Origin of the sequence: Nonomuraea endophytica (genome assembly GCF_014203235.1) — a bacterium.
Lineage (GTDB): Bacteria > Actinomycetota > Actinomycetes > Streptosporangiales > Streptosporangiaceae > Nonomuraea > Nonomuraea endophytica.
The window spans coordinates 39831-96268 of the sequence record NZ_JACHIN010000015.1; the positions used below are offsets into that span (position 1 = coordinate 39831).

Sequence of the window (56438 nt, forward strand, 5' to 3'; positions counted from 1 at the left end):
GGCGCGCGGGTGCAGGGCGCGCGGGTGCAGGGCGCGCGGGTGCAGGGCGCGCGGGTGCAGGGCGCGCGGGTGCAGGGCGCGCGGGTGCAGGGCGCGCGGGTGCAGGGCGCGGAAAGCGCAGGAGGAGCGCGACGCAGAGCGCGCGGGGTGCGAGGCGCGGGGTGCGGGGTAGGGGGCGCGGGGTGAGGGGTGAGGGGTGAGGGGTGAGGGGTGAGGGATGAGGGGTGAGGGGTGAAGGGTGAAGGGTGCGGGGTGCCGGGGGCGGGAGGGTGGTTAGCGGAGCACCATGCAGCCCGAGGACCGGAGGCGGTCGAGGATCGGGGGCTCGTCGGCCAGCTTGTTCCAGCGTAGATCCAGCTTGCGCAGGCCCAGTGGCAGCTCGTCCGGGAGGGTGCGTAGCCGGTTGTTGCGCAGGTCGAGTTCGAGCAGGCCGGACGGGAGGGCGGGCAATCGGGACAGCAGGTTGTTCCGCAGGTCGAGGTGGGTCAGTGCCGGCGGCAGAGGGGGCAGTTCGCGGAGCCGGTTCCCCTGAAGATGTAGTTCTCGCAGTCGGCTCAGGCGGGTGAGGGTGGCGGGCAGGGTTTCCAGGCGGTTGTTGTACAGGCGCAGTTCCACCAGCCCGGCCATGTCGCCGAGGGAGGCGGGCAACGACTCCAGGTGGTTGTCGGTCAGGTTGAGGTACGCCAGGCGGTCCAGCTTGCCCAGTTCCGCCGGTACCTGGGTGAGGCCGTTGTCGCTCAGGTACAGGTAGTCGGTGAGGTTGAGGTCGCCGATCGTGGCGGGCACGGAGGCGATCTGGTTGTGGCCGAGGTCGAGCATGCGTAGCGAGCCCAGCCTGCCGATCGCCGGGGAGATCTCGGTGAGCGCGTTCTCGGCCAGGTTGAGGGTCTCCAGGCCGGTCAGCTCCCACAGCGTGTCGGGGATGGAGGTGAGCCGGTTCCCGCCGACCGCCAGGTGCCTGAGGCCGCTGGGCAAACGTTCGGGGAGGGTGGTGATGGCGTTGCCGTACAGGAAAAGCACTTCAAGGTACGGCGGGCAAGAAGGCACCCGAGTCAGCAAATTTCCGTCAAGATGCAACTCCCGCAACCCGCTATATCCCGAAAAATCCGGAACATCCGCCACCCGGTTACCATCCAACACCAACACCGAAACCCCGGCAGGATCCGGCACAGCAGTCAGCCCACGCCAGGCGAGATCAACACGCATGCCGCAGGAGCCTAGCGGCTCCAGCCCCGGGCCCCACCGGCCCCGAACCAAGAGCGGGCCGACGTCGAGCCGGGGCCTACCGGCCCAGAAGCAAGAGTCGGGGCGGCGACGTAATGGCCCAGAAGCAAGAGCGGGCCGGCCCGGAAGCGGGACCTAGCGGTCCCCGGGAGCAGGACGCTCCCGCAGGTGGTACAGGTCAGACGGCGAGATGGGCATCCGGTCGATGTCGAACCCCTCAGCATCCTCCAGAGCCGAAGCGATCACCGCCGACACCGGAATCACCCCAGCCTCCCCCGCCCCCTTGATCCCCAAGGGGTTCAACGGCGAAGGCGTCTCCAGATGAGCCGTCTCGATCCGCGGAATCTCACTCGCATAGGGCATCAGAAAGTCCATGAACGAGGCGTTGAGCAGCTGCCCATCCGAGTCATAAGCCATCCGCTCATAAAGGGCGCCCCCAATCCCCTGGGCAACCCCACCATGCACCTGCCCCTCGACGATCATCGGATTGACCAGCCGCCCACAGTCATGCACCACCGCATAACGCAGAATCCGGATCTCCGCGGTGTCAGGATCGGTCTCCACGATCGCCGCGTGCATCCCCGCCGCGAAAGTAGACCGAAGCGGCGAGTAGAACCCCCGCCCCTCCAGCCCAGGCTCCTCCCCTTCGGCGACAGGCGGCCGATCCACCGGAGTAGCAGTGGCGAACTGCGTAGCTTTGGCAGTCTCGGCGTCAAAGGAGTACCGAAGCGGATTGGACAGCACGGCCACGGTGGACAGCGGGATCGACGCGGACGGCGAGCCGACCACGTGCACCAGCCCATCGGCGATGTCGAGATCGGCAGGATCGGCCTCCAGCGCCTCGGCCGCGATCCGCAACGCCTTCTCCCGCACCTTCCGGCAGGCCAGCGCGATGGCGTTGCCACTGACGACAGCGGCCCGGGAGGCGAAGGTACCCACCGCGTAGCCGAACCGGCGCGTGTCCCCGGTCACCACGGAGACCTGCGAGAGCGGCACCCCCAGCTCAGAGGCCGCGATCTGCGCGAACACCGTCTCGTGCCCCTGCCCCTGCGAGGTCAGCCCGGTGGAGACGTGCACCCGCCCGTCCGAGGTGATCTGCACGTGCCCGCCCTCGTACGGCCCCACCCCGGTCCCCTCGACGTAACAGGCCAGCCCGATGCCCCGATTCGGCGCACGCTCAAAGGAGTCCCACCCGATCAGCTCCTTGATCATGCGCAGCATCTCGGGATAGTTCCCGCTGTCGTAGACCAGAGGCCGCCCGTCCTGGAAGGTCATGCGCTGGTCGTAGGGAAACTCCGAGGGCCCGATGAAGTTGGCCGCGCGCACGTCGGCCCGGTCCGTGCCGAGATGCTGGGCGATCTTGTCCATCGTCCGTTCCATGCAGAAGACGGCCTGCGGCCGCCCCGCGCCCCGGTAAGGCGTGACCTGCACGGTGTTGGTGTAGATGGAGCTGAACTCGACCCGGTAAGACCCGATTTTGTACGGCCCGAGCAGCTGCGTGGACGTGACGATCGGCACGATGATCCCGTAAGGCGTGTACGCGCCGTGGTCGTGCAGGATCGTCACCTCCAGCCCCAGCACCCGCCCGGCGTCGTCGAACCCGACGCGCACGTACTGCACCTGTGCCCGCTCGTGCGCGCTGGCGACGAAGTGCTCGCGCCGGTCCTCGGCCCACTTGACCTCGCGCCCGAGCGTCATGGCCGCCCACGGCACCAGGACCTCCTCCGGCCACGGATGCACGATCTTGACGCCGAACCCGCCGCCCACGTCGGGCGCGATCACCTCGACCTGGGGCAGCGGCAGCCCGAGCTTCGCCGCGATCGCCATCCTGACGCTGGTGGAGGTCTGGGTGCTGGAGTAGACGCGCAGGTCGCGGCCGTCCCAGCGGGCGTACACACCGCGGCCCTCCAGCGGCATGCTGGCGCTGCGCTCGATGTCCAGCCGGAACGCGAGCGTGTGCGGCGAGGTCTCGATGCACTCCCTGGCGCTCGCGCCGCCGATCGAGGCGACCTCCTGGACGAGGTGGGCGCCCAGGTTGGCGGGCACGTCCTCGTGCACGAGCCGGGAGCCCTGCGCGGCCTCCTCCAGGCCCACGACCGGCTTGAGCGGCTCGTAGTCGACCTCGATCAGCGCGCAGACGTCCTCGGCCAGGTAGCGGTCGGTGGCCACGACCATGACGACGGGCTCGCCGACGTGCCGGACGGTCTCCTTGGCCAGGGGGTAGGCGGTGCGGCCGTGGGTGAGGGCCGGGTGCGGGATGAGCAGGGGAAGCGGCTCGGCCACCCGGGGCGGCAGGTCCTCCCAGGTGTAGATGGCGACCAGGCCCTCGACGTCGAGGGCCGCGGTGACGTCGATGTCGCGGATGCGGGCGTGCGCGTGCGGCGAGCGGACGAACGCGGCGGCCAGCGCCTCGCGACCCAGATCGTCCAGGTAGCGTCCCTGGCCGGTCAGCAGGCGCGCGTCCTCCACCCGCTGAACCGGCTCGCCGAACAACCGCGTGCTCACGACTCCTCCGCCATCAGGTCCGCCGCCCGGTGCACGGCTTTGATGATGTTCTGGTACCCGGTGCACCGGCACAGGTTGCCCGACACCCCTTCGACCACTTCCTCCTCGGTCGGCGCCGGGTTCTCCCTGAGCAGCGCCGTCACCGTGCACAGGAACCCCGGCGTGCAGAACCCGCACTGCAGCCCATGGCACTCCGCGAACGCCCGCTGCACCGCCGACATCCCGTCCGGCCCGGCCAGCCCCTCGACCGTGGTGATCTCCTGCCCGTCCACCGTGACCGCGAACGTCAGGCAGGACCGCACCGGCTCCCCGTCCAGCAGCACCGTGCAGCACCCGCACACGCCGTGCTCGCATCCGACGTGCGTCCCGGTCAGCCCGAGGTCGTGGCGCAGGCAGTCCGACAGCAGCCGCCGCGCCGGGACGCTCACCCGCCGCGCCACCCCGTTCACGACGAGCGTGATCTCGTGCCCGCTCAACCGCCCTCCCCCTCGCCGTCGTCACTGCCCGCGCTGCGGGCGGCCGCGCGCAGCGCCCGCTCGGTCAGGACCCCCAGCAGATGCCGCCGGTACTCGGCCGTCGCGTGGATGTCCGCCTCGGGCTCCGCCTCATCCTGTACGGCACGCGCCGCGGAAGCCCAGTCGGCGCCGTGCCCGGACACGTCCAACACGAGCGGCACCGGGCCGACCCCGATGCACGCCACCCGGGCCGCCGACACCCGCAGATCCTCGTCCAGGACGACCAGCGCGCACACGCCGGCCAGCGCGTAGTCGCCGTGCCTGCGGGCCACCTCGGCGAAGGCCGTCCCGGATCGCGCGCCGAGGGCGGGGAAGAACGCGGACACGGCCAGTTCGCCGGGCCGGATGGCCGCCTCCATCGGGCCGACGAAGAAGTCCCGCGCCGCCACCTCGCGCTCGGCGCCGCGGGCGGCCAGCCGTACCGAACCTCCGAGAAGGGCGAGGACGGCCGGCAGTTCCGCGGCCGGGTCGGCGTGCACGAGGCTGCCCACGACGGTGCCGCGGCTGCGGATGGCGGGGTGCGCGACGAGCCCCAGGGCCTGCCGCAGCAGCGGCTGGACCGCGGCGACCGGCGCGGAGCGGAAGATCTGCGCGTGCCTGGCCAGCGCGCCCACCCGCACCCCGCGCGCGGTGGTCTCGACGGCGGCCAGCGCGCTGACGCGGTTGATGTCGACGAGGTGCGCCGGGGCGGCCAGGCGCATGTTGAGCATGGGGATCAGGCTCTGGCCGCCGGCGAGCACCTTGCCCTCGGCCCCGGCCTCGGCCAGGGCGTCGAGGGCCGCGTCCACCTCGCGGGGCGCGTGGTACTCGAACGGGGCGGGCTTCACCCGGCGGTCTCCCTGATCTCGGCGGGCCGACCGGCGATCCATCTCAGCAGGTGGTAGCCGCCGACCACGACGATGGTGCCGAACGCGATGCCCTGCAGCCGGAACTCCTCGGTGATGATCTGCTCGACCGGGCCGATCGCCAGGATGATGCCGGCGCCGATGGGCACCATGTTCACGGGGTCGGCGAAGTCCACTCTGTTCTCCACCCAGATCTTGGCTCCGAGCAGGCCGATCATCCCATAGAGGATGACCGTGACGCCGCCCAGCACGCCGCCGGGCGTGGCGGCGACCAGCGCGCCGAACTTCGGGCACAGGCCGAACAGGATCGCGATGACGCCGGCGATGTAGTAGGCGGCGGTGGAGTAGACGCGGGTGGCGGCCATGACGCCGATGTTCTCGGCGTAGGTGGTGGTGGGCGAGCCGCCCACGGCGCTGGTCACGACGGTGCCGATGCCGTCGGCGGCGACGGCGCGGCCCACGTACGGGTCGACGTCGGTCTTGGTCATCTCGCCGACGGCCTTGACGTGGCCGATGTTCTCCGCGATCAGCGCGATGACGGCGGGCAGGACGAGCAGGACCGCGCCGAACCTGATGTCGGGCCCGTGGAAGCTCGGCAGCCCGATCCAGTCGGCCTGGGCGACGGAGGAGAGGTTGACCCTCGGGTGCGTGTCGATCTTGCCGGTGGCGGCGTTGAACGCGGTGACGTTGCCGAAGACCTTGTCCACGCCCCACGACAGCAGGAATCCGGCGACCAGGCCGACCAGGATGCCGATCCGGCCGATGAACCCCTTGAACGCCACGATCACCACGAACGTGATCGCCATCGTGACCAGGGCCATCCACTGGTCCTGCGGCCAGTAGACGTCGGCCACGACGAACGCGAGCCCGAACCCGATGAGCATGACGACGGCGCCGGTCACGACCGGCGGGAAGATGCGGTGGATGACCTGCACGCCGAGGAAGTGGATGGCCAGCCCCGCGAGGGCCAGCACGATCCCCGCCACCAGGATCGCGCCGGTGACGATGGCGTCGGCGGCCGGGGTGTCGCCGCCCATGAGCGCCCTGATGGCGATTACGCCGCCGACGAACGAGGCGCTGGTGCCCAGGTAGCTGGGCACCTTCCCCTTCACGATCAGCAGGAACAGGATGGTGGCGACGCCGGACATCATGATGGCGACGTTCGGATCCAGGCCCATCACGAGCGGGAAGACGAAGGTCGCGCCGAACATCGCGATCACGTGCTGGGCGCCGAACCCGACCATTCTCGGCCAGGTCAGGCGCTCGTCGGGCCTGACGACCTCGCCGGGAGCCAGGTGTTTTCCGTCGCCCTGTTTGGTCCAACCCAAAACCATGAGAGCCCCTTTTCTACCGGGCCGTCGGTTCGGTGGCCGCCCCGCAGGCTCCTCCGCGGCGGTTCCTCGCTTGTCGGGCACATTAGGCCCGATGTCACTGTCCTACACCGTCATGATCTGCCAAAGCTGGGCCGATGACCAGAGGCGCCGTTACCGGCGCACCGCCCTGAGCACGTGGTACCCCACCAGGAGGACGATCGTGCCGAGCGTGATGCCGCCGAGCGAGAAGGTCTGGGTGACGGGGAAGGCGACCGGGCCGATCGCGCAGATGATCCCGGCGCCGACCGGGACCATGTTGGCCGGCTCGGCGAGGTTCACCTTGTTCTCGATCCAGATCTTGGCGCCGAGCAGGCCGATCATGCCGTAGAGGATCGTGGTGACGCCGCCCAGCACGCCGCCGGGCGTGGCGGCGACCAGCGCGCCGAACTTCGGGCACAGGCCGAACAGGATCGCGATCACCGCGGCGATGTAGTAGGCGGCGGTGGAGTAGACGCGGGTGGCGGCCATGACGCCGATGTTCTCGGCGTACGTCGTGGTGGCAGAGCCGCCGACCGAGGTGGCGACCACGGTGCCGACGCCGTCGGCCATGACCGCGCGGCCCATGTACTTGTCGACGTCCGCGCCGGTCATCTCGCCGACGGCCTTGACGTGGCCGACGTTCTCCGCGATGAGCGCGATCACCACCGGGAGGCAGACCAGGATCGCGGAGACCTCGAAGACCGGCCCGTGCAGCTTGGGCAGGCCGATCCAGTCGGCCTGGGCGACGGCGTCCAGGTTGACGCGCAGGTGCTCGCTCACCTTCCCGTCCCCGCCGGGCGCGGTGATCGGCCCGCCGATCAGGTCCCAGGCCCACGACAGCACGAACCCGAACACCAGGCCGAGCAGCACCCCGATCCGGCCGAGGAACCCGCGCAGGACCCCGATGAACACGAACGAGGCCGCCATGGTCAGCAGCGCGACCCAGGGATCCTGGGGCCAGTAGACGTCCGCCGCCACGTACGCCATGCCGAACCCGATCAGCATGACCATGCCCCCGGTCACCACCGGCGGGAAGATCCGGTGGATGACCTGGACCCCCAGCAGGTGGATGGCCAGACCCGCCAGCGCCAGCACCACGCCGACCGCGAGCAGCGACCCGGTCACCGTGGCGCTGTCGCCGCCCACGGCCCTGATCGCGACCACCGCGCCCACGAACGAGGCGCTGGAGCCGACGTAGCTGGGCACCTTCCCCTGCACGATCAGCAGGAACAGGATCGTCGCGACGCCGGACATCATCACGGCCAGGTTCGCGTCCAGGCCCATGACCAGCGGGAACACGAACGTCGCGCCGAACATGGCGATCACGTGCTGGGCGCCGAACCCGATCATCCTGGGCCAGGTCAGCCGCTCGTCCGGCTTGACCACCTCACCCGGCGCGAGCCGCTTCCCGTCGCCGTGCAGCTTCCACCCGAACGCCATCTTGCCTGCCCTTGCCTCTTACCAGCGGAGATGTCTCCTATTTGATGTCGGAGAGCACAATAGAGGCAGGAGTGACACGCGTGGTCGTCAGGCCACGTGAATGGTGAAGCCGTCTCCGGCGACCACCTGGCCGGAGCGGATCTTGCGGGTCTTGCGGAGCTCGACCTCCCCGTCGACGTAGACCATGCCCTCGGCGATGAGGTGCTTGGCCATGCCGCCCGTGTCGGTGACGCCGCAGTACTTCAGCAGGTCGCACAGCGGGATGAAGTCAGAGTTCAGCTCGAAGTCCAGGTCCACAACGGCACAGCTTAGATGCCCCGCATCCGCAGTACGTGCAGGGCCAGCGTGAGGTTGAGCCGCAGGTGGTGGTCCTCGGTGAAGTTGCCGAGCATGCGCTCCAGCTTCCCGATCCGGTAGCGCAGCGTGTTGTAGTGGAAGTGCAGCCTGCGCGCGGTCTCGGCGACGTTGAGGTTCGTCTCCAGCAGGACCTGCAGGGTACGCCGCAGGTCGCCGTTCTCCGCGTCGTCGTCGCCGGCCAGCGGGCCCAGGGTCTCGCGGACGAAGGCGTGCAGTTCGTCGGTGTCGTTGACCAGCGACAGCAGCCGGTAAACGCCGAGCTGGTCGAACTGGGCGACCGCGCCGGGCCCGTGGAGCTGGCGGCCGACCCTGGCCGCCTTCAGCGCCTGGGAGTAGGCCTCGGGCAGGGTCGCCGGGGCGGTGCAGCGGCGGGAGGTGCCGGTCGAGAACGTGGCGGGCAGGGCGTCGGCCAGGGCGGCCGCGGCGTCCTTGGCCACCCGGGAGGCGTCCAGGGCGGCGTCGACGACGGCGACGACCTCGTGGGAGAAGCCGGCGACCGCGCCGCGCGGGTCGTGCCTGCGCACGGCGGCGGTCCAGCCGTTGACCATGCGGTCCTGGGCGCTGCGCTCGTCGCCGTCGGGGTCCAGCTCGGCCACCAGGACGGTCACCGGCCGTTCCAGGTCCCAGCCGAAGGCGCGGGCCCGCGCGCTGATGCGTTCGGCGCCGCCGGCCCGGCCGGTGAGGACGTCGCGCAGGAAGTCGGCGCGGTACTTGCTCTCGACCGCGTTGACCGCCTCCTGCCGGGTGACGACCAGGGCGGCGACGGTGGCGGTGCGTTCGAGTATGCCGATGTCGCTGTCGTGGATCGCGCCGGTCGGGCTGTAGGCGATGATCCGGCCGTGGTGGTGGCCGCCGGCGACCACGGGGACCGAGGCGAGGGTACGGCCGGCCGTACCGGGGAGATCGGCGGGCGCCGAAGGCGGCGGCCCTTCGCGCGCGATCGACTCGCGTAACGCCGACACGTGGTCGGCGGGCCCGGCGGCGGCGAGCACCCGGCCGCTGCCGTCGACGGCGGCCACCGCGACGTCGAGCAGCGCGGCCACCTCGGCGGTCACCTCGTTGAGCCCGCCCCCGGCCAGCACCACCTGCACCAGCGCCCGGTGCGCCTCCTCGGCGCGGGCGAGCACGGCTGCCTGCCGGTTGAGGATGTCGGTGAGGACCTGGTTGAGGATGTCGTCGAAGCCGACGTCGTTCGGCAGGATGATCAGCGGGAAGCCCAGCCGGTCGGCCTGCTCGACCATCTCCCCGGGCAGTTCGTCCACGTAGCGCCCGAGCTTGATGGCCAGCGCGGCCAGCCCGCGCTCGTCGAGGTCGGCGACGAGCCGGCCGAGCGACTGCGGCGTGTTGCGCAGCGGGTAGCCGGTGGTGAGCAGCAGTTCGTGCGGCTTCACCCAGGCCAGGATGTCGGGCACCTCCATGACGTTGAGGCGCTGCACGATGCGGCCGAGCCCGCTCTCGCCGGCGATCAGGCGGGCGTCGGCGAGGGTCGAGACGCCCAGCACCTCCCCGACGGATACGCCGTGGATGATCGTGCCCGTGCTGGCCAGGCGTACGGGGGGCTCCATGTGGTGATTGTGACCCCAGAAGCGGTCTGTCAGGAAGAGCCAACCTTCTCCGTCACTGTTGGCAAATTTCTCCGTACGGGGTGTCGTGGGGCCGTTCTACGGTCAGGTCCAAGGTCGGAAGGGAGGCCCGGTGACGGTCAGTACACATCCCAGGCGCGCCCGCACCCATGTGACCGGTGCGGCCAGCGCCGCCGTGCGCCCGGTCCTGGAGTCGCCGCGACGCCGCGCCCGCGTGCTCGCCGCATTCCCGACCGGCATCTACCTGGAGGTCAGGACCGATCTGGAACCGTCGGTGATCGCGATCATCACCGGCGAGGCGACCCGCCTGCCCAACTCGGTCCTGCTCGCCGCCGACCTGCCGCACGTCACGGTGGGTGACGACGCGTCGGTGGGCGAGGGCACGATCGAGCTCGGCCGCCTCAGCCTGCGCGCCCGCCGCTGGTGGGACCCCGCCCCGCCGCTCGCTCCCGTCGATCCGGTACGGCTGGCCGTATCCCTGGATCCGGTACGCCCGGCACCCGGCCTGGCCGGTCACCAGGCGATAGAACTGCTGGCCGAATCCTGCGCCCGCGGCTGGCTGCTCGGCGTCGTGACCGCAGCCGAGCAACTGGTGGGCCTCGGCCCCGGACTCACCCCGAGCGGAGACGACGTCCTGGCCGGGCTGCTGGTGACCCTGCGCCACCTGGGCAAGTCCGCCGGGGTGGAGCGGGCCGTCTGGCTGGCCGACTGGCTGGCCGCGACCGTGACCTACGACGCCCGCACCAGGACCACGCCGATCTCCGCGACGCTCCTGCACTGCGCCGCCCGCGGCGAGTCGTGCCCGGAGGTGACCGGGGTCCTGCGCGCGCTGACCGGCCGCGGCGCGCTGGAACCGGCCGTGTCCCGGCTCTGCCGTCTGGGCCATACCTCGGGCGCCGACCTGGCCCAGGGCGTCGGGATCGGGCTGGCGACCATCCGCGCGCTGGCCGCCGCCCCGGTGCCGCCCGCGCTGGCGGGTGCCAGGTGAGCACGGACGAGGTGGTCCTGCGCAAGGGCGTCTACCGCGACTCCGTCACGCTGATGCGGATCAGCAAGACCCTGTCCGACCTGGACGGCGTCGAGGTGGCCGTGGTCGCCATGGCCACGCCGCTCAACCTCGACCTGGCCCGCGACCTGGGCTTCGAGCTGCCCGCCGCCGACCCGGCCGACCTGCTGGTGGCGGTCAGGGGCGAGCGGGCCGAGGCCGCCCACGCCGAGCTCGACGCCCTGCTGTCCGCGAACGCCCCGCTCGCCGCCGCCTCCGACAGCGAGCAGCCGCCGCTCACCACCCGGTCGGCCGCCCGCCGTACGGAGGCCGGGGTGGTGCTGGTGTCGGTGCCGGGCGAGCACGCGTACGCGGAGGCGGTGGACGCGGTCGAGGCGGGGCTGTCCGTCATGGTGTTCAGCGACGGCGTGCCCGTCGAGCAGGAGATCGCGCTGAAGGACCTGGCCGCGGAGAAGGGCGTGCTGGTCATGGGGCCCGACTGCGGCACCGCGGTGATCTCCGGGGTGGGCCTGGGCTTCGCGAACGTCCTGCGGCCCGGTCCGGTGGGCATCGTGGCCGCCTCTGGCACCGGCGCGCAGCAGCTGTCGTGCCTGCTGGACCTGGCCGGGGTCGGCGTCAGCCACGTGCTGGGCGTCGGCGGGCGGGACCTGTCTCCCGAGGTCGGCGGGCGCTCGGCCAACCGGGCGATCGCGATGCTGGACGAGGATCCGGCCACCGAGCTGATCGTGCTGGTGTCCAAGCAGCCGCCGGTACGGCCGGCCGTACCGGCGAAGAGGTTCGTGGAGGCGTCGGCGGATCTGACGGCCACGGCCGAACACGTCCTCAAGGAGCTGGGGCGGCCCGTGCCCGAGTGGCCGGCCTGGCCCGCGTGGGCGGGCAGGACGGTCACCGGCGCGCTGCGCGGCATCTACTCGGGCGGGACGCTCTGCGCCGAGGCCGGGGGCGTGGCCGGGACCGGCACGTTCGTCGACTACGGCGACGACGCCTACACGCGGGGCCGGCCGCACCCGATGATCGACCCGACGTTGCGGCTGGAGGCGCTGGCCGCGGTCGCGGAGGGGGACGTGGTGCTGATGGACGTCGTGCTCGGCCACGGGGCCGACCCCGATCCGGCCGCCTCCTACGCGCACGCGATCGCCCGCTGCCCCGCCACGGTCGTCGTGGCGCTGATCGGCAGCGCGGGCGACCCGCAGGACCTGCACCGCCAGGCCGCCGCCTTCCGCGAGGCCGGCGCCGCCGTCTTCACCTCCAACGCCCAAGCCGCCCGGCACGCCAGGAGCCTGCTGTGAGCCTTCTGTCCGGCCCGCCACGGGTGATCACGGTCGGCGCCGAGCTGCTGGGCGAGGCGCTGGACGCGCAGGCGGTGCCGCGGACCGCTGTCGCGTGGCGGCCGCCGCTGCCGGGCACCGCCGGCGCGCTGACGCGGGTGCTGCTCGATCCGCGCCGCGCCGCCGCCAACGAGCGGGCCGTGCGCCGCCTGACCGCCGCCCGCCCCCATCTGGCCGGGGTACGGCGGGCCGCCGAGGCGCTCGACCTCCCGCCCCGCACGTTCCTGCACGCGGGCCCGCCCATCACCTGGGACCGGGCCTCGGGACCGATGCGCGGCGCCCTGATCGGCGCGACCCTGCTGGAAGGCTGGGCCGCCGACGAACGCGAGGCCAACGATCTGCTGGCCGACGGCCGGATCGCGCTCGAACCCTGCCACCACCACCGCGCGGTCGGCCCGATGGCCGGCGTGGTCAGCCCGTCGATGTGGATGTTCGAGGTACGCGACGAGGAGCACGGCGGCGCCGCGTACTGCTCGCTCAACGAGGGCCTCGGCAAGGTCCTGCGCTACGGCGCCTACGGCCCCGAGGTGCTCGACCGGCTGCGCTGGATGGACGCGGTGCTGGGCCCGGCGCTGGCGGCGGCGCTGCGGGTGAGCGGGCCGATCGACCTGGGCGCGCTGATCGCCCAGGCGCTGCAGATGGGCGACGAGCTCCACAACCGCAACCGCGCCGCCACGTCACTCCTGCTGCGTGAGCTGGCCCCGGCACTGGTCGAGGCGGCCCCCGGCACGGCGGCCGAGGTGCTGCGCTTCGCCGGCGGCAACGACCACTTCTTCCTCAACGCGGCGATGGCCGCCGCCAAGGCCGGCACGGACGCGGCGCGCGACATCCCCGGCTCTTCGCTGGTGGTGGCGATGGCGCGCAACGGCACCGACTTCGGGGTGCAGGTCTCGGGGCTGGGCTCGCAGTGGTTCACCGGTCCCGCCGGGGTGCCCGACGGTCTCTATCTCGGCGCGTACGGCCCCGCCGACGCCAACCCGGACATCGGCGACTCGACGATCACCGAGACCGCGGGCCTGGGCGGCTTCGCGATGGCGGCGGCCCCGGCGATCGTGCGCTTCGTCGGCGGCGAGGTGGGGGACGCGGTGGCGGCCACCCGGTCCATGTACGAGATCACGCTGGCCGAGCATCCCGCCTACCAGATCCCGGGTCTGGGGTTCCGCGGGACGCCGGTGGGCATCGACGTCACGCTCGTGGCGCGGACCGGTGTGCTGCCGGTGGTCAACACCGGGATCGCGGGCCGCGTGGCCGGGACGGGGCAGGTCGGCGCGGGGCTGGTGAGCCCTCCGGCTGAGGCGTTCACCAAAGCGCTGGCGGCATTGACCAAGCGGGCCGCAATTCAGTAAGTGATCCATTCAAATAACACGTTTTACCAGGTCAGCCAGCCTTTTAGAGTGATATATCAGCGTTCAACTTCCGTTCGTCAATCAACTGCCTATATCGTGTCGAACCTCATAATCTAGAAGTATCGTGTTACCGATGAGGCTGGAGATGGGGGCGGGAGATGTCAGCCGACCGCGTGCTCAGCGGGCCAGGCGCCGAGGGCGTTCCGCAGAGCCAGGGCCGACTGATCGGCCGGCGCTACCGTCTGATGTCGCCTGTCGGACGCGGCGGCATGGGCATGGTGTGGCACGCCCATGACGTGCTGCTCGACCGCGCCGTCGCCGTCAAGGAGCTGATCCTCCCCTACGGGCTCGACCACTCCGGCGCCCAGGTCGCCAACCGCCGCATGCTGCGCGAGGCCCGCTCCGCCGCGCGCCTCACCCACCCCGGCATCGTCACCGTCCACGACGTCGTCGAAGAGGACGGGCGGCCGTGGATCGTCATGGAACTCGTCCGCGCCTGGTCACTTGAGCAGGCCGTACGGCAGAGCGGCCCCCTGCCCGTCATCCAGGCCGCCGAGATCGGCATCCGGGTCCTCGACGCGCTGCGGCACGCGCACGCCGCCGGAATCCTGCACCGCGACGTCAAACCCGGCAACGTACTGCTGACCTCCGACCGGGTCGTGCTGACCGACTTCGGCATCGCCGCCATCGAAGGCGACGTCACCATCACCCAGACCGGGCTGCTCATGGGCTCGCCCGCCTACATCCCGCCGGAGCGGCTGTCCGGCCAGCCCATCACGCAGGCGGCCGACCTGTGGTCGTTCGGCGCCACACTGTACGCCGCCGTCGAGGGCCGCCCGCCGTACGAGGGGCCCGACGCCATCGCCGTACTCGGCGCCGTCCTCACCCAGGACCCGATCAGACCCCAGCGGGCCGGAGCCCTGCTCGGCGTCATCGAGGGCCTCCTGCGCAAGAACCCCGCCGAGCGCATGGCCGCCGCCCAGGTCGCCGAGCAGCTCGAGAAGGTCCTGCACGCCCACGGCTCCCGGCCGCCGCGCGGCCCCGAGACCAGCCGCCTGCCCACCCAGGCGGACCCGACACCGGTCGGGCTGCTGCCTCCGCTGGAACCGCCGTCGGGGCCGATGCCTTCGCGGATCGTGGAGACGCCTTCCGGGCCGGTACGCGTGCCGTACGACCCGCTGAAGAGCCCGTCCGGCGGCTACGTCATGCCGTACGACGGCCTCGCCAGCCCGTCCGGCAGCCACAACACCCAGCAGATCCAGCAGCCCGGCACCTCCTTCGACGCCTTCACCAGCCACTCCGGCCCGCTCCCCGCAGGCGGCTACGACTCCCTGGCGGGCACCCAGGACCCCCTCCCCCCGCTCCCCCTCGCCACCCCCGGCCCCCACCCCCAGCCAACCCGCCCACCCCTACCCGGCCACCTATCGCAGACCGGCCACCCGCCATCGCCCGGCCACCTATCCCAGACCGGCCACCCGCCCCAGACCGGCCACGCACCCTTGACCGGCCACCCACAGCCGGGGGGGCAGTCACCGTCGGGCGCCCACGACCTGCGGTCACCATCGGGCCCGCACGACCTCCGCTCCCCCTCCAGCCCCCACGACCCCTTTGCCGCGCAACCCCAGCCCGACGCGCACGATTTCCGCTCGCCCTCCGGACCCCACGACCTGCGCTCGCCCTCCGGGCCGCACGCGTTCTCGGGGCCGCAGTCGTCGTCCGGGTCGCATGACCTGCGCTCGCCGTCAGGTGGCGTGTCCTCGCCTGTGGGGCCGCCCTCGCTGGAGTCGGCGTCGGGGCCCGGGATCGTGCAGCCGACGTTCGGAGGTGTGTCGGGGCCTCAGCCGATCCTGCCGCTGACCAGCGACGTCCGCAGCGCGCCCTGGCCGCTGGCCTCGGCGGACGACCTGCGCGAACAGTCCAGGGACCTGTCCCGCGGCCTCGGCGCGAGCCGTACCTCGAAAGCGCCGGAACGACTGACCAGGAGCCGCAGACGCCCCGCCGACGACGGTTCCGGCTGGATGCGCGACGGCCGCCCCACCCCGCGCCTCATCATCACCGCCCTGACCGGCGTGGGCGCGGTGGCGGTGGCGATCTGGCTCCTGACCTCGGGCGGCACCTCCACCCCGCCAACGGCCGCGAGCACCGCACCGTCATCGTCGTCGAGCACGGCGCCCGAGCCATCAGTGGCAACCGTCCCCGACGGCTACAGGGAACACACCGCGGCCGGCTTCACCGCGGCCCTGCCCGACACATGGAAGGCCGCCACGGCCGACGGCGCCGCCACGTTCACCGGCCCCAAGGACTCGGGCATGAAGATCACCGTCCAGCAGACGGCCCCGCAGCCGGACGGCGGCGTGGCCGAACTGTCCAAGGAGGAGGCGGACGGCGGCGTAGAGGGCTACATCCAGGTACAGCTCCAGGCCCTGGAGTGGCGCGGCTGGAAGTCGGCCGACTGGGAGTACACCTACGCGCTGGAGAACGGCGTCCCCATGCACGCCCTGACCCGCTTCGTCAGCATCGACGATGCCGCCGCCTACAAAATCACCTTCGCCATCCCCGAACTCAAGTGGGACGACCAAACCGAAACCCGCAACACCTTCCTCAGCACCTTCCGCCCCGCCACCTAACCCCGGCCCCGACACCCAGGCACCCCGTCACGCCCCTCCCGGCACTGCCCCGGCCAGCACCGTGCGCCCGCCCACACCCTGCGTCCTCTGGCGCGAACCGCTACGGCGTCCAACCAGAGGCGGGCCGGACACCTAGGCGGGCTCCATGCGCCCGACCAGCCCCGCAGCCCCCGCCGGGAGCCGGACCGGGGATGTGGTCCGTCCGGAGGCGTGGGCGGGTTGGTGGCGGCTTTCGGTCCTGGGTTTCGATGCGCGTACCGGGAAAGGAACGGCGGCCTGTACGGTGCGGGCATGAGGGTGCACGCGCTTCATGTCTATCCGATCAAGTCCACCCAGGGACACGACCTCGACAGCGCCGAGGTGGAGCCGTGGGGGCTGGCCGACGATCGGCGGTACCTGGTGGTGGACGAGCGTGGTGAGATGATCACCGCTCGCCAGCTCCCGAGGCTGCTGGCCTGCCGGGCCGAGGTAGCGGGCGGCACGCTGACGCTGACGGGCCCGCACGCCGATCCTCTCCTGGTACGGCCGGCCGCGGCGATGACCGGTATCACCATCGGCCGCACCGTAGTGGAGCTGCGCGACTGCGGCGACGAGGCGGCCGCCTGGCTGTCGGCGCTGCTGGACCGCCCGGCCCGCCTGAAGTGGCTCGACGACCCGACCCGCCGCCCCATCAACCCCGAGTACAGCAGGCCGGACGACCGGGTCAGCCTGGCCGACGGCTACCCACTGCACCTCACCACCACGACCTCCCTCGCCCAGCTGAACGACTGGATCGCCGAAACCGCCATCGAACGCGGCGAAAACTTGCCGGACCCGCTCCCGATGCGCCGCTTCCGTCCGAACGTGGTGGTGGACGGGGTGACAAAACCGTTCGCCGAAGACCACTGGAAGCGAGTACGCATCGGCGACCTGGACTTCCGCGTCACCAAGGGCTGCGACCGATGCGTCCTGACCACCATCGACCCCACCACCTACACCAAGGGCAAGGAACCCATCCGCACCCTCTCCAAGCACCGCAGGTGGGACGGCAAGGTCTGGTTCGGCATCAACCTCATCCCCGACACCCCCGGCCACATCACCCTGGGCGACCCAGTCACCCCCCTGTAGCCACACCCCCACAAACCCACCAACATCCCACCCAAGAACCCACCTCGCCCGCGAAGTAGCCCCACAACCCACACAAGCCCACGCGCCACACAACCCCACGCGCCACACAACCCCACGAGTCTCACGAACACACAAGCGCACGAGCCCGCGAGCGGGCCGGTGGGCGGAGCAGAGCGGGCGGCCGGCGCGAGCGCACGAGCGGGCAGAGCGCAGCGGGAGGACAGCCCGAGCGAAGCAGCCCGAGCGAAGCAGCCCGAGCGAAGCAGCCCGAGCGAAGCAGCCCGAGCGAAGCGCGGACGGACGGGCGGGCCGAGCGGGCGGACGGGCTGAGCGCGGACGGGTGATGAGGCGGAGTGCGCGAGAGGGCGGAGTGGGCGGGCGGGTTCTGGGATGCTCGTGGGTCGTCTAGACGACGGCTGGTTGGCTGATCCCGCCCAGTAGGGGCCCTTGCCCGCAAAGCCGTCCATCGGGACGTCATGGCCGGTCGTCCACCGATCCCCCACACCCGCCCCACCTAGACCGTAAATGGCAGCTTTCCGGTGGTATGGGACACTTCACCGGTGACCGATACCCCAACAAAGCGCGACATTTCATCGCCCGCCGATGTCCGCGGCATCCAGCGGCGTACCCTCGCCGTCCTGTCGATCGCCCAGATCGTCGGCGGCGTCGGTGTGGCTGTGGGCCTCGCGCTGAGTTCCGTGGTGGTCGATCAGCTCTCGGGGTCCACGGTCATCAGCGGGCTGGCCGGTACCGCCACCGTCCTCGGCGCCGCCCTGCTCGCCCTCCCCATCGCCAGAACCGCCGCCAGGAGCGGCCGCCGCGCCGGACTCTCGCTCGCCTACGTCGCCGCCACCGCCGGGTGCGCGATCTCCGTGCTGGCGATCACCATCACGTCCTGGCCGCTCCTGCTCGTCGGCCTCGTGCTGGTGGGCGGTGGCAGCGCGGGCAACCTGGCCGCCCGCTACTCAGCCACCGACCTGTCGCCCAAGGGTCACGCCGCCCGCCACCTGTCGCTCGTGGTCTGGATGGCCACCGTCGGCTCCGTCGCGGGCCCGAACCTGGCAAAGCCCGCCGACCACGTCGGCATGTCCGCCGGTCTGGTCGCGAACGCCGGTCCCTTCGCGTTCTCCGCCCTGGCCTTCGGGCTCGCGTGGCTGGTCGTGGCGGCCGGCCTCCGCCCCGACCCACTCAAACTGGCCCGCTCACTGGCCGACCCGTCCGAGCCGGGCGAACCGGGCGCACGGGGCGAGGCGGCCGCGCAGGGCAGACCGGGCACGCAAATCAGGCCGGGCGTGCCGGGCAAACCGGACGCAGCGCCTGCCGTACGGGACAGGGCGTTGCGGGACGGCTGGCGCACTCTGCGTACCACCCCCATGGCCAGGCGCGCGCTGGTGATGATCGCGATCAGCCACACCGCGATGGTGTCGGTCATGTCGATGACGCCGGTGAAGCTGCACCACGACGGCTCCAGCCTCGACGTCATCGGCCTGGTGATCAGCCTGCACATCGCCGGCATGTACGTGCTGTCGCCGGTCGTCGGCTGGCTGGCGGACAAGGCGGGCCGGGTGCCGGTGCTCATCCTGGGCATGTCGCTCCTGCTCGCCTCCGCCGTGCTGGCCGGGACCGCGCAGCACAGCGTCTGGCAGGTCACCACCGGCCTGGTCCTGCTGGGTCTGGGCTGGTCGTGCGGGCTGGTGGCGGGTTCGGCGCTGGTGACGGAGTCGGTGCCGCTGGACCGCCGCCCGGCCGTGCAGGGGCTGTCCGACCTGATCATGAACGTCTGCGGCGCCACGGGCACGGTCGTCGCGGGCGCCATCGTGGGTGTTCTGTCCTACGGCATCCTGGGCCTGGTCGTCGGCGTCATGGTCACCGCGGCCGGGATCTGGCTCTACCTGACGACCCGCCGCTGACGACGCGGGCTCACTTGGCGTCGGAGTAGATGGGGACGGCCACCGACTCCATGGGGAAGCGCACCGGCGTCTGACCGAACAGCAGGCGGCTGGCCTCGGCGGCCGAGGCGGTCACGGCGGCCATGACCTCGTCGGCCAGCGGCTGCGGGCAGTGCACCATCACCTCGTCGTGCTGGAAGAACACCAGCCGCGCCGCCGAGGGCAGCCGCCCGCGCAGCACCGCGAGCAGGGCCAGCGCCCATTCGGCGGCGGTGGCCTGGACGACGAAGTTGCGGGTGAAGCGGCCCCGGTCGCGGGCGGCGCGGGCGCCGTCGGGGCCGGTCACGAGGTCGCGCCAGCGCTGGGACGGCGGCGGCGAGGTACGGCCCAGCCATGAACGCACCAGCTTGCCCTCCTCCCCGGCCTTGGCCGCGTCTTCGACGAAGTGGTAGGCCTTCGGGAACCGCTGGCGCATCACGGCCAGGAGCTTGGGCGCGTCGCCGCTGGTGCCGCCGTACATGGCGGAGAGCATGGCGAGCTTGGCCTGGTCGCGCTCGCCGCCGAACGACTTGGCCAGAGCCGAGTAGAGGTCGATCTCGCCCGCCGCCCTGGCCAGCCCGACGTCGCCCGCCATCGCGGCCAGCACGCGCGGCTCCAGCTGGGCGGCGTCGGCCACGACGAGTGTCCAGCCGTCGTCGGCCACCACGACCTTGCGCATGACCTTCGGGATCTGCAGCGCGCCGCCGCCGCTGGTGGCCCAGCGGCCGGAGACGACGCCGCCGACGACGTATTCGGGGCGGAAGCGGCCGTCGTGGACCCACTGGTCGGCCCAGACCCAGCCGTGGAAGGAGTAGAGGCGGGCCAGTTCCTTGTAGGCCAGCAGCGGGCGTACCGAGGGATGGTCGAGTTGTTTGATCTCCTCCGAGCGGGTCGACTTGATCGCCAGGCCGGCCCCCTTGAACGCCTTGACGAGCTGCTGCACCGAGTCGGGGTTGACCGGGTGCCCGAACGCCGCCGACACCTCGTCGGCCAGCGCCTGCAGCTTGACCGGGCGCATGCCGTGGACGGGGCGGGGGCCGAGCATCTCGGTCAGCAGGGCGTCGTGGACGTCGCGCCGCCACGGCATGCCGTCGCGGGCCATCTCGGCGGCGACCAGCGCGCCGGCGGACTCGGCGGCCACCAGCAGGCGGAAGCGGCCCGGCTCCGGCAGGGCGTCGATGCGCCTGAGCTGGTCGTCGAGGACCTCGGCGAGCTCATCGGTGTCCAGTCTTCGCCGCTCCGGCTCGAACAGGGTGTCCTGCCTGGCCGCGGGGCCGTCGCCGTCGTCGGGGACCGGCAGGCCGCGCAGCCTGGCGTGGGCGGCCTCGGCCGAGCGGGCCTCGCCGTAGCGGCCCTCGTGGGCCAGCAGCAGGTTTTCGGTGAGCGTGATGTCGTGGCAGCGCGAGACGCGGCGCCCGGCCGACAGCAGCGGCGGGTAGGACTCGCGGGTGTCGGCCCACACCCATCGCGGGTGGGCGCGCTCCACCGCCTCCACCCGCTCCAGGAACGCGGCCCCGGTCTCGGCGGGGCCGCTCTCCTCGGGGAGGGTGCGGATCGCCTCCCCCGCCATCAGCGCGTACACGCACCCCAGAGTGCCAGGTCACTACGACAATCCGATGACCACCTCGTCCTCGAGCGGCGGGTCCTGCTCGGCGGGCAGGCAGCCCGTCGCGGCGAAGCAGCGCACCGTGAGCGCTTCGGGCGTCACGGACAGGTGGAGGAACTGCTTGAAGAACGGCGGTTCGTCCCAGTCGGACAGTTCGGACAGATAGCGGTGGAACACCTTGTCGACCGGCAGCCGGAACGGCCACGGGTACGCGCCGAGTATCCGCGCCGCCCACCGCATCCGCCGGGTGATCACGGTGGTGGCGTCGAGGGCGCGGACCGGCGAGTTGCCGATCTGGTCGACCATGATGCAGGCGGCCTCGGCCGGGGTGAGGTAGAGCCACTTCATGCGCAGCCGCCGCGCGTACAGCTGGCTGTAGAACGACAGCGAATCGCCGCGCAGCGGGTAGCAGCGGAAGTCGTCCTCGTGCACGCCTGCCACGTCCACGCGCCTGATCGTGTGCGTGGCGTGCATGAAGGCCCCGGCGCCGCCGGTGACGATGTACTGGATCACGCGGTCGCCGACGCGGATCGGGTAGCGCTGGTAGTTGTGCACGTCACCGCCGATGGCGGCGACGTAGCGGTGCGCGGGGTCGCGGACGATGTCGTCGACGGTCCCGCCGCCCTCCAGCCGCGAGGGCTTGTAGTCGTTGCGGGTGTAGATGGGCTTGCCGGTCACGAGGATCTTCGGGCGGGGGTCGAGTGAGGTACGGCGCAGCCACTCCACCTGCTCCTTGTCGATCACGCCCTTGATGCCGGTGTCGATGCCGACGACGAGCAGGCTCCCGCTCTCGATCACCCAGTAGGGACCCGGCTGCACCGACTGCTGGTTCGGCGACCCGCGCAGCTTGCGCGCCTCGGCCAGGCGGGCCTCGTCGATCTTCTCCGGTTTGCGCCACAGCAGCCCGCGCGGCCCGCGCTCGGGCGTGGGCCGCAAAGGGGGCGCGTCACAGAAGACCCGCATGAACCCGCCGAGCCCGTCATACCAGTCGTGGTTCCCGGGAATGGCGTAGATCGGCGCGTCATAGGCCTGATACGGACGGAAGAACTTGTCTCCGTATTCGTTTCCCGAACCCGTGGGATAGATGACATCGCTGGCGATGACGGTGAACGCCGTGTCCTTGCCCAGTTTGAGCATTCCCGGCACCACGGCGTACTGCGAGGCGTCGCCCTCGCCCGGATCCCCCAGGATCAGGAACTGGAAGGAGTCGCCAACCGGCGGCGTGATCCGGTAGTCCCGTCCGACGCCACGGGCGTGCTGCGCCTCCATCCAGCGGCGGCGTACCTTGCCGGACGGATCCCCGAAGAGCCCGGCCAGGATCTCGTTGCGGGAGCGCCACAAAGTGCGTGGATGCAGCCAGGAAAACGTGTCATTGTTCGGCCGTAAATCCCTATAGGCGCCGACCTGCTGACATCGCCACCCGGCGCCTTCCTCCGATGTCCGGGACGACTGCTGCTTTCCGCGCTCCGCCGCGACTTCCACCATGACCATATCTTTGCCGCGATCTTGCGGAATCGCACCCCGAACTCTCCGTACCGCTGAGAACACGCATGGTGTACGCTCAACGGTCAACCGTACGAGGGGGGCTGGGATGGCCCGTAACGGTTTCGACGATGCGATCCAGCGCGGCACGGTGGGGGCTGAGGCCGTCGAAGGGTTGCTGGCCTACGCCCAGAGCAGGTCAGGGTGGGGCCGGGCAGGAGTGCGCAGCGCCCTGGAGGCGGTGGCCATGAGCAGGGTCCTGGCCACCCGTGACCCGGCGGCGCACACCGGCCTGCTCGCCCGTTCCTTACGCACGGCCGCCACCATGCTGCTCAAACGCCGCCGCCCCGCGCGGGCGCTCCCCCTGGCGGAGGAAGCGGTCAGCCTGGCCCGCGCCTCGGGCGGCGCGCCGCTCGTGGTCTCCCTGGTCGCCCTCGCCGAGATACTCAACTCCCTGCAGCGCTACGCCGAAGCCGCCGAGGCGATGACGGAGGCCGACAAGATCCGCCAGTAGCCGTCAGGCGATGAGGGCGCCGGGGTTCATGATCCCGGCCGGGTCGAGCCGGTCCTTGACCGCACGCAGGATGTCCACCCCGAGCGGCCCGATCTCCCTGGCGTAGGCGTCGCGGTGGTCGCGCCCGACGCCGTGGTGGTGCGAGATCGTCCCGCCCGCCTCCACGATCGCCGCGTTGACCTCCTCCTTGGCCCGCTCCCACTGCTCGACCGGGTCGCCGTGCTGGGCGGTGACGACGGTGAAGTAGAGGGAGGCCCCGGTCTCGTAGACGTGCGAGATGTGGCACATGACCAGGGGCGATCCCAGGGAGCCGAGCAGCGACAGCCGTACCGCGTCGTAAAGGCGTGGCAGGTTCGCCCAGAACCCGGCCGTCTCCAGCGTCTCGACGGTGGCGCCGGCGGCGAGCAGCGAGTCGCGCAGGTACGGCGCGGAGAAGCGCCCGTGCGCCCACGCCCGCCCCGGCTCCGGGCCCAGCGGGACTCCGCCGAGCCCGGCCAGCACCTCGCCCGCCGCCTCGGCCCGCGCCCGCACGTCCGTGCCCTCGTATCCGGCGATGACCAGGCAGCCGCTGTCGCCGCCGCCGATCGCGTCGGGCTTGGCCAGGCCGATCATGGTCTCGGTCTCGTCGGACAGCCGCAGCACGGTCGGCAGCGGGCCCTGCTGGGCCAGGGTCCGCAGGGCGGCGGAGCCTTCGGCGAAGGAGGCGAAGCGCCACCCCTCGTACGCCTTCTCGGCGGGCGCCTTCCGCACCCGGAGGCGCAGGGAGGTGATGACGCCGAACGCGCCTTCCGAGCCCAGGACGAGCTGGCGGAGGTCGGGGCCGGCGGCGGACTTGGGGGCCCGGCCGAGTTCCAGCGTCCCGGCGGGGGTGGCGAGTGTCAGCCCGGCGACCATGTCGTCGAAGCGCCCGTAACCGGCCGACGCCTGGCCGCTGGAACGGGCCGCGGCGAAGCCGCCGAGCGTGGCGTACTCGAAGGACTGCGGGAAGTGTCCCAGCGTGAGCCCGTGCCCGGCCAGGAGCCGCTCGGCCTCGGGGGCGCGCACGCCGGGCTCGAACGTGGCGATCATCGACTCGGGGTCCACCGCCACCAGCCGGTCCATCCGGCCGAGGTCGAGCGCCACGACCGCGGTGAAGCCGTCGCCGGACGGTGTCAGGGCGCCGACCACCGAGGTGCCGCCGCCGAAGGGGACGACGGCGATCCTGGCCTCGGCGCACACGCGCAGCACCTCGGCCACCTCGTCGTGGGTGGCCGGCGCGACCACGGCGTCGGGGGCGTGCGCGCCGTCGCCCGCGCGCATCCGCAGCAGGTCGGGCGTGGACTTGCCGCGCGCGTGGCGGACGCGCGCCTCGTGGCCGGTGCCGACGTGCGCGGGGCCGGTGATCTCGCCCAGCGCGTCCAGGGCGGAGCCGGGCAGGCGGGATGGCGCCAGCCGTACCGACGAGAGGGTGGCGGCGGGCTCGGCGGGGGCGCGCACGCCGAGCAGGTCGTGCAGAAGCGTGCGGACCGCCTCGGGGAGCTCGCGCGCCTTGGCGGGATCGCCCCAACCGGACCAGAGCATGGGTTCACTCACGCTCTACACTGTGACACATGACGTCGATTCGTCACAATGACGCCGTCCTGGATGCGGCCCTCGAGTGCGTGATGGCCTACGGCGTGCGGCGCACGACGCTGACCGACGTGGCCCGCCGGGCGGGGGTGTCCAGGATGACCCTCTACCGGCGCTGGCCGGACGTGCGCAGCCTGGTGGGCGACCTGATGACCAGGGAGTGGGTCAGGGTGGTCGAGGGGCTGGACGTGCGCGATCCGGCAGGGGCGGTGGTCGAGGGCGTCAGGGCGCTGCGCGGGCACCCGCTCCTGCGCAAGATCGTCGAGGCCGACCCCGAGATGCTGCTGCCCTACCTGCTCCAGCGCACCGGAGCCACCCACGAGGCGGTCCTGGCCGTCCTCGAACCGGCGGTCGGCGACCGCGCGAAGGCCAGGGCGATCCTGCTGGTCGCGCAGTCGTTCCTGCTGTCCGGCCCGACCATGCTCGGCGACGACGCGCTCGACGCCGAGCTCACGACCCTCCTGGAGCGCTACCTTGCCTAGATCTTCCTCGCCTGAAGCTTCCTCCCTCAACGCCGCGCGCCGCTCGGCCGAGCTGGCCAGGACGGCGGAGGGGACCGTCGACGTCCTGGTCGTCGGACTGGGCGCGACCGGCGCCGGCGCGGCACTCGACGCCGCCTCGCGCGGACTGTCGGTGGCCGCGATCGACGCGCACGACCTGGCCTTCGGCACCTCGCGGTGGAGCTCGAAGATGATCCACGGCGGGCTGCGCTACCTGGCCAAGGCGCAGGTGGGCGTGGCCTACGAGAGCGCCGTCGAGCGCGGCATCCTGCTCAGCCGCACCGCGCCCCACCTGGTCAGGGCCCATCCATACCTGCTGCCGCTGAACCCCGGCGTCTCCAGGGGCCAGGAGGCGCTGGTCATGACCGGCTACCGCCTCGGCGACGGGCTGCGGGCCGCCGCGCGCACGCCGCGCCGCCTGCTGCCCGGCCCCTCCCGCCTCACGGCCGAACGCGCCCGCGCGGCCGCTCCCGTCCTGAGCGGGTACGGCCTGCGCGGCGCCCTGCTGTCCTGGGACGGACGGCTGGAGGACGACGCCCGGCTCGTGGTCGCGATCGCCCGCACGGCGGCGGCGTACGGCGCGCGGATCCTGACCCGGTGCCGGGCCCTGGAGCTGACGGCGACCGGTGCGCGGGCCCGCGACGAGCTGACCGGCGAGGAGTTCACGATCAGGGCCCGCGCGGTGATCAACGCGGCGGGCGTGTGGGCCGGGCAGCTGAACCCGGAGGTCACGCTGCGCCCCTCGCGCGGCACCCACCTGGTCCTGCGCGGCGAGACGCTGCCGGGACTGCGGGCCGGGCTGCATGTCCCGATTCCCGGGGAGAGCAATCGTTTCGCCCTGGTCCTGCCCCAGCACGACGGCCGCGTCTACGTCGGCCTCACCGACGTGCCGCTGGACGGACCGGTCCCCGACGTGCCGGAGGCGCCCGAGGACGACATCAGGGCGTTGCTGGAGGTGCTGAACGGCATCCTTGAGGTTCCGGTGACCCGTGAGGCGGTCGCGGGCGCCTACGCGGGCCTCAGGCCGCTCCTGGCCCCCGACGGGCACACGTCGGGCCGCACGGCCGACCTGTCGCGGCGGCACGCCGTGCTGGACGCGGGCGGGTTCGTCACGGTGGTCGGGGGAAAGCTGACGACATATCGCCGCATGGCGGAGGACGCCGTCGATCGGGCGGTACGGCGGGCGAACCTGCCCGCCGGGCCGTGTGTCACCAAAGAGGTGGTTCTCGTAGGCCGGGCCGTACAGGCCTATGCCGAGGCGGAGCCCGAGCCGGTCGGCGCGGGCGTCACCAAGGGCGAGCTGCGCTTCGCGGTGGAGCACGAGGGCGCGCTCGACGAGGACGACCTCCTGGACCGCAGGACCCGCATCGGCCTGGTGCCGGAGGACCGCGCGGCGGCCCTGCCTGCCGCCCGTGACGTGCTGAAGGGTTGAGATCCCGGATCCGCGGGTAAGAAGATCCTTTTCATCGGCGTGTCGCCCCCGCGCCGACCCCTACCCTGGCGTTAGGTTAGTCTTACCTAAATTGCTGTCGGGGGAGGGTGGAACGTGGCCAGGGGTTGTGATCATCCGGACGGGTGCCACACCGGCGGCGTGCCCACCTTCGCCAGCGCGACGGTGGGCGCGAAGCTCTGGCTGCTCATCGAGTATTCCGGAGCCTGGCCCTCGCACGTCGACGACGGGACGCTTCCGCCGAAAATCTCCGAGCTGATCAGCCGGGCCGTGGCGCGGGGCGTCAGGCCGCAGCTGATCCGCCGCCCCGGGCGCCGGACCCGCCCGCAGGAGCAGGGGATCCGTGTGCTAGCCGGGTATGCGATCGGCGACAACCCCTGGCTGGCCGGGGGTGTCATCGCAGGTCCCGACGATCTTGACCTGGACGCGCTGGTGGCCGGAGTGGTCCCGGAGTCCTGCATACTTGAAGACGAGCCGGTATTTCTGGTCTGCACGCACGCCAAGCGCAATGCGTGTTGCGCCCGCATTGGACTACCCCTCGCTCGTGGACTGGCGGAATTCCTGCCGGACAGAGTGTGGGAAACATCACACGTTGGCGGCGATCGTTACGCCGCCAACCTCGTGTGCTTGCCACACGGAATTTTCTACGGCAGCATGTCTCAGGCTGCTGCGCTCGCAGCAGCGAACGCGTACCGGTCCGGCGAGGTGATTCTCGACCGTTTCCGGGGACGCGCAGGCATCCCTGAGCCACTGCAAGCCGCGGAGCACTTCGCCCGAACCCATACGGGAGAGTGCGGACTCGGCGGAGTGGCCGTGGAATCCGCCAGGTCGGACGGCGACGTCACCGAAGCCATCGTGCGCATCGGAGACGTCCGGATCCAGGTTGTGGTTGAGCCATCGGTGTTCCAAGCACCGTGTGGTACGGCTTGCGCCGAGAAAATCACCACCTACCGGCTGGTCTCGCTGGACAGGCTCACGCCTGTGCGGTACGCCACGCCCGCCCTTACCTGATCACGGGAACATCACGGCCAGGCCTTGCGTTGGAACAGTGACGCCGAAAGCGTCCAATGCGGCTCAATTACTGAAATACCTCTCACGAAGGTGGTTTTCTCATGTCTCAGGTACGTCGGCAGCTCGCCCGCCCGCGCCCCAGCTGGGGATGGCAGGATGATGCCGCGTGCCGGGGTGAGGACCTCGTGCTCTTCTTCGGCCCCGATGGGGAGCGGCAGCCCGAGCGTGACGTACGCGAGCGGAAGGCCAAGGCGATCTGCGGCGGCTGCCCCGTCCGCAACGAGTGCCTTGACTACGCGCTGTCCCGTCCGGAGAAGTACGGCACGTGGGGCGGTCTCAACGAGGACGAGCGCGCCAGCGAGCGTCGCCGTCGTATGCGCCGCGCGGCCAGCGCCGGCATCTCCGCGGCCTGAACTTCACCACCGGCACCACAGATTCTCCCCGCGTGATCACGCAGTTGTTCCGATGAGCGGAGCGCGCCCGTGCGCGCTCCCGCGAACCCGGTCGGAACAACTGCCTGATCAGGCAGGAATGTCACGAACGCCGATCCTCCGGCGGAACACCCAGTACGTCCAGCTCTGGTAGAGCAGCACCAGCGGCAGGAAGAACACCGCGATCCACGTCATGATGCCCAGCGTCATCGGCGTGGACGCGGCGTTCTGCACGTTGAGGCTGTTGGCCGGATCGAGCGTCGAAGGCAGCACGTCCGGGTAGAGCACGGCGAACAAGCTGGTCACCGCGACCCCGATGGCCACCGCCGACAGCGTGAACGACCATCCCTCCCGCGCCCTGGCGATCGCGCCGAGCGCGGCCAGCCACGCCAGCGCCGCCACGACCGCGAGCACCGCGGTCACCGCCGTCCCGCCGTGGAACTGCGTCCAGCCCAGGAACAGCACCGCGAGCGCCGCGGCCACCACGCCCGTGCGCAGTGCCAGCGACCTGGCCCGACGCCTGATCTCCCCCGTGGTCTTCAGTGACAGGAAGATCGCGCCGTGGGCGACGAACATCGTCAGCGTCACCAGCCCGCCCAGCAGCGCGTACGGGTTGAGCAGATCCCAGAACGTGCCCACGTACTCGTGGTCGGCGTCCAGCTTCACCCCGCGCACGATGTTGGCGAAGGCCACGCCCCACAGCAGCGCGGGCGCGAACGAGCCGGCCACGATGCAGCGGTCCCAGCCCGCCTTCCAGCGTGCCGAGTCGCGTTTGGCCCGGTACTCGAAGGCCACCCCGCGCAGGATCAGCGCCACCAGGATGATCAGCAGCGGCAGGTAGAAGCCGCTGAACAGGCTCGCGTACCACTCCGGGAAGGCGGCGAACGTGGCCCCTCCCGCGGTGATCAGCCACACCTCGTTGCCGTCCCAGACGGGTCCGATCGTGTTGATCATCACCCGGCGTTCCGTCGGGTCGGCGGGCAGCACCGGCAGGAGCATCCCCACGCCGAAGTCGAAGCCCTCCAGGACGAAGTAGCCGACCCACAGGACGGCGATGGCCACGAACCAGACGTCGTTCAGCGTCATCGGGCTCTCCTAGTAGGCGAAGGTCAGGGTGGTGTCGTCCTCGGGTTTGTCCTGGACCTGGGGCGGGGATTGCCGGCCGTACTTGATCATCAGGCCCAGTTCGACGACGGCGAGCGCGCCGTACAGGAGGGTGAAGACGATCAGCGAGGTGAGGACGGTGCCCCCGCCGACGGCGGGTGAGACGCCCGCTTCGGTCTTCATCTGGGAGAACACGATCCACGGCTGGCGGCCCATCTCGGTGAAGATCCAGCCGAAGCTGTGCGCGGCGACCGGCAGCACCACCGACCAGGCGGCGGTCCGCCAGATCCAGGGCTTGTCCGGCAGGCGGCCCTTCCTGGTCAGCCAGAGGAGCACGAGCGCTATCAGCGCCGCGAGGGCGCCGCAGCCGATCATCAGGCGGAAGCCCCAGTAGGTGACCGGGATGTAGGGGCGGTAGTCGCCGGGGCCGAAGCGCTGCTCGTACTCGGCCTGCAGGTCGTTGATGCCCTGCACCTTGCCGTCGAAGGAGCCCGTGGCCAGGTACGACAGCGCGCCCGGGATCTCCAGCTGGAAGATCGGCCGCCCGCCGTCCAGCGTGCCGATGGTGAACAGCGAGAACGGGGCGGGCTGGGCGGTCTCGTAGAGCGCCTCGGCGGCGGCCATCTTCATCGGCTGCGTCTCCGTCATGATCTTGCCCAGCGTGTCGCCGGAGAAGAAGACCAGGACGAAGGCCACGAGCGTGGTCCAGAGGCCCAGCTTGAGCGTGGGGCGGAAGACGTCGGCGTCGCGGCCGCGCGCCAGGTGCCAGGCCGAGACCGCCAGCAGGATGACCCCGCCCGACAGCCAGGCGCCGAAGATCGTGTGCGGGAACGCGGCCAGCACGACCTTGTTGGTCAGCACGGCCCCGAAGTCGGTCAGCTCGGCCCGCCCGGCCCCGATCTTGTAGCCGACCGGCCACTGCATGAAGGAGTTCGCGGCCAGGATGAAGTACGCCGACAGCGCGCTCCCCACCGCCACCACCCAGATGCAGGCCAGGTGGATCTTCTTCGGCAGCCGGTCCCAGCCGAAGATCCACAGCCCGAGGAACGTGGACTCCAGGAAGAACGCCAGCAGGGCCTCCAGCGCCAGCGGCACCCCGAAGACGTCACCGACGAAGCGGGAGTAGGAGCTCCAGTTCATGCCGAACTGGAACTCCTGCACGATCCCGGTCACGACGCCCATGGCGAAGTTGATCAGGAAGAGCTTGCCGAAGAATTTGGTCGCCCGAAGGTAGTGCGCCTTGCCGGTACGGACCCACGCCGTGTGCAGGATCGCCACCAGCAGCGACATTCCTATGGTGATCGGCACAAACAGGAAGTGGTACACCGTGGTGATGCCGAACTGCCACCGTGCGAGATCCAGCGCGTCCATGAAAGATCACCCTATGGAGGTGCTCGGACGCGTATTGTTACGACACGCCTACCATCAGGCGATCAGATCGTCGAACTCCCCATCTTTCGCACCCAGGACGAAGGCTTCGATTTCAGCCTGCGTGTAGATCAGGGCGGGGTCGTCGGGGAAGCGGGAGTTGCGCATGGCGATCTCACCGGTCGGCAGGGCCGCCACCTCCACGCAGTTGCCGTTGGGGTTGCTGCGGCGGCCCTTGCGCCAGCGGACGGGCAGGGCACTCGCGGGCGTTCCGTTGCGGAACTCATGCATGGGGGACACTCCTTGCGTGCTTACAGATGCACGTGCATGCGCAGATTACGGGAGCGTGCTGATCGTCATATACGGGATGACCAAAATTGCCGTATGGGGTGGATCACACCTGGAGCAGACCTTCGAGGAAGCGCCTGGTCTCCGCGGGCGAGTCCGCCTGGACGCTGAGCCGGTCCATGACCTGCACATAGTGCTCGGCCTCGGCGGGTTTGTCGAGATACAGCGCGCTGGTGAGCTGTTCCATGTACACCACGTCGGGCAGTTCGCGTTCCGGGAAGCGCAGGATGCTGAAAGGCCCGCCCGCGGCGGCATGGCCGCCCCTGTCGAAGGGCATGACCTGAAGTGTCACGTTCGGCTCCGCGGTGGTGTCCAGGAGGTGTTCCACCTGCTCACGCATGACGTCGGGGCCGCCGAGCGTACGCCGCAGGACCGCTTCGTCGATGACCGCCCAGAGCGTCAGCTTCGGGTCGGCGGACAGGCGGCGCTGGCGGGTGGTGCGCAGGGCCACCCTCCGGTCCAGTTCGCCGGTCTCGGCCTCGTCGTGGGCGAGCCGGATGACTGCACGTGCATATGCCGGAACCTGCAGCAGGCCGGGCACGAACTGGTTCTCGTAGGTGCGGATGAGCGAGGCCGAGCCCTCCAGACCGATGTAGACCTCGAACCAGGCGGGCAGCAGGTCGGCGTACTTGTGCCACCAGCCGGGCGCGTTGGCGTGCTTGGCCAGTTCCAGCAGCGGGGCGCGCTCGGCCTCGTCGGTCACGCCGTAGAGGGTGAGCAGGTCGGCCACGTCGCGCTGCTTGAAGCTGACCTGGCCAAGCTCCAGCCGGGAGATCTTCGCGTGCGAGGCCCTGATGGCGTAACCGGCGTCCTCGCGGGAGATGCCGCGGGCGGTACGGAGGTTGCGGAGCTGGGTACCGAGCAGGATGCGCAGGACCGTAGGACTCCCCTGCCCGTCGGACAGAAGGTTCCACTGTGCACTCACCCGGGGCCCCCGATTCTCGAAAGCACCCAGTCTCCCACGGCGTTGACATACCATGACAGATCATCTGCACGTGCATTTGCGGTTTGCATCCGTAAAACACGAAAAGTCTTGCATCTGTAAGCACACAAGGTAAAGATGGGCACTGGATCACCAGATCGGGGACATGATGACGACTTTCGACGCACGTCCGCGAGCCGCCACTGGTCCCGTACCGCCACCATGGCTGGCCGCAGTCCTGCTCCATGGGCGAGCGGAGGGGCAGGAGGCGGTCTTCCGGTTTCACGAGCTCAGCGCGTTCGAGCCCGCGTGTGTGGCCACGTCACGGCGCTTCGTCGAGCGCACGCTGAAGGAGTGGGGCGGCGCGCCGGAAATCTGCTTCGACGCCCAGCTCGTGGTCTCGGAACTTGTCACCAACGCCATGCGGCACGGCGGCGGCGCGCTGCATCTGCGCCTGCTCGCCCACGCCGCCGAACTGGCCTGCGTGGTGAGTGACTACAGCAGGGCCGCGCCCGTGCCCGCCGCACCCGGCGTGTTCGCCGAGTTCGGGCGGGGGCTGGCACTGGTCGAGGGCCTCACCCGCGCGTGGGGCTGGCTCACGCCGCCCGGCCCCAACAAGCTCGTCTGGGCCTGCATGTCCCTGCGCTGAACCTCGCTCATCTCCTTCCGGCGTCCTCCCAGACCAGCCGGCGCGTCCTCGTGTCGAACGGGTTCCGGCTCGGCCGCCCCGGAGGCAGCACCGGAGCCAGCGCCTCGAAGACCCGGCGCACCGCCACCTCGTCGTACCCGGCCAGCTCCCGCGTCGCCCGCAGCCACAGCGCTCCCCCGGGCAGTTTCTCCGCCTCGTGGAAGGCCGCCGTGTCCACCCGCCCGGCCAGCTCCGCCGGGCAGATCGTGATCCACGAGTAGCCGCGCAGGAACCGCCGCGCCTGGCGCGCCGAAGGGATCCGGCCGCCCCGGACCACCGCGCCGTCCAGGGCGGTCATCCCCTGCCCCATCGAGTCGTCGGCCACGTGCCCGAACGCCGGGTCGACGGGGGCGGCGAAGTCACGCAGCACGCCGGCCCACCGCTCGGCCACGCCGGGGGCGGCCAGGCCGTACTCGGGGGCGCGCAGGAAGGACCAGGCGCGCAGCTGCGTGTGGGCGGGCCGGTCGGTGAAGCGCTCGACACCCACGATCAGCGCGTCGTCGTGGCCGTCGCCGTCGCACAGCTCCACCCACGCGTCGTTGAACTCCCCCGCCGCCACCGTCAGCAGCCAGTCGACGCTCGCGACCGTCAGCGGGCGGTACTCGAAGCCGCGCGCGTCGGTGTCGACGCACACCACGCCGGAACGCAGGCCGGGGGCCAGCGCCGCGGGCACCTCGGACAGCCAGCGACGCACGTGCCCGGCCGGGAAGGGGCCGTCGAGGTCGATGACGATGTCGTGAGAGCTCATGCCCGCCCTTCGTTCTCGTGCGACACCGGCAGAATATTCACCGTGAGCCCTCCGGGACGGGGCGTGACCGATCCGTACCAGAATTCACAGCCCGTCCTCAGCTACCGCTCCCCCAGCAGCCTCAGGACGTCCGCGTCGGTCAGCTGGTCGAAGCTCGCGTACCACTGGCCGACCGCGCGGAAGTCCGCCGGGGTGGCCAGCACCACGACCTCGTCGGCCTCCCCCCGCAGCGCCCTGACCGTCTCCCGAGCCCCCACCGGTACGGCCAGCGTCACCCTGCCCGGAGCGGCGGCCGCGACCGCCAGCAGCGCGGCCCTGGCCGTGCCACCCGTCGCCAGCCCGTCGTCCACCACGATCACCTCCTGGCCCGTCAGGTCGGGCAGCGGCCGTTCCCCCCGGTAGACGGCCACCCGCCGGGCCAGCTCCATCCTCTCCTGCTCGACCACCCCGGCCACGGACGCCGGCGTCATCCCGAGCCGCCGCAGCAGCTCCAGGTCCAGGACCGGCTCGCCGCCCTCGGCGATCGCCCCCACGCCCAGTTCCGGCGTGGGGGGATAGCCGATCTTCCTGGTGACCAGCACGTCCAGGACGCCGCCGAGCCGCCGTGCGATGGGCTCGGCGACGGCGACCCCGCCGCGGGGCAGCGCGAGGACCACGGGATCGCGCGCGAACAGGAGCCGCTCGGCGAGCAACGCCCCCGCCTCGGCCCGATCCGCGAACAGGTGCCCCACATCCTCTATCTACCCACTCTGGTGCGGGTCAGGGGCGGTTGCGGCCGGAGCGGCGCATCTCCTTGTGGATGATCTTCCACTTGTTCTGCTGCTCCTTACGCAGCCGCGCGTCGGTGCGGGACGCCATCCACGCGGCCTCCCGCTGGAGCTTGCGCCAGCTCGTCAGCCGCCGCTCGGGCAGCTCGCCGCCCTCCACGGCGGCCAGCACCGCGCACCCGGGCTCCCCGTCGTGCCCGCAGTCGGCGAAGCGGCACGCGCCGGCCAGCGCGTCGATGTCGGCGAAGACCATGTCCACGCCGTCGGTCATGCCGAACAGCCCGACCCGCCTGATGCCCGGCGTGTCGATGATGAGCCCGCCGCCGGGCAGCGGGATGAGCTCCCGGTGCACGGTGGTGTGGCGGCCCCGGCCGTCGCCGGCGCGGACGAGCTGGGTCTCCATGACGCCGTCGCCCGCCAGCGCGTTCACGAGCGTGGACTTGCCCGCGCCGGACGGTCCGAGCACGACGGCGGTCCTGGAGCCCTCCAGGTAGCCGTGCAGGAGCTGCACGCCCTCGCCGCTCTGCGAGGAGACGGCGTGCACGTCCACGCCGGGCGCGGCGACGCGCACGTCGGCCAGCAGGTCCTCCAGCCCGTTCTCGAACAGGTCGGACTTGGTGATGAGCACCACGGGCGTGGCGCCGGACTCCCAGGCGAGCGCGACGAGCCGCTCGATCCTGGCCAGATCGGCGAAGTCGGTGGCGTGCATGGACGGCTCGGCGACGAAGACGATGTCGACGTTCGCGGCGAGCACCTGGCCCTGGCCATCGGCGGACAGGCCCCCTCGTGAGGTACGGCCGACGCCGCCCCTGACGAAGGAGGTGCGCCGGGGCAGGACCGCGTCGAGTTCGTAGCGGCCCTCGTCGAGCCACCGCAGCGCGGCCCAGTCGCCCACGCACGGCAGCATGACCGGGTCCTCGGCCGAGGACCTGCGCACGCGGGCGCCGTACTTGACGTGATGCTGGCCGTCGTCCGCGATCACTTCGGCGGCGCCGCGGTCGACGCGCGCCACGCGGGCGGGAATGGTGCCGTGAGGCAGCTCGGCGGCCTGGGATTCGGTCCAGCCGAGCAGAGAAAGATCGTAAGTCAACGGAGGTGACACCTTCGGGAAGAGGATCCCGGGTCACTCGTCAGATGAGCACCCGGAGGCTGATGGACGTCAGGTCGAGCAGAACAACCCGCATAGTCCTCACCTCCCAGCTCAGGGCACCCGTATGGGCGCGGAAGCCACTTTACGCACGCGCGCGCGTCCGGGGCAACTTCCTAAACCGTTGAACCTTGGCGGCGGCGAGCCCCGTACTCCCTGCCGACGCCGGATTTCGCCGGCCACGATGGAAAGGGGCATGATGCGACTGAGCACCTACCCCGCGCCTTCGGCCGACGGAGCCGCCGACATGCCGAAACCCCCGCTGCGCCACCTTGTCCGGCGGCTGCGCCCGGCCGGGCGCGATGACGACGAGATCGCCGTCGCCGCGCTTTACCGGGAGTACCACCGGCCGCTGCTGGGGTTCGTGATCCGGCTGGTCGGCGGGGATCGGCAGTGGGCGGAGGACGTGGTGCAGGAGACGATGATCAGGGCCTGGCGCAGCGCCGGGCAACTGGACCCTGACACGTCTTCGCTGATGCCCTGGCTCGCCACCGTCGCCCGTCGTATCGTCATCGATGACCGGCGGCGCAAGGACGCTCGTCCACAGGAGTCAGGTGACGGGCCGCTGGAGAGCGTCCCCGTCCCCGACGAGATGGAGAGTCTGCTGCATCAGGTGGTCGTGTCAGAGGCGCTGAAGTCGTTGTCGCCCGCGCACCGCGAGATTCTCAACGAGACGATCCTGCGCGACAGGTCGGTCAACGACGCCGCCCTGGCGCTGGGCATCCCCGTGGGCACCGTGAAGTCCCGGGTCTATTACGCGGTCCGCGCGCTTCGCGTCGCGCTGGAGGAGAGAGGGGTGACGGCGTGAGCGCGCGAGTGGAGCACACCGACGTGGGCGCCTACGCCCTGGGTCTGCTGGAGGCCGACGACAAGCGGGCGTTCGAGGCGCACCTGGAAACCTGCCGGGCCTGCACGGCGGAGCTGGCCGAGCTGTCGGGGATGGCGGGCGTGCTGACCGGCGTGGGCCGGGTGGAGACCGAGCGGGAGCAGCCGGGCGAGGGCGAGGTCATCGACCTGCTCAGGCGGCGCAAGGCCGCCGACAAGCGGACCCGGCGCGGCACCCTGATCATCGGGGTGGCGGCGGCGGTCACGCTGGTGGCCGGCGGCATCGCGGTCGGATCCGGGCTCAACGCCCCCTCCTCACAGGTCGCCGTGGGCGGCACACACCACGGCACGGGCCCGGCCGAGCAGTTCTACGAGGAGGGCACCCCGGCGGGCGGCGTCGGCGTCACCGGCGTCAAGGGCGGCGTGGTCTATGAGTCCAAGGGCTGGGGCACGCACGCGGCGCTGAAGCTCGAAGGCGTCAGGGGGCCGCTGGAGTGCGAGCTGATCGCGGTCTCCACGACGGGCGAGCGAAAGGCGATGACCGGCTGGGCCGTTCCGCCCAAGGGATATGGCGTGGACGGGGAGCCGCCGCTTTACATGCACGGCGGCAGCCCATGGAACCCGGACAAGATTGACCGTTTCGAGGTCGTCACCACGGCGGGCAGGACATTGCTGACCGTCGACATCTGAAAAGCCTTCCCAAAGCCCTCTCACCGCTGGTGGGAGGGCTTTTTACATGCCCGGGAATTCGTCTGAACCTTTTCCTGCGGGTTTGCGTACAGCTTGGCGTACCGAGCGAGAATCACCCCAGTAAAGAGGTTTACCATGCTGACGCTTGCCCTTTCAGGTGCACTTCTGGTCACCTCGCTTTCCCCAATGCAGGGCGCAGCCGCCGACGTTTATCTGGCCGCCGGGCTACGCGGCGCCGATGCCGACGGGCGCTCCACCGTGGTGCTGAAGATCAGCGGCGACCGGCTGAGCTTCGCGATCCGCTGGAACAAGGTGGAGGCCCCCACCGCCGCCCACATCCACCTGGGCGCGAAGGGCGTCGACGGCGCCGTCAAGGTCGACTTCTTCAAGCAGCCGCTGCCCGGGACCGTGCTCGGCGTGGCCGGCTCGGCCACCGCCGACGCCGGCCTGCTCAAGCAGCTCGCCGACAACCCCGGCGGCTTCTACGCCAACCTCCACAACGCCGCCTTCCCCAAGGGCGCGGTACGCGGCCAGTTCCACCGGCTCGCCAAGCCCGTCGACCTCAACGGCGTCCTGCACGGCAGCAACCTCGCCGCGCTCTCCTCCACGGCCGACGGCGCCCAGGAGGTGCAGGCCGCCGACGGCAAGAAGCGCGGCGACAAGGACGGCGCCGCCACCTGGTGGCTGCGGCCCCACGGCGCCGCCCTCACCTACACCGCGACCTGGAGCGGCGTCGGCGCCCCCACCAACGGCCACGTGCACAAGGCCGTCAAGGGCAGGAACGGCGACGTGGTGGCCGACCTGTTCGCCGCGGCCAAGGGGCTGCCCGCGAACCTGACGGGTGTGGCGGGCGAGGCTCCCGTCCCCCGCAAGGTCGTCAAGCGGATCGCCGCCAAGCCGGGCAACTACTACTCCAACCTGCACACGACCGACTTCGACGGCGGCGCCGTACGCGGGCAGTTGTCCGGTGAGTCCTTCGCCCACCCACGCGCGATGACGGCGGACGTGCTGCGGGGCGCGCAGATCTACCAGTGCAAGGGCGGGGCGTTCGTCCAGTTCGGCGTGACGGCCAAGCTGCGCAGGGGCATCGACCACGACTTCGTCAACACGTTCGACGGGCCGCCACAGTGGATCGCCCCGGACGGCAGCGCCGTACGCGGAAAGCTCGTCACCAAGACCCCGAACGGCGACGGGAACATCCCCGAGCTCGTCCTGGACGCCCAGCAGTCGGGCAAGGGCAAGGGCCTGCTGGCCTTCGCCACCACGATCCTGCGCCTGAACACCGAGGGCGGCGTGGCCCCGAAGGGCGCCTGCGAGGAAGGCGCCCAGGTGAAGGTCCCCTACGGCGCCGACTACCTCTACCTCGGCTGAGCCTCCGGTCACCGGGCTCCCGTCCCCCTGTCCCGGTGACCGGTTCCGCTCCGGAGCCTGCCCTCTCCGGAGACGCCGGCGCCCGCCGCCCATCAGAGGGGGCGGCGGGCGCCGGTCTTTTCGTGTTCTAGGACAGGCCGGGGGCGGGGAACTGCGAGGTCAGCTCGCTGACCTCGTGGTGCACGCGGGTGATGACGTCCTCGGCGTCGCCCTTGGCCAGCGCGGTGACGACCTCGTCCATCCAGGCGCCGATCTGCCGCATCTCGGCTTCCTTCATGCCGCGGCTGGTGACCGACGGGGTGCCGATGCGGATGCCGGACGGGTCGAAGGGCTTGCGGGTGTCGAACGGCACCGCGTTGTAGTTGGTCTCGAGACCGGCGCGGTCGAGCGCCTGGGCGGCGGGCTTGCCGCCGATGCCCTTGGGCGTCAGGTCGAGCAGGATCAGGTGGTTGTCGGTGCCGCCGGAGACCAGGTCGAACCCCCGGCTGGACAGTTCCTCCGCCAGCGCCTTGGCGTTGGCGACGATCTGGTGGGCGTAGGCCTTGAACTCGTCGGTGGAGGCCTCGTGCAGCGCCACGGCGATGGCGGCGGTGGTGTGGTTGTGCGGGCCGCCCTGCAGGCCGGGGAAGACGGCCTTGTTGAGCGCGGTGGCGTGCTCGTCGGCGGTGGCCATCAGCATGGCGCCGCGCGGGCCGCGCAGGGTCTTGTGGGTGGTGGTGGAGATGACGTCGGCGTGGCCCACCGGAGACGGGTGCGCGCCGCCCGCGACCAGGCCGGCGATGTGCGCGATGTCGGCCGCCAGAACGGCGCCGACCTCCCTGGCGACCGAGGCGAAGGCCTCGAAGTCGATGGTGCGCGGGATGGCGGTGCCGCCGCAGAAGATCAGCTTGGGGCGGTGCTCCAGGGCCAGGGCGCGGACCTCGTCCATGTCGACGCGGCCGGTGTCCTTGCGCACGCCGTAGCGGACCGGGTTGAACCACTTGCCGGTGGCGCTGACCGACCAGCCGTGGGTGAGGTGGCCGCCGAACGGCAGGCCCATGCCCATCACGGTGTCGCCCGGCTGCGAGAAGGCCAGGTAGATGGCCAGGTTGGCGGGCGAGCCCGAGTACGGCTGGACGTTGGCGTGGTTGACCCCGAACAGCGCCTTGGCCCGGTCGATGGCCACGGTCTCGATCTGGTCGATGACCTGCTGGCCCTCGTAGTAGCGCTTGCCCGCGTAGCCCTCGGAGTATTTGTTGGTGAGGACGGTGCCGGTGGCCTCGAGGACCGCCTTGGAGACGTAGTTCTCGGAGGCGATCAGCTTCACGGTGTCGGCCTGGCGGCGCTCCTCCGCCTTGACCAGCTCCGCGATCTGCGGGTCAACGCTAGCGAGAGAAGACATGGCACTCCTGTCGTCTTTGACATCCTCGCGAAGACCCAGGCGCTCGGCCTCCGCACGATTCCGCTCCCCGGTGGTTCAGGCCCACCCTATGCGCCAGTCGCGACGCCCTAGACGATAGCGGAAGGCGCTCGGGCCCGGTGCGGAGCCTACTTCGCGATGGCCGCGCGGGTGTCGCCCCACAGGCGGTCGACCTCGGCGTTCAGGATGGCGCCGATGAGCACGGCCAGGGCGGTGATGTAGAGCCAGAGGAGCACGGCGACGGGCGCGGCCAGCGAGCCGTAGATGGAGACCGGGGAGAACCAGGCGGCCAGCACCGACCGCAGCACGCCGGCGCAGACGATCCAGATGAACAGCGCCAGGATCGCGCCCGGCAGTTCCCGGTACCACTTCGTGCGCACGGGCACGCTCACGTGGTAGAGCACGGTCAGGAAGAGCACGGAGCCGACGATGACGACCGGCCAGTACGCCAGGTCGATCACCGGCGTGTATTGCGCCGGCAGCGCCTCCTTGAGCAGCGTCGGCCCGATGACCAGGACCGGCATGACGAGCAGCCCGATGGCCAGGCCGACGAGGTAGAGGCCGAAGGACATCAGCCGCGTGCGCACGATGCCGCGTTCCTCGCCCAGGCCGTAGGCGACGGAGATGAGGTCGACGTAGACGTAGAGGGCCCGCGAGCCCGACCACAGCGACAGCAGGAAACCGAGCGAGATGATCGAGACCTTGCTGGCGTCGTCCCTGAGGATGTCGGCGATCAGCGGCTTGACCACCTTCTCGACCGCGTCGGTGGTGAACAGCACGGCCGCCTGATCGACGACCCACCGCTCGACCTTGCCCACGTTCTCGCGGCCCAGCCAGACGCCCAGCTTGGCCAGCACACCGATCAGCCCGAGCACGAACGGCGGCAGCGACAGCAGCGCGAAGAACGCCGCCTCCCCGGCCAGCCCGGTCACCCGGTAGTCGACACCCGCGTTCGTCGTCGCGCGCACGAGCGCCCACGACTTGGTGTCACGCACCCAGCTCAGGTGGGTCCTCACCTTGCTCAGGACCTGCCTGCGCCGCTTGCGCTGTGTACGCCGGGTAGGCGCATCGGTCGACGTCATGGCACCAACGCTCTCGCAGGAGTACTTCCCGCAAGCTTATGCTCCGCCGCGGCCGGACTATCTGACGTCCACGATGCGCGCGCCGAGCGGCAGCAGGGAGATGGGGATCATCTTGAGGTTCGCGACACCCAGCGGGATGCCGATGATCGAGACGAACAGCGGGATCGAGGTGAGCACATGCCCGATGGCCAGCCAGATCCCGGCCACCACGCACCAGATGACGTTGCCGATCGTGGACATGACGCCGGCATCCGGCGAGCGCTCCACGGTGCGACCGAACGGCCACAGCGCGTAACCGGCGATCCGGAACGAGGCGATGCCGAAGGGGATCGTGATGATCAGGATGCAGCAGATGACCCCGGCGACGGCGTAGCCGAGCGCCAGCCAGATCCCGGCGAAGACCAGCCAGATGACGTTCAGCAGTGTCCGCATGTGTCCAGCATGTCAGTGTGCCTCCGGTCAGGTCATCGGGGCCTTCCCTGAGGCGGCCCTGCCCTTGCCCGGAGGACCCGCGAAGGCCTGCGCGATCGCCATCCACGCCGCCGCCGTCTCGCCGCGCACCTCCAGCGCGGTGTCGTCGAGGTGCGCGCGCTGGGTGACGGCCAGGCAGAAGTCCAGGGCTGGGCCGCGCACCGTGTCCGCCGCGCCCTGCGGGCCCGCCGTCCACGGTGTCCCGCCGGGCAGGACGAGTTCGACCCTGACGGGCCGCTCGGGGACGGGCAGACCCCTGATCACGAAGCTGTACGGCAGCGCCCGCACCCCGATCGAGGCCACGTGGCGCAGCCGGGCCGTGGGCTCGCGGGTCACGCCGAGGGCGTCGGCCACGTCCTGGCCGTGCGCCCAGGTCTCCATCAGGCGCGCCGTGGCGAAGGAGGCGGCCGACATGTCGGGGCCGTACCAGGGCAGGCGCCGCTTGGCGTCGAGGCCGGACAGGGCGGTCAGCAGGGCGGCGCGGGCCGTACCGAACCAGGCGTGGACCTCGGCCGGTGACAGGGCGCGGGCGCGGACGGCGAGGTCGTCGACGGACGCGGGGCCCTTCATGAGCGCGGCGGCGCCCGCGCGGAAGGCGTCGGGGTCGGTGACGGCGCTCACGGCGGCGTCGTCGAAGTAGGCGAGATGGCTGATCTGGTCCCGGATCGCCCAGCCATCGGCGGGGGTGGCCAGTTCCCACTGCACGGGGGCGAGCGGAACGAGCAGCGCCTCCAGTGAGGCGGTCTCATCACGCAGGTCGGCGGCGAGCTCGCGCATGAGGTCCATGGCACCGCACTCTAACCGAACAACATTCCAGTGCGACAATGTCGAAGGTGATTTGCGAGAGCTGCACGGAGCGCCGGCACGAGGAGTGCAGGGGCGGCTCCTGGTGCGACTGCCAGCACCAGCCCGCGCAGGAGCCCAAGGAGTCCGACCTCGACTGGCCGCGGCAGGGATGAATAGGGGTACCCCTGTTCTGGTCCCAGAGTCTGGACCCCTTCTTGGACATCCACACGCGCCGGGGTATCGTTTGAAACATGCCAGCGGACCCCATGCTTGTCGGTCGACGCCACGTCGACCTCCAGCGTGTCCGCAGTGCCATCTGTTGCGACGCCCGCTAATCCCTGCCTGTATTTCGCAGCGGCGCGCGTCGCACAAGCTCTTCTGGGACCCCTGCACTCAATGGTGAGGCAGGAGGTACATCCCGCGCGCGCCCACAAACCCTGAAGGACGCGCAATGAGCACCCCTGCCAGCCGGCACCACAAGCGCCCGCGCGGAGAAGGCCAATGGGCCCTCGGTTACCGCGAACCGCTCAACAAGAACGAAGAGAACAAGAAGAACGACGACGGTCTCAACGTTCGCCAGCGGATCATCGACATCTACTCGAAGCTGGGCTTCGACTCCATCGACCCGGCCGACCTGCGCGGACGCATGCGCTGGTACGGCCTCTACACCCAGCGCAAGCCCGGCATCGACGGCGGCAAGACCGCGATCCTGGAGCCCGAGGAGCTCGACGACCGCTACTTCATGCTCCGCATCCGGATCGACGGCGGACAGCTCGACCTGCGCCAGCTCCGGGTCATCGCGGACATCTCCAACGACTACGGCCGGGGCACCGCCGACCTGACCGACCGCCAGAACGTGCAGCTGCACTGGGTGGAGATCGAGTCGGTGCCCGACATCTGGCGGCGGCTGGAGGAGGTCGGCCTGTCGACCACCGAGGCCTGCGGCGACACCCCACGGGTGATCCTCGGCTGTCCGCTGGCCGGGATCGACGCCGAGGAGCTGCTCGACTCGACCGGGGAGATCCACGAGGTCCACGACGAGTACATCGGCGACCCGGCGTACTCCAACCTGCCGCGCAAGTTCAAGTCCGCGATCAGCGGCTGCCCGGCCCACTGCACGGTGCACGAGATCAACGACGTGGCGTTCGTGGCGGTGCAGCTGCCGACCGGCGAGAAGGGCTACGACCTGTGGGCGGGCGGCGGCCTGTCCACGAACCCGATGTTCGGCAAGCGCATCGGCGTCTTCGTCCGGCCCGACCAGGTCGCGGATGTCTACGGCGGCGTTATCGGGATATTTCGTGATTACGGGTACCGCCGGCTCCGGCACCGCGCCCGGATCAAGTTCCTCGTCAACGACTGGGGACCGGAGAAGTTCCGCGAGGTCCTGGAGACCGAGTACCTCAAGGAGCCGCTGCCCGACGGCCCCGCCCCCGAGGCGCCGCGCGGCAACCGCCGCGACCACGTCGGCGTGTACCCGCAGAAGGACGGCAACTTCTACGTCGGCTTCGCGCCCAAGGTCGGCCGCCTCGACGGCGACAAGCTCCACGCGATCGCCGACATCGCCGAGCGCCACGGCTCCGGCCGGGTCCGCACCACGGTCGAGCAGAAGATGGTCATCCTCGACATCACGCCCGACCGGGTCGACAGCATCGTGGCCGAGCTGGAGGCCAACGACCTGCAGGTCCGCCCCTCCACGTTCCGCCGCCAGACCATGGCCTGCACCGGCATCGAGTACTGCAAGCTGGCCATCGTCGAGACCAAGGCGGTCGCCTCGAACCTGATCGACGAGCTGGAGCGGCGCCTGCCCGACTTCAGCGACGCGCTGACGATCAACGTCAACGGCTGCCCCAACTCCTGCGCCCGCATCCAGGTCGCCGACATCGGCCTGAAGGGCCAGCTCGTCGTCAACGACAAGGGCGAGCAGGTCGAGGGCTTCCAGATCCACCTGGGCGGCTCGCTCGGCGTCAACCCGGGCTTCGGCCGTAAGGTGCGCGGGCTCAAGACCACCTCCGACGGCCTGCCCGACTACGTCGAGCGGGTGGTCACCCACTTCGAGGACCAGAAGAAGGAAGGCGAGAGCTTCGCCGACTGGGTGCAGCGCGCCGACGAGGCGGACCTCAAATGAGCGGCGCCCGCGCGGTTCCTTTCCACTGCCCGTACTGCGGCGATGAGGATCTGGAGCCCTACGAGGGCGACGGCGGCTGGTACTGCCGCGCCTGCGCTCGCGCCTTCAAGCTGAAATTCCTGGGAATCGGGGTAAAGATATGACGCTGGTCGAGATCGAGACCGGTTTAAGAGCACAACGCGGCACACTCGACCTGCAGAACATCGTCGAGTCAGCCGCCATCTTCCTGGAGGGCGCGCCCGCCCGCGAGATCATCCGCTGGGCCGCCGCCACCTTCGGCGACCGGCTCACGCTGACCTCCTCGATGAGCGACGCGCTGCTGATCGACCTGGTCAGCCGGGTCAAGCCGGGCATCGACGTGCTGTTCATCGACACCGGCTACCACTTCGCCGAGACGATCGGGACCCGCGACGCCGTCCAGCAGGTCTACGACGTCAACGTGATCAACGTGCAGCCGTCGCGGACGGTCCAGGAGCAGGAGCGCGACCTCGGGCCCCGGCTGTTCGGCCGCAACCCGGACCTGTGCTGCTACGTGCGCAAGGTCGAGCCGCTGAACCGGGCGCTGGAGCCGTACCTGGCCTGGATCTCCGGCATCCGCCGCGACGAGTCGTCCACCCGCGCGGCCACCAAGGTCGTGGAGTGGGACGCCAGGCGGCAGATGGTCAAGGTCAACCCCATCGCCTCCTGGACCCAGGAGGACGTGGACAACTACATGGCCGACAACGGCGTGCTGATCAACCCGCTGCACTATGACAACTACCCGTCCATCGGCTGCGCGCCGTGCACGCGCCAGGTGGCCGATGGCGAGGATCCGCGCAGCGGCCGGTGGTCGGGCCTGGGGAAGACCGAATGCGGCATTCACCTCTGACCACCGAAATTTCGCCCGACGGGCGGCATCCGTCGGGCGAGGGACCCCGTTCTGGCAGGGGCGAGGTCCCGGTGACGAGGGTGGGCGGGCTCGCAGGGACCCGCCCACCACTCGCCACCCCATCGCTGCCGGACAGCGTGCCGCTGGTCGCCGTGGCGCACGGCTCGCGCGACCCGCGCGCGGCCGCGACCGTGGAAGCCCTCCTCGACCAGGTACGGCTGGCCCGCCCCGGCCTCCCGGTGCGCACCGCCTATCTGGACCACGCGGCCCCCACGCTCGGCCAGGCGCTGCACGGCCTGCGCGAGGCCGCGGTGCTCCCGCTGCTGCTGACCGAGGCCTACCACAGCCGCGTCGACCTGCCGGCCGCCCTCAGCGAGGCGCGCGCCCGCGACCCCCGGCTGCGCGTCCACTACGGCACGACGCTCGGCCCGCACCCGCTCCTGCTCGCGGCGCTGGAGCGCCGCCTGTCGGAGTCGGGGGTACGGCCCGGCGACCCGGACACCGCCGTCGTCCTGGTCTCTGCGGGCTCCAGCGACGCCAGGGCCAACGCGGTCATCGCCGACCTGGCGCGCCTGTGGTCCGACGGCGGCCAGGGCCGGCGGGCCGGCTGGTGGCGGGTCGTGCCCGCCTACGCCTCCGCCGCCGGTCCCACGCCCGCCGAGGCGGTGGCCGCGCTGCGCAGGGCCGGGGCGCCGCGGGTGGCTGTGGCTCCGTACCTGCTGGCGCCGGGGTTCTTCGCCGACAAGGTGCGGCGGGAGTCGGGGGCCGACGTGGTCGCCGACGTCCTGGGCCCGGCTCCCGAGCTGGTCGACGTGGTCCTGGAGCGCTACTCCGAGGCGTTCGCCGCGGTGGCGGCCGCGCCGGTCGCCTGACGCCTCACGGGCCCGTCCGATCCGGTCCGAGCACGGGCTCGGGGCACTTCCAGGAGAGCACCTCGCGCCCACTGCCGGGGTCGACGATGACCAGCCGCTGACTGCACGCGCCGGCCGGCTCCCGCTCCATGACCTGCAGCGTCCAGGTCACCTCGAACGAGCTGGCCCAGGCGGCCATCTCGTCGGCCTCGGCGGCGCTGAGCCTGCCGCCGGGCACCGCCGACTTCGGCACCAGGAGGGCGGTGACCGTGTTCCGGCCGACCTTGGACCGCAGGTCGGACCGCATCCACATGGGCGCGCCCGCCGCCGTCTGCCCGCAGGGCTCGTTCGCCACCCGCAGGCCGTTCAGCCACACCAGCAGGTAGGTGTCGGGCCGGCAACTCACGAGCAGGGCCATCGGGTTCGGCTCGCCGCTCTTGAACGTGATCGTCTGCGGCTTGCCGCCCTCGGCGAACTCCCTGACCACGACCGGGTGTTTCAGCGTGTAGCCGCTGGGGGCCTGCTGGGCCATGACGCCTTCCCACACCTCCTCGCGGGCGGGCGTGGCCCTACCGGAGGAAAGGGCGGCGACGGCCACGACGACCGCGGCCACGGCCGTGACCGCCTGCAGGCGGCGGGTGCGGATGCGGCGGACCCTGCGGTCGACGTCCGCGACGGACACGCCCCGGTGGCGCCCGTCGAGGCTGTCGGACTCCAGCAGTTCGCGCAGATCCCGCTCGGTGAGGGTCATTGGGTCAGCTCCCCGTGTTGACCGCGGACTTGGCCGCGGGGTCGAGCCGCAGCTTGGCCAGCGCGCGGCTGGCCTGACTGCGTACGGTGGCCACCGAGCAGCCGAGGATCTCCCCGATGGCCGCGTCCGGCAGATCCTCGAAGTAGCGCAGCACGATCACCGCGCGCTGCCGGGCGGGCAGGGCCGTCAGGGCGGTTCTGAGCGCGTCCCTGGTGCTGAGCCGGGCCTCGGGGTCGGACGGTTGCGGCGTGTCGGGCAGTTCGCCGGTCGGCACCTCGCCGCGCCAGCGCCGCCGCCCCCACGAGGCGTGGGTGTTGGTGAGGATGCGGTAGACGTACGGGTCGGGGTTGGCGCCGACCCGCCGCCACGCGGTCCACGCCTTGGCCAGCGCGGTCTGCACCAGGTCCTCGGCGGTCGCCCAGTCGCGGCACAGCAGGTACGCGGTCCTCAGCAGGCGCGGCGCGCGCTCGCCGACGTAGCGCTCGAAGTCTGCGCGATCCCGCATTCCGGTGGTCCTCACTGCGCGGTGGATGTCACCGATCAGTACGCGCGAGCCATCGCCGGACGTTGCACGCGCCCGGTGGAATCGTCTCCAGGGGTGGTCAGTCGCCGAGGCGGCGGGGGTCTCCGGAGAGCTGGCCGGGGGTCAGGCCGAGGTGTTCGCGCCAGGCTGCCCATCCGCGCTTGATCGGCTTGGCGCGGGCGTCGCCGTACACCTTGATGTCGCCCATCACCGCGTAGCCGTGCACGCGCACGACGGGCACCTTCATGCCGGGGGCGGCCTCGAGCACGTCGACCTTCTTGTCGCCCATGAAGGCGAAGCCGTCGATGTCCACTTCCACGCCGTCGGGCACGATGATCTTGACGTCGCCCATGACGGCGACGGCGGTGATGTCGATGACGTCCGTGCGGACCTCGGCCTCGCGCAGGTCCATCACCACGTCGCCCATGACCGCCACCGCGCCGAGCTCCTGGTCGACCCGCCACTTGCCGCGCCGCTTGGTGTCGCCCATGAACGCCATGAACCAGCGCTTCTTACGCTCGGGCGCGGGCACGGGCGCCACCATGGGCGTGAAGCCGGCCGCGGGCAGGTCCTGGGTGAGAAGAGCCAGCTCGGCATGGGTGGTCGCCGTGTAGGCGGCCTCGGTGCGGTCGGTCAGCTCCACGAGGGTCAGCCTGCCGTCGACTGAGGCGACGCGTAGTTGCTCCACGACGGCCTCGCGCTCGGCGTCGGAGGCACGCAGTTCCCCAGAGTCTGTCATAGTCGCAACATATCGCGTCTTGTGGGTGTCGCGGTCCTCCAGAAGGAGGATTCCTCATCCATCGAACCGTGCACCCGCCGGGACGTTCGTCGGCGTTGGGGCAGTGAGGCGTTAGGGTCGCTGTCATGCGTGAGGAAGAGCTGTACCAGGCGGCGTTGAAGGGCGACCTGGAGACGGCGGGCACGTTGCTCGCCGCCGGGGCGGACGCCAACGAGGCCGGTGAGGAAGGGCTGCCGCTCTGCGCGGCCGCGGCCTGGGACCGGGTGTCCGTGATCGGGGCCCTCCTGGCCGCCGGGGCCGATGTCAACGCCAAGGAGAGCGGCGGCTGGCACGCCCTGCTGTGGGCCGCCGCCAACGGCAACGCCGACGCCGCCCGCGCGCTCATCGAGGCCGGAGCCCAGGTCGACGAGCCGAACGAGGACGGCGACACCCCGCTCAGCCTGGCCTCCAGGCGGGGCGCGCTCGGGGTCGTGCGGGAGCTGCTGGCGGCCGGGGCCGACGCGGAGAAGTACGACGGCGACGGCGACAGCCCCCACGACATCGCGATCGACTGGGTCGGCGTCCACCTGGAGACCGCGCTGCTCGACCAGATCGGGCAGGACGACTGGGAGTACGTCGTGGGCAGGCAGTTCGCCAAGGACGGCACCGAGCTGGTGACCGTGGCCGGCCGTTCGGCCGACGGCGAGGAGAGCGAGCAGGTGCAGGCCCAGCGCGGGCACGCCGCCGTCGCCACGCTCCTGGAGGACGCCGCCGGGATCTACACGCCCATCCCCCAGCTCGTCGCCAGGGCGCTGGCCCACCGCGACGTCGACGAGGACGCCGAGACCTGGTGGGTCGTCGCCGACTCGCTGGGCAAGCGGGCCGACGAGGAGACGTACGAGGCGCTGGCGCGGTTGTGCGTGAGCGAGGACGCGCGCGAGCGGGAGTTCGGCGTCGACGCGATCGCGCAGTACGGCGTCACCGAGGACGGCGAGAAGCCCTACCTGGAGCGCACGCTGCCGCTGCTGCAGAAGATGGCCACCACCGAGGGGAACCCGCAGGTGCTGCGCTCGGTGCTGGCCGCGCTCGGGCACCAGGGCGACCCGCGGGCGCTGCCGCAGGTGCTCGACGTGCTCGGCCGCCCCGACCACCAGCGCACGATGACCGACGCGATCGCGCTGGCCGACGTGCTGCCGCCCGGCCACGCCGAGGGGCTGGCGCTGCTGGTCTCGATGACGCGCGACGACGACTCCGAGGTGCGCGACTGGGCGACCGCCGGGCTGTCCTCGCTCGACGCCGACACCCCGGAGATCAGGGACGTGCTGGCCGAGCGGCTGGACGACACCGACCTGCGCACCGTGGCCGAGGCCACCCGGGGGCTGGCCGAGCGGGGTGACGCGCGGGCCGAGGCCGGGGTGAAGCGGGTGCTGGCCGAGAGCGACGACTCCTACGAACGCGAGATGGTCACCGAGGCGGCCGCCAAGCTCTAGGCATGTGGGCCGTCAGGGGCCGGACAGGGCCGGGGCGGTGCGCAGGATGTCGGCGGCCAGGGCGTGGTCGCCCGTGATCTCGGCGGGGTACGACTCCGGCTCGGCGCGCCCGCCCAGCAGGAAGCAGAAGTCGATCACGTCGGTGGTGATCGAGACGTCCGGGGTGCCGGGCGCGGTGTCGTGGACGCCGAGCGGCATGGTCCACTCCCCGCCGCCGGGGCCGGTCAAGATCAGGTGCAGGGTACGGCCGGCGCCGTCCACCCCGGACAACATCATCGTCCACGGCAGCAGGCGGGCGCACAGGTCGGCGGTCGGCCGGATGTGGGCGGGGACGGGGTGCGGCAGCCGTACCCCTGCGACGGAGGCGGCGTCGTCGGTGTGGATCCACGTCTCCAGGCCGCGGGCCAGGACGTGGTCACTGACCGCGCCGGCCACGCCGTCGAGCGTCGCGGGCGTGTCGGGGGTCAGGCCGCCCAGGTGCCGGCAGAGCGCGTCCGCCTGTGCCCGCCAGTCGCGCCGGGTCTGCTCGGGGCTGCGCGCCCGCTCGTACTCCTGAACCTGGAGGGTGCGTCCCATCGCGTCGAGCGCGTCGAGCGCGGGGCCGAGCACGGGGGCGCCGACCGAGGCGGCCAGCAGCCCGTCCTTGGCGGCGAGGTGGGCGACGAGCTCCTGCAGCGTCCAGCCCTCGACGATCTCGCGGGCCCAGTCGTCGTCCACCGCGGAGGCCAGCAGCGCGTCCATGGCGGCCACCCGTCCGGCGTACGGCTCCGCCCACGCGGCCGTGGGCGCGGCGGGCCGGCGGCGGGCCCGCGCCCCGGCCAGCAGCTGCGGCCGGAGCGACCGCTCGGGCACGGCCGCTTCCTCCATGAGGGCGTCCAGGTACAGACGCTCGACGGGCTCCATCACACCTCTTCCTCTGCCAGCGCGTCGGCCAGGCGCCGCAGCGCCAGCCTGATGCGCGACTTGGCCGTGCCCTCGGGCACGCCCAGCTCCTCGCCTACTTGCCGATATGTACGGCCACCGAAGTACGCCAGTTCAATCGCCTCGCGTAAACCTTCGGGCAGCCGGGTGACCGCTTGGCGAACCCGCTTGGCCTCGTCGGCGGCGAGCACGGTCTCCTCCAGTCTCTCAGGCGGAGGCTCGAACAGCCTCGGCCCCAGGACGGAGACCCGGCGCCGCTCCTCGGCGCGAACGTGGTCGACGGCGCGCCGGTGCGCGATCGTCGCCAGCCAGGCGCGCAGGGTGCCGCGGTCGGGGTCGTAGGCCAGGGGCCGTTCCCAGAAGATCAGGAACACCTCCTGGGTGATGTCCTCGGCGATCACACGGTCCCTGGTGACGCGGAGCGAGAGACCAAAGATCAGCGAGGAGAGGCGGTCATAGACCTCCCCGAGCGCGGACTCATCGCCGCCGACCACCCGTTGGTGCAACAGGCGGTCGTCGAACGGTGCCTCCACTGGCACCACACTCCCGTGATCCGGACCTAGGCGGCGGGTGCGCCGCGACCCGAGCATGTCACTATTCGCCGGAAATGTTGAGCCGGATGACAAACGAGCGCCCCGATTTCCCCACCCTCCTTTGGGCGGGCTCGGGCGCCTGGGTTCCCTCCGTCCTGGACCCGGTTTCCGGAGTCCCACGCCCCAGGATCCACACCGCCCGAACCCCAGCACCCACCCGCTGGCCCGACCCCCGCCCGCCCTGGGACCATCCGGTCGCGGGGGTGGGCGGCGCTCGGTCCAGGCAGACGGGGGGACACGAGGCGTGGGTCCCGAGGGGTGGCCGGAGGCATGGGTGGGGGTGTGGTGGTTGAGGGTGTCCCGGGCAGGAGGTGGGGGTCCTGCCCGGGACCCGCGCGGGGAGGGGCGCCGCGCGGAGTTTCGGGAGGAGACGCGGTGGGGTGTGGTTGCCGAGATGTGGAGGCTGCGGAGGTGGGGCTGCGGGGTGGGTTAGGAGGAGGGGTAGGGCGGGGTGGGGTAGGAGGTGGTGATGCGGTGGTGGTAGGCGGCGACGGTTTCGGCTGTTCCCTGGTCGCCGCTCAGGATGGCGGCGATGCGGGGCTGCGACCTCAGGGCGAAGGACTCGGCCCACCAGTCGCGGGGGCCCGGGGCGGGGCGGTCGCGGAAGAGGGGCAGGCAGCGGCGGGTCAGGGCGCGCCACTCCAAGGTTGAGGAGAGGCCGTCCAGGTCGCACAGGGCGTGGGCGGCGAGCATGCGTGCCGGGGACGGCGGTGGGAGGTCGCGCCACAGGGCCGGGCGGGAGAAGGGGAGGCTGCGGCCGGTGATGCCGTCCGGGTCCTTGACCACGTAGCCGATGCCGGTGCCGCCTATCCACAGCATGGCCAGGCCGGTGGCCAGGCGGGTGGCGGGGCCGTACTCAAGAGTGGCCAGGTCGTCCACGGCGGTGACGAAGTCGGGGCGTGGCGGGCCGTCCTTGGGGGACCACAACCGGCGCAGCACGCCTTCGAGCGGGCCGCACCAGCGGCGGCCGTCGCGCGGGGTGGGGCGGAGGTCCTCGGGGTGGGGCGGGCACCAAGCGGGCGTCATCATCATGCCCGGTAATAGTCCGGCCGCCCGGCTTTCCTTACGGCCCCGCACAGCCACATCTCTCACGGGCCCACGAAGCCAACCCACCGAGCCGCCGTCTCAAGGGCTTCGCCGCGCCGTCGTGCCGAGGGGGCTCACCGCGCCGTACAACGAACCGGGTCAGTCGCCTACGGTGGCTACGGTGGCGCGGTCGAGGAAGGTCCAGAAGTCGCGGACGCAGGGTGGCGTGATGTCCAGGCCGTCGGCGGGCCGGAGCATCACGCGCTCCACCCCCAGCAGGTCGCCGCTCCCCCGGTCGGCCACCAGCACCCACCGGTCGGTCGTGCCCACGTCGAAGGCCACCCCCTGTCCCCTGCGTTCCCGGCGGTCGGTGACCCGGCCCAGGGTGCGCAGGCCCGGCCGGTCGGCCAGGACGCGCCACATCGCGGCGGTGCGGGGGGCGTCGAGGATCTCGGTCTCGTTCAGGGAGATGACGGCGGTGAGCAGGCCGTACGTCTCGGGCTCCGCTGAGAGGCGGGCGAGCAGGTCGGCGGGGAGCGACGGTCCTGGCCGGTACGGTCCTTCCCGGCCCGGCTGAGCTTGGACGAGGCGTTCGCCGTCGAGGTTCAGCGTGTGCTCCACCCGGCGCCCGGGGAGAGGCGTCCACTGCCTGGACAGCACGCTGGTCCGCCCGCCCGGCCTCAGCAGCGACGACGCCACCGTGATCCGGCCGTGGCCGCGCGCCGCGACCCGGCCGGCTCGGGCCGCGGTCTCGGCCAGGCCGAGTACGACGCGCCGGGCGCCGCCGCCGGTCCCCGGCAGTTTGCGCGGCCGGGAGCCCGGCTCTCCGCACAGCGCCAGTGGCGCGCCGGGGTAGCGGAAGTAGGCGGTGACGGTCATCTGTCCCGGCGCTCTGGCGGTGGGGATGGCGCCGGCGGCGAGGATGACCAGCCCGGTGGCCAGCGCCGCGCCGAACGTCAGCCGCCAGGACAGCGTGGAGCAGCGGCGCGGCCTGGCGGTGCCGAGGATCTCGGCGAGCAGCAGTTCGTCGGGCGGCACCTCGTGCGGGGCCGGGTCGTGGCGTGCCATCAGCCGTGCGAGCTCGTCCATCAGCTCCCCTCCTGGAACCCGAGTGTGCGCAGGTGCTCGCGCAGGCGTGCTCTGGCCCGGCTGAGCCGGGTGGCCATGGTGCCGGCGCGGCAGCCGGCGACCGTGGCGGCCTCTTCCACGCTGAGCCCCTCCCAGTAGAAGAGGCGCAGCGCCTCCCTGTCCTTGCCGGCCAGCCGCGCCAGCGCCTCGTGGAAGGCGAGGCGGGTGACGATCTCACCGTCGAGGCCCTGGTCGGCGGGCGGCGCGCGCCAGACGGCCAGCCGGTCGGCCAGTGCCTGGCGTCTGCGCAGGCCGCGCCATTCGTTGCTGACCTGGCCGCGGGCGATGCCGAGCAGCCAGACCCGCTCGGCCCGGCGTTCCCCGGGCACCTGGCCCAGACGGCGGAAGGCGTCGGTGAAGGTGCGGGCGGCGACGTCGGGCGCCGCGTCCCGCCCTACCCTGCGCGCGGCGTAGCGCAGAACCGTGGAGTAATGGCGGTGGTACAACGCGGCATACCGTTCATCGTCCTCCGGCACGGTGGCCCTCCGCTGCGGGGATTACGACGCTCCGCTCCGATTACAACCGACCACTCATGGTCACGGCGGCGATACAGGATATGTTCGGACCTGTATCGGCAATCGATGAAGGGACAATCGCCATGGCGACCACGCGTACGGCTACCACGCAGTGGAAGGGCGCGCTGCTCGACGGCTCCGGTACGGTCTCGCTCGACACCTCGGGCGTCGGCACCTTCGAGGTCTCCTGGCCGTCGAGGGCCGAGTCGGCCAACGGCAAGACCTCACCCGAGGAGCTCATCGCCGCCGCCCACTCCTCCTGCTTCTCGATGGCGCTGTCCCACGGCCTGGCCGGGGCGGGTACGCCGCCGGAGTCGCTGGAGACCCGCGCCGAGGTGACCTTCCAGCCGGGCGAGGGCATCACGGGCATCGTGCTCAGCGTCAAGGGCCACGTCCCCGGCCTGACGCCGGACCAGTTCCAGGAGGCGGCCGAGACGGCGAAGGCGAACTGCCCCGTCAGCAAGGCCCTTTCGGGAACCACGATCAGCCTGAAAGCAGAACTGCTCTAGCAACGGGACGATCGCGTGCGACAATTGGGTCACATGCGTGAGGTCTGGCCGGGCGAGCCCTATCCACTTGGCGGCACCTGGGATGGCGTGGGCACCAGCTTCTCGGTGTTCTCCGAGGTCGCCGAGCGAGTTGAGCTGTGCCTTTTTCAGGATGACGGCTCCGAGGAGCGCGTTGATCTGCCCGAGATGGATGGGTTCGTCTGGCATGGGTACCTGCCCGGGATCGCCCCGGGCCAGCGCTACGGCTACCGCGTCCACGGCCCGTTCGCGCCGTCGCAGGGCCATCGCTGCAACCCGGCCAAGCTGCTGCTCGACCCGTACGCCAAGGCGATCGACGGGGAGCTGACCTGGAACGAGGCGCTGTTCGCCTACCGGTTCACCAATCCGGCCGAGTTCAACGACGCCGACAGCGCGCCCTACATGCCGAAGAACGTGGTGATCAATCCGTTCTTCGAGTGGGGCAACGACCGGCCGCCGCGCACGCCGTACCACCAGACGCTGATCTATGAGGCGCACGTGCGGGCGCTCACGATGCGCCACCCGTCGGTGCCGGCGGAGCAACGGGGCACCTACGCGGGGATCGGGCATCCGGCGGTGATCGACCACCTGGTCTCGCTGGGGGTGACCGCGATCGAGCTGATGCCGGTGCACCACTTCGTGCCCGAGCACTTCCTGGTGGCGCGCGGGCTGACCAACTACTGGGGCTACAACACGATGGCCTTCCTGGCCCCGCACGGCCCCTATTCGAGCGCGGGCTCGCGCGGTGAGCAGGTGCTGGAGTTCAAGGCCATGGTCCGCGCCCTGCACGAGGCGGGCATCGAGGTCATCCTGGACGTGGTCTACAACCACACGGCCGAGGGCGACCACATGGGGCCGACGCTCGGCTTCCGCGGCATCGACAACTCGGCCTACTACCGCCTGCACGACGGCGACCGGCGCTACTACCTCGACTACACCGGCACCGGCAACTCGCTGAACGTCCGCTCGCCGCACGCGCTGCAGCTGATCATGGACTCGCTGCGCTACTGGGTGCTGGACATGCACGTGGACGGCTTCCGCTTCGACCTGGCCTCGGCGCTGGCCAGGGAACTGCACGACGTGGACCGGCTGAGCGCGTTCTTCGACCTGATCCAGCAGGACCCGGTGATCTCGCAGGTGAAACTGATCGCCGAGCCGTGGGACGTGGGCCCCGGCGGCTATCAGGTGGGCAACTTCCCGCCGCTGTGGACGGAGTGGAACGGCAAATATCGCGACACGGTGCGCGACTTCTGGCGCGGCACCGGCTCGGCACTGCCCGAGTTCGCCTCCCGCCTGACCGGCTCGGCCGACCTCTACGCCACGTCCGGCCGCCGCCCGGTCGCCTCGATCAACTTCGTGACCTGCCACGACGGCTTCACCCTCACCGACCTGGTCTCCTACGACCGCAAGCACAACCTGGCCAACAACGAGGACAACCGCGACGGCACCGACGACAACCGCTCCTGGAACTGCGGCGCCGAGGGCCCGGTCGAGGATCCGGAGATCGTCCGCCTGCGCCACCGCCAGCGCCGCAACTTCCTGGCCACGCTCTTCCTGTCGCAGGGCGTCCCGATGATCTCCCACGGCGACGAGCTCGGCCGCTCCCAGCGCGGCAACAACAACGCCTACTGCCAGGACAACGAGCTGACCTGGATCGACTGGACGGCCGTCCACACCGAGTCGGACCTGCTGGAGTTCACCCGGTCGCTGGCCAGGCTGCGCCGCGAGCACCCGGTCTTCCAGCGCCGCCGCTTCTTCCGCGGCCGCACCGCCGACAACGGCCGCGACCTGGTGTGGCTGACCCCGGCGGGCGAGGAGATGAGCGCCGGCGACTGGCACACGGGCTACGCCAAGTCGCTCATGGTCTACCTCAACGGCGAGGCCATCACCGAGCCTGGCCCGCGCGGCGAGCGCATCCAGGACGACTCGTTCCTGCTGCTCATCAACGCCCACCACGAGGACATGACGTTCACGCTGCCGGGCGAGGAGTTCGGCGCGGCCTGGCAGACCGTCTTCGACACCAGCGACGACACCGCCCGCGACGAGCCCTTCCCGGACGAGCAGTGGCTCCCGGAAGCGCTGGTCGCCGTCGCCTCGCGCAGCCTTCAGCTCATGCAGCGCAAACTCTCCTAACCGCTTCAGAAGTACGGCAAGCCACCCCCACGCCACCCGCCGACGCCAGCGGGCGCCGATCGTGGGGGTCATTACAACTCGGGTTGTTCACACGATAGAACAGGCTCATCCATGATCACTGCCCGGCCAGGGTTATGAGCGGTGACGACCGGCGAAGGGGGTGGGTGCGTTACGCCGCGCGCTCCTCGCTGATGCCATGGGTTGCTCATTAGCCTGCATTCGTCGCGATGCGGGTGGATAATTCCAGAATGACAGCTCGACGGTGGGTGCTGGTGGGGACAGCCGTGCTGGTGGCGGTGGTGGCTGTGGTGTTGTTGGTGGTGCAGTGGGATACCGCAAACAAGATCGCTACTGGGCTGTCAGCGTTGGCGGGAGCAGCGGCGGTAGGGGTCGCCGTGTGGGCGGGATGGCCTGCGGCCGGCCGGAGTGGTTCGCGGTTGCGGGTATCCAAAACTGGTCGGGCGACCTCAACGAGTGGTGGGCGCGCCAACACGGGCTTGGTGGGAGATGCTGGCGCATTCCCCGATCAGGTGATCGTCGAGTGTACAGGCGATGCCAAAGCATCTGGCGACGGTGAGGCCAACTCCGGTGTCCAACTGAGTTGAAGACCAGGGCAAGGGGCGTTGACGTTGAGGATTCGCTGGCCGTGGAAGGGGAGTGTGCGCCGGAGCGGTTCGGCGCACGCAGCGTCTGGCGGGTACGCGAACACGGGTCTCCACATTGAAAGTAACTTCCATCTAGGGCATCGGGAGCCTGTGGCTCGGTCGGCCTATCTGAAGCAGGTCCGA

The 56438-nt window shown here is 71.1% G+C and carries 54 protein-coding genes and 1 riboswitch; of the genes, 24 read left to right on the plus strand and 30 right to left on the minus strand.

Annotation, left to right across the window (positions count from 1 at the left end):
* Positions 1-273 precede the first annotated feature (273 nt).
* The 8 genes from HNR40_RS41640 to HNR40_RS41675 form a co-directional block, all read right to left on the minus strand.
* On the minus strand, positions 274-1020 hold the full coding sequence (locus HNR40_RS41640; protein ID WP_312896718.1) for a leucine-rich repeat domain-containing protein: 747 nt from the start codon (positions 1018-1020) through the stop codon (positions 274-276).
* 339 nt (positions 1021-1359) lie between these two features.
* A complete protein-coding gene (gene cutA / locus HNR40_RS41645; RefSeq protein ID WP_184971584.1) occupies positions 1360-3729 on the minus strand; it encodes an aerobic carbon-monoxide dehydrogenase large subunit in 2370 nt (789 codons plus the stop codon).
* On the minus strand, positions 3726-4205 hold the full coding sequence (locus tag HNR40_RS41650) for a (2Fe-2S)-binding protein (protein ID WP_184971586.1): 480 nt from the start codon (positions 4203-4205) through the stop codon (positions 3726-3728). The genes cutA and HNR40_RS41650 overlap by 4 nt, the downstream gene beginning before the upstream one ends.
* The gene (locus HNR40_RS41655; RefSeq protein ID WP_184971588.1) at positions 4202-5071 is read right to left on the minus strand and encodes an FAD binding domain-containing protein; all 870 of its coding nucleotides are present in this window, start codon (positions 5069-5071) and stop codon (positions 4202-4204) included. The genes HNR40_RS41650 and HNR40_RS41655 overlap by 4 nt, the downstream gene beginning before the upstream one ends.
* Positions 5068-6423: a uracil-xanthine permease family protein gene (locus HNR40_RS41660; protein WP_184971589.1), complete on the minus strand. Its 1356-nt coding sequence runs from the start codon at positions 6421-6423 to the stop codon at positions 5068-5070. Before HNR40_RS41660 ends, HNR40_RS41655 begins: the two co-directional genes overlap by 4 nt.
* 150 nt (positions 6424-6573) lie before the next feature.
* A complete protein-coding gene (locus HNR40_RS41665) occupies positions 6574-7881 on the minus strand; it encodes a uracil-xanthine permease family protein (RefSeq protein WP_184971591.1) in 1308 nt (435 codons plus the stop codon).
* An 87-nt stretch (positions 7882-7968) separates the two neighbouring features.
* On the minus strand, positions 7969-8178 hold the full coding sequence (locus HNR40_RS41670; protein ID WP_184971593.1) for an RNA-binding S4 domain-containing protein: 210 nt from the start codon (positions 8176-8178) through the stop codon (positions 7969-7971).
* A gap of 11 nt (positions 8179-8189) precedes the next feature.
* Positions 8190-9803 carry a PucR family transcriptional regulator gene (locus tag HNR40_RS41675; RefSeq protein ID WP_184971595.1) on the minus strand — a complete coding sequence of 538 codons (1614 nt, stop codon included), beginning with the start codon at positions 9801-9803 and terminating at the stop codon, positions 8190-8192.
* A 130-nt stretch (positions 9804-9933) separates the two neighbouring features.
* On the opposite strand from HNR40_RS41675, the gene HNR40_RS41680 reads away from it, so the two are divergent.
* The 6 genes from HNR40_RS41680 (at position 9934) to HNR40_RS41705 (ending at position 19145) form a co-directional block, all read left to right on the plus strand.
* Positions 9934-10809 (plus strand): oxamate carbamoyltransferase subunit AllH family protein, encoded by an 876-nt coding sequence (locus HNR40_RS41680; RefSeq protein WP_184971597.1) that lies wholly within the window; start codon positions 9934-9936, stop codon positions 10807-10809.
* Entirely contained in the window at positions 10806-12116 is a 1311-nt protein-coding gene (locus HNR40_RS41685; RefSeq protein ID WP_312896719.1) for an AllF/FdrA family protein, read from the plus strand. Before HNR40_RS41680 ends, HNR40_RS41685 begins: the two co-directional genes overlap by 4 nt.
* The gene (locus HNR40_RS41690; RefSeq protein ID WP_184971599.1) at positions 12113-13501 is read left to right on the plus strand and encodes a YlbE family protein; all 1389 of its coding nucleotides are present in this window, start codon (positions 12113-12115) and stop codon (positions 13499-13501) included. The genes HNR40_RS41685 and HNR40_RS41690 overlap by 4 nt, the downstream gene beginning before the upstream one ends.
* A gap of 158 nt (positions 13502-13659) precedes the next feature.
* Positions 13660-16128, plus strand: coding sequence for a serine/threonine protein kinase (locus HNR40_RS53945; RefSeq protein ID WP_221341484.1), 2469 nt, complete (start codon positions 13660-13662; stop codon positions 16126-16128).
* Positions 16129-16419: 291 nt separating this feature from the next.
* Positions 16420-17235, plus strand: a complete 816-nt coding sequence (locus HNR40_RS41700; protein WP_184971601.1) for an MOSC domain-containing protein — start codon at positions 16420-16422, stop codon at positions 17233-17235.
* Positions 17236-17795: 560 nt separating this feature from the next.
* Complete coding sequence (locus tag HNR40_RS41705; RefSeq protein ID WP_312896720.1) at positions 17796-19145, plus strand: MFS transporter; 1350 nt, start codon at positions 17796-17798, stop codon at positions 19143-19145.
* A 10-nt stretch (positions 19146-19155) separates the two neighbouring features.
* Here the strand turns inward: HNR40_RS41705 and HNR40_RS41710 are convergent, their stop codons facing one another.
* Both HNR40_RS41710 and HNR40_RS41715 read right to left on the minus strand, forming a co-directional pair.
* On the minus strand, positions 19156-20745 hold the full coding sequence (locus tag HNR40_RS41710) for a bifunctional 3'-5' exonuclease/DNA polymerase (RefSeq protein ID WP_312896721.1): 1590 nt from the start codon (positions 20743-20745) through the stop codon (positions 19156-19158).
* A gap of 21 nt (positions 20746-20766) precedes the next feature.
* Positions 20767-22110, minus strand: coding sequence for a metallophosphoesterase family protein (locus tag HNR40_RS41715; protein ID WP_246510210.1), 1344 nt, complete (start codon positions 22108-22110; stop codon positions 20767-20769).
* 250 nt (positions 22111-22360) lie between these two features.
* Here HNR40_RS41715 and HNR40_RS41720 point away from each other — a divergent pair, with 250 nt between their 5' ends.
* Positions 22361-22765: a hypothetical protein gene (locus tag HNR40_RS41720; protein WP_184971606.1), complete on the plus strand. Its 405-nt coding sequence runs from the start codon at positions 22361-22363 to the stop codon at positions 22763-22765.
* A gap of 3 nt (positions 22766-22768) precedes the next feature.
* Here HNR40_RS41720 and HNR40_RS41725 read toward each other — a convergent pair whose 3' ends face one another.
* On the minus strand, positions 22769-24325 hold the full coding sequence (locus HNR40_RS41725) for an FAD-binding oxidoreductase (protein ID WP_184971927.1): 1557 nt from the start codon (positions 24323-24325) through the stop codon (positions 22769-22771).
* A 29-nt stretch (positions 24326-24354) separates the two neighbouring features.
* On the opposite strand from HNR40_RS41725, the gene HNR40_RS41730 reads away from it, so the two are divergent.
* The 4 genes from HNR40_RS41730 (at position 24355) to HNR40_RS41745 (ending at position 27747) form a co-directional block, all read left to right on the plus strand.
* Positions 24355-24855, plus strand: a complete 501-nt coding sequence (locus tag HNR40_RS41730; protein WP_184971608.1) for a TetR/AcrR family transcriptional regulator — start codon at positions 24355-24357, stop codon at positions 24853-24855.
* Positions 24848-26305 (plus strand): glycerol-3-phosphate dehydrogenase/oxidase, encoded by a 1458-nt coding sequence (locus HNR40_RS41735; RefSeq protein WP_184971610.1) that lies wholly within the window; start codon positions 24848-24850, stop codon positions 26303-26305. The genes HNR40_RS41730 and HNR40_RS41735 overlap by 8 nt, the downstream gene beginning before the upstream one ends.
* A 159-nt stretch (positions 26306-26464) precedes the next feature.
* A complete protein-coding gene (locus HNR40_RS41740; RefSeq protein WP_312896722.1) occupies positions 26465-27334 on the plus strand; it encodes a sucrase ferredoxin in 870 nt (289 codons plus the stop codon).
* 101 nt (positions 27335-27435) lie between these two features.
* Complete coding sequence (locus HNR40_RS41745) at positions 27436-27747, plus strand: WhiB family transcriptional regulator (RefSeq protein ID WP_157245964.1); 312 nt, start codon at positions 27436-27438, stop codon at positions 27745-27747.
* A 108-nt stretch (positions 27748-27855) separates the two neighbouring features.
* On the opposite strand, the gene cydB is transcribed toward HNR40_RS41745, so the two are convergent.
* From cydB to HNR40_RS41765, 4 genes are all read right to left on the minus strand, one after another.
* Positions 27856-28851 carry a cytochrome d ubiquinol oxidase subunit II gene (gene cydB, locus HNR40_RS41750; RefSeq protein WP_184971614.1) on the minus strand — a complete coding sequence of 332 codons (996 nt, stop codon included), beginning with the start codon at positions 28849-28851 and terminating at the stop codon, positions 27856-27858.
* A 9-nt stretch (positions 28852-28860) separates the two neighbouring features.
* On the minus strand, positions 28861-30240 hold the full coding sequence (locus tag HNR40_RS41755) for a cytochrome ubiquinol oxidase subunit I (RefSeq protein ID WP_184971616.1): 1380 nt from the start codon (positions 30238-30240) through the stop codon (positions 28861-28863).
* Between the two features lie 54 nt (positions 30241-30294).
* Positions 30295-30528 carry a DUF397 domain-containing protein gene (locus tag HNR40_RS41760; RefSeq protein WP_184971618.1) on the minus strand — a complete coding sequence of 78 codons (234 nt, stop codon included), beginning with the start codon at positions 30526-30528 and terminating at the stop codon, positions 30295-30297.
* Between the two features lie 103 nt (positions 30529-30631).
* Entirely contained in the window at positions 30632-31510 is an 879-nt protein-coding gene (locus HNR40_RS41765; RefSeq protein ID WP_312896723.1) for a Sco1979 family transcriptional regulator, read from the minus strand.
* A 163-nt stretch (positions 31511-31673) separates the two neighbouring features.
* On the opposite strand from HNR40_RS41765, the gene HNR40_RS41770 reads away from it, so the two are divergent.
* Positions 31674-32156: an ATP-binding protein gene (locus HNR40_RS41770; protein WP_184971621.1), complete on the plus strand. Its 483-nt coding sequence runs from the start codon at positions 31674-31676 to the stop codon at positions 32154-32156.
* Between the two features lie 7 nt (positions 32157-32163).
* On the opposite strand, the gene HNR40_RS41775 is transcribed toward HNR40_RS41770, so the two are convergent.
* The 3 genes from HNR40_RS41775 to rsgA all read right to left on the minus strand — a co-directional run bounded on the left by HNR40_RS41775 (position 32164) and on the right by rsgA (position 34800).
* Positions 32164-32943, minus strand: a complete 780-nt coding sequence (locus tag HNR40_RS41775; RefSeq protein ID WP_184971623.1) for a hypothetical protein — start codon at positions 32941-32943, stop codon at positions 32164-32166.
* A 101-nt stretch (positions 32944-33044) separates the two neighbouring features.
* Complete coding sequence (locus tag HNR40_RS41780) at positions 33045-33674, minus strand: phosphoribosyltransferase (RefSeq protein ID WP_312896724.1); 630 nt, start codon at positions 33672-33674, stop codon at positions 33045-33047.
* Positions 33675-33702: 28 nt separating this feature from the next.
* Positions 33703-34800, minus strand: a complete 1098-nt coding sequence (rsgA, locus tag HNR40_RS41785; RefSeq protein WP_184971625.1) for a ribosome small subunit-dependent GTPase A — start codon at positions 34798-34800, stop codon at positions 33703-33705.
* A 256-nt stretch (positions 34801-35056) separates the two neighbouring features.
* Here rsgA and HNR40_RS41790 point away from each other — a divergent pair, with 256 nt between their 5' ends.
* From HNR40_RS41790 to HNR40_RS41800, 3 genes are all read left to right on the plus strand, one after another.
* Positions 35057-35665: a sigma-70 family RNA polymerase sigma factor gene (locus HNR40_RS41790; protein WP_184971930.1), complete on the plus strand. Its 609-nt coding sequence runs from the start codon at positions 35057-35059 to the stop codon at positions 35663-35665.
* On the plus strand, positions 35662-36372 hold the full coding sequence (locus HNR40_RS41795; RefSeq protein ID WP_184971627.1) for an anti-sigma factor family protein: 711 nt from the start codon (positions 35662-35664) through the stop codon (positions 36370-36372). The genes HNR40_RS41790 and HNR40_RS41795 overlap by 4 nt, the downstream gene beginning before the upstream one ends.
* 186 nt (positions 36373-36558) lie before the next feature.
* Positions 36559-37743: a CHRD domain-containing protein gene (locus tag HNR40_RS41800; RefSeq protein ID WP_184971629.1), complete on the plus strand. Its 1185-nt coding sequence runs from the start codon at positions 36559-36561 to the stop codon at positions 37741-37743.
* 127 nt (positions 37744-37870) lie between these two features.
* Here HNR40_RS41800 and glyA read toward each other — a convergent pair whose 3' ends face one another.
* The 4 genes from glyA to HNR40_RS41820 form a co-directional block, all read right to left on the minus strand.
* Positions 37871-39124 carry a serine hydroxymethyltransferase gene (gene glyA / locus HNR40_RS41805; protein ID WP_184971631.1) on the minus strand — a complete coding sequence of 418 codons (1254 nt, stop codon included), beginning with the start codon at positions 39122-39124 and terminating at the stop codon, positions 37871-37873.
* Positions 39125-39150: 26 nt separating this feature from the next.
* Positions 39151-39235, minus strand: a riboswitch (ZMP/ZTP riboswitch).
* A gap of 35 nt (positions 39236-39270) precedes the next feature.
* The gene (locus tag HNR40_RS41810; protein ID WP_221341485.1) at positions 39271-40224 is read right to left on the minus strand and encodes a YihY/virulence factor BrkB family protein; all 954 of its coding nucleotides are present in this window, start codon (positions 40222-40224) and stop codon (positions 39271-39273) included.
* Between the two features lie 57 nt (positions 40225-40281).
* Entirely contained in the window at positions 40282-40656 is a 375-nt protein-coding gene (locus HNR40_RS41815) for a YccF domain-containing protein (RefSeq protein WP_184971633.1), read from the minus strand.
* Between the two features lie 27 nt (positions 40657-40683).
* The gene (locus tag HNR40_RS41820; protein WP_184971635.1) at positions 40684-41481 is read right to left on the minus strand and encodes a TIGR03084 family metal-binding protein; all 798 of its coding nucleotides are present in this window, start codon (positions 41479-41481) and stop codon (positions 40684-40686) included.
* Between the two features lie 38 nt (positions 41482-41519).
* On the opposite strand from HNR40_RS41820, the gene HNR40_RS56800 reads away from it, so the two are divergent.
* The 6 genes from HNR40_RS56800 (at position 41520) to HNR40_RS41835 (ending at position 45346) form a co-directional block, all read left to right on the plus strand.
* Positions 41520-41654: a hypothetical protein gene (locus HNR40_RS56800; RefSeq protein ID WP_281395790.1), complete on the plus strand. Its 135-nt coding sequence runs from the start codon at positions 41520-41522 to the stop codon at positions 41652-41654.
* 78 nt (positions 41655-41732) lie between these two features.
* Positions 41733-41816 (plus strand): putative leader peptide, encoded by an 84-nt coding sequence (locus HNR40_RS58010; RefSeq protein WP_311132608.1) that lies wholly within the window; start codon positions 41733-41735, stop codon positions 41814-41816.
* 116 nt (positions 41817-41932) lie between these two features.
* Positions 41933-43606: a nitrite/sulfite reductase gene (locus tag HNR40_RS41825; RefSeq protein ID WP_184971637.1), complete on the plus strand. Its 1674-nt coding sequence runs from the start codon at positions 41933-41935 to the stop codon at positions 43604-43606.
* Entirely contained in the window at positions 43603-43749 is a 147-nt protein-coding gene (locus HNR40_RS55520) for an Insertion element protein (RefSeq protein ID WP_246510212.1), read from the plus strand. The genes HNR40_RS41825 and HNR40_RS55520 overlap by 4 nt, the downstream gene beginning before the upstream one ends.
* The gene (locus HNR40_RS41830; protein ID WP_184971639.1) at positions 43746-44474 is read left to right on the plus strand and encodes a phosphoadenylyl-sulfate reductase; all 729 of its coding nucleotides are present in this window, start codon (positions 43746-43748) and stop codon (positions 44472-44474) included. The genes HNR40_RS55520 and HNR40_RS41830 overlap by 4 nt, the downstream gene beginning before the upstream one ends.
* Positions 44456-45346, plus strand: a complete 891-nt coding sequence (locus tag HNR40_RS41835; protein WP_184971641.1) for a sirohydrochlorin chelatase — start codon at positions 44456-44458, stop codon at positions 45344-45346. The genes HNR40_RS41830 and HNR40_RS41835 overlap by 19 nt, the downstream gene beginning before the upstream one ends.
* 4 nt (positions 45347-45350) lie before the next feature.
* Here HNR40_RS41835 and HNR40_RS41840 read toward each other — a convergent pair whose 3' ends face one another.
* From HNR40_RS41840 to HNR40_RS41850, 3 genes are all read right to left on the minus strand, one after another.
* Entirely contained in the window at positions 45351-46076 is a 726-nt protein-coding gene (locus HNR40_RS41840; protein WP_184971643.1) for a hypothetical protein, read from the minus strand.
* Between the two features lie 4 nt (positions 46077-46080).
* Complete coding sequence (locus tag HNR40_RS41845; protein WP_184971645.1) at positions 46081-46581, minus strand: SigE family RNA polymerase sigma factor; 501 nt, start codon at positions 46579-46581, stop codon at positions 46081-46083.
* Between the two features lie 97 nt (positions 46582-46678).
* Positions 46679-47338 (minus strand): DUF1707 SHOCT-like domain-containing protein, encoded by a 660-nt coding sequence (locus HNR40_RS41850; protein ID WP_184971647.1) that lies wholly within the window; start codon positions 47336-47338, stop codon positions 46679-46681.
* A 125-nt stretch (positions 47339-47463) separates the two neighbouring features.
* Between HNR40_RS41850 and HNR40_RS41855 the strand changes: the two genes are divergently transcribed.
* A complete protein-coding gene (locus tag HNR40_RS41855; RefSeq protein ID WP_246510214.1) occupies positions 47464-48807 on the plus strand; it encodes an ankyrin repeat domain-containing protein in 1344 nt (447 codons plus the stop codon).
* A 12-nt stretch (positions 48808-48819) separates the two neighbouring features.
* Here HNR40_RS41855 and HNR40_RS41860 read toward each other — a convergent pair whose 3' ends face one another.
* From HNR40_RS41860 to HNR40_RS41880, 5 genes are all read right to left on the minus strand, one after another.
* Entirely contained in the window at positions 48820-49710 is an 891-nt protein-coding gene (locus HNR40_RS41860) for a maleylpyruvate isomerase family mycothiol-dependent enzyme (RefSeq protein WP_184971649.1), read from the minus strand.
* On the minus strand, positions 49710-50261 hold the full coding sequence (locus tag HNR40_RS41865) for a sigma-70 family RNA polymerase sigma factor (RefSeq protein WP_221341486.1): 552 nt from the start codon (positions 50259-50261) through the stop codon (positions 49710-49712). Before HNR40_RS41865 ends, HNR40_RS41860 begins: the two co-directional genes overlap by 1 nt.
* Before the next feature lie 489 nt (positions 50262-50750).
* Positions 50751-51413, minus strand: a complete 663-nt coding sequence (locus HNR40_RS41870; protein WP_184971653.1) for a hypothetical protein — start codon at positions 51411-51413, stop codon at positions 50751-50753.
* 93 nt (positions 51414-51506) lie between these two features.
* Entirely contained in the window at positions 51507-52436 is a 930-nt protein-coding gene (locus HNR40_RS41875; RefSeq protein WP_184971655.1) for a hypothetical protein, read from the minus strand.
* Positions 52436-52951 (minus strand): RNA polymerase sigma factor, encoded by a 516-nt coding sequence (locus HNR40_RS41880; RefSeq protein ID WP_184971657.1) that lies wholly within the window; start codon positions 52949-52951, stop codon positions 52436-52438. The genes HNR40_RS41875 and HNR40_RS41880 overlap by 1 nt, the downstream gene beginning before the upstream one ends.
* Positions 52952-53073: 122 nt before the next feature.
* Here HNR40_RS41880 and HNR40_RS41885 point away from each other — a divergent pair, with 122 nt between their 5' ends.
* Complete coding sequence (locus HNR40_RS41885) at positions 53074-53499, plus strand: OsmC family protein (protein WP_184971659.1); 426 nt, start codon at positions 53074-53076, stop codon at positions 53497-53499.
* 33 nt (positions 53500-53532) lie between these two features.
* The gene (gene glgX / locus HNR40_RS41890) at positions 53533-55650 is read left to right on the plus strand and encodes a glycogen debranching protein GlgX (protein WP_184971661.1); all 2118 of its coding nucleotides are present in this window, start codon (positions 53533-53535) and stop codon (positions 55648-55650) included.
* Positions 55651-56438 lie beyond the last annotated feature (788 nt).

Coding starts and splice junctions, on each gene's coding strand:
- HNR40_RS41660 (WP_184971589.1), bottom strand. CDS start 6,423: ATGGTTTTGGGTTGGACCAAACAGGGCGACGGAAAACACCTGGCTCCC.
- HNR40_RS41665 (WP_184971591.1), bottom strand. CDS start 7,881: ATGGCGTTCGGGTGGAAGCTGCACGGCGACGGGAAGCGGCTCGCGCCG.
- HNR40_RS41675 (WP_184971595.1), bottom strand. CDS start 9,803: ATGGAGCCCCCCGTACGCCTGGCCAGCACGGGCACGATCATCCACGGC.
- HNR40_RS53945 (WP_221341484.1), top strand. CDS start 13,660: ATGTCAGCCGACCGCGTGCTCAGCGGGCCAGGCGCCGAGGGCGTTCCG.
- HNR40_RS41700 (WP_184971601.1), top strand. CDS start 16,420: ATGAGGGTGCACGCGCTTCATGTCTATCCGATCAAGTCCACCCAGGGA.
- HNR40_RS41720 (WP_184971606.1), top strand. CDS start 22,361: ATGGCCCGTAACGGTTTCGACGATGCGATCCAGCGCGGCACGGTGGGG.
- HNR40_RS41725 (WP_184971927.1), bottom strand. CDS start 24,325: ATGCTCTGGTCCGGTTGGGGCGATCCCGCCAAGGCGCGCGAGCTCCCC.
- HNR40_RS41730 (WP_184971608.1), top strand. CDS start 24,355: ATGACGTCGATTCGTCACAATGACGCCGTCCTGGATGCGGCCCTCGAG.
- HNR40_RS41745 (WP_157245964.1), top strand. CDS start 27,436: ATGTCTCAGGTACGTCGGCAGCTCGCCCGCCCGCGCCCCAGCTGGGGA.
- cydB (WP_184971614.1), bottom strand. CDS start 28,851: ATGACGCTGAACGACGTCTGGTTCGTGGCCATCGCCGTCCTGTGGGTC.
- HNR40_RS41755 (WP_184971616.1), bottom strand. CDS start 30,240: ATGGACGCGCTGGATCTCGCACGGTGGCAGTTCGGCATCACCACGGTG.
- HNR40_RS41760 (WP_184971618.1), bottom strand. CDS start 30,528: ATGCATGAGTTCCGCAACGGAACGCCCGCGAGTGCCCTGCCCGTCCGC.
- HNR40_RS41770 (WP_184971621.1), top strand. CDS start 31,674: ATGATGACGACTTTCGACGCACGTCCGCGAGCCGCCACTGGTCCCGTA.
- HNR40_RS41775 (WP_184971623.1), bottom strand. CDS start 32,943: ATGAGCTCTCACGACATCGTCATCGACCTCGACGGCCCCTTCCCGGCC.
- HNR40_RS41790 (WP_184971930.1), top strand. CDS start 35,057: ATGCGACTGAGCACCTACCCCGCGCCTTCGGCCGACGGAGCCGCCGAC.
- HNR40_RS41800 (WP_184971629.1), top strand. CDS start 36,559: ATGCAGGGCGCAGCCGCCGACGTTTATCTGGCCGCCGGGCTACGCGGC.
- glyA (WP_184971631.1), bottom strand. CDS start 39,124: ATGTCTTCTCTCGCTAGCGTTGACCCGCAGATCGCGGAGCTGGTCAAG.
- HNR40_RS41810 (WP_221341485.1), bottom strand. CDS start 40,224: ATGACGTCGACCGATGCGCCTACCCGGCGTACACAGCGCAAGCGGCGC.
- HNR40_RS41815 (WP_184971633.1), bottom strand. CDS start 40,656: ATGCGGACACTGCTGAACGTCATCTGGCTGGTCTTCGCCGGGATCTGG.
- HNR40_RS41820 (WP_184971635.1), bottom strand. CDS start 41,481: ATGGACCTCATGCGCGAGCTCGCCGCCGACCTGCGTGATGAGACCGCC.
- HNR40_RS56800 (WP_281395790.1), top strand. CDS start 41,520: ATGTCGAAGGTGATTTGCGAGAGCTGCACGGAGCGCCGGCACGAGGAG.
- HNR40_RS58010 (WP_311132608.1), top strand. CDS start 41,733: ATGCCAGCGGACCCCATGCTTGTCGGTCGACGCCACGTCGACCTCCAG.
- HNR40_RS41825 (WP_184971637.1), top strand. CDS start 41,933: ATGAGCACCCCTGCCAGCCGGCACCACAAGCGCCCGCGCGGAGAAGGC.
- HNR40_RS55520 (WP_246510212.1), top strand. CDS start 43,603: ATGAGCGGCGCCCGCGCGGTTCCTTTCCACTGCCCGTACTGCGGCGAT.
- HNR40_RS41830 (WP_184971639.1), top strand. CDS start 43,746: ATGACGCTGGTCGAGATCGAGACCGGTTTAAGAGCACAACGCGGCACA.
- HNR40_RS41835 (WP_184971641.1), top strand. CDS start 44,456: ATGCGGCATTCACCTCTGACCACCGAAATTTCGCCCGACGGGCGGCAT.
- HNR40_RS41840 (WP_184971643.1), bottom strand. CDS start 46,076: ATGACCCTCACCGAGCGGGATCTGCGCGAACTGCTGGAGTCCGACAGC.
- HNR40_RS41845 (WP_184971645.1), bottom strand. CDS start 46,581: ATGCGGGATCGCGCAGACTTCGAGCGCTACGTCGGCGAGCGCGCGCCG.
- HNR40_RS41850 (WP_184971647.1), bottom strand. CDS start 47,338: ATGACAGACTCTGGGGAACTGCGTGCCTCCGACGCCGAGCGCGAGGCC.
- HNR40_RS41855 (WP_246510214.1), top strand. CDS start 47,464: ATGCGTGAGGAAGAGCTGTACCAGGCGGCGTTGAAGGGCGACCTGGAG.
- HNR40_RS41860 (WP_184971649.1), bottom strand. CDS start 49,710: ATGGAGCCCGTCGAGCGTCTGTACCTGGACGCCCTCATGGAGGAAGCG.
- HNR40_RS41875 (WP_184971655.1), bottom strand. CDS start 52,436: ATGGACGAGCTCGCACGGCTGATGGCACGCCACGACCCGGCCCCGCAC.
- HNR40_RS41885 (WP_184971659.1), top strand. CDS start 53,074: ATGGCGACCACGCGTACGGCTACCACGCAGTGGAAGGGCGCGCTGCTC.
- glgX (WP_184971661.1), top strand. CDS start 53,533: ATGCGTGAGGTCTGGCCGGGCGAGCCCTATCCACTTGGCGGCACCTGG.